We start from the raw sequence: 57,671 nt of genomic DNA, 5'->3' as shown, positions 1-57,671 counted from the left end.
GGATTCAATCTCTCCGTCAGTTCCAAACCGATTAAGGCATTATCCATTATGGTCCGCCATGGAAACAGATAGTCCTGCTGCAGCATGTAGCCCACCTCGGAAGACGGCCCGTTTACCGGTTTGCCGTTTAGAGAGGCAGTTCCTTTGGAGGGTGCCAGCAGGCCGGCTATGATTGATAAGATGGTCGTCTTTCCGCACCCGCTAGGGCCTACCAGGCTGATGAATTCTCCCGGGTCCACCTTCAATTGTATTCCTTCCACGGCCAGAGAGGCTTCCCGATCAGTGACGTACACATGGGCAATATCATTTAATTCAACTACCGGTACCATGGTGCTCTCTCCTTTCATTCGATGGATCGGGAGCACGCGATTATTTTGCTTGCTTCGCTTTCTCTGCAAAGCTGTTGTTAACGATCGTGCCTGGCGCCACCCGTTCCTTTAATTCTCCGGCTTGCTCCATCACGTCCAGCAAATTGTTCCACTCCGCTTCATCCACGATCGGATCCGTTGCATAGCTGCCTTGCTCCTTGTAGCGTTTGACAGAGGAGACAACGATATCCCGGTCGCTGTCTTTAAAATACGGCATGATCGCATCGGCGATATCCTCCGGGCTGCTTGACTCCACCCATTGTTGTGCCTTGTAGAGTGCATTCGTAAACTTCTGCACGGTTGCATCATTTTTGTCGATATAACTCTGCTTCGTCATGAAGACGGTGTACGGCAGATGTCCGCTTTCCACACCAAAGGAAGCAACGACCTTACCCCGTCCTTCTTTTTCAAAAATCGAGGCTTGAGGCTCAAACAACTGCACGAATTCACCCGTGCCGGAAGCATAAGCGGAAGCGATATTGGCAAAATCGATGTTCTGTATCAGTTCCAAGTCCGCCTGCGGGTCGATCCCATTTTTCTTCAATGTAAACTCGCCTGCCATCTGCGGCATGCCGCCCTTACGCTGTCCGAGAAACACTTTACCCTTCAGCTGATTCCAGTCGAAAGCACCTGCCCCATCCCTGGCCATCAGGAAGGTGCCGTCCGTTTGCGTCACCTGCCCGAAGTTTATAACCGGATCCTCCGAGCCCTGCTGGTACACATAAATCGATGTCTCCGATCCAACAAGTGCCACATCGATAGCTCCCGAAAGCAGAGCGGTCATCGTTTTATCCCCGCCAGGCGTCGTCTGCAGCTCTACATTCAGACCCTCTTCCTTGAAAAAACCCTTCTCCAATGCGACGTACTGCGGCGCATAAAAGATCGAACGCGTCACTTCGCCTATCCGTACCTTCGTAGAAGAGCCGCCGCCACTGCACCCGGTAAGCACTGCCCCGTACACGAGGAGCATCGACAAACCCAGCCCCCACCATTTTTGACGTTTCATCCGTATCCCTCCATTCCATTAACCCCATGTTCCCTTCCAGCATATGCACACGCCCGCCCTAAGGTTAAACGCCTGACAGTGCCTAATTTCGAAGTATTGATGCGGTGCCTGAAAGGGACATTAGATGGAAGTGTACAGGTTGAGACAAGGCTAATGACACAAAAAAAGACACAGCCGTTAAGGCTGCGTCTTCACTGTTAAGTAATGGTTAGGTAATTACAGTTTGTAAATCTCTTTATATTTCTCTTCCAGATAATCCGCCAAATAGTCAGGATTCAGTTCTTCCCCGGTGACACGTTCGATGATCTCAGCCGGCTTCTCGCTTTTTCCGTATTTGTACACCTGTTCCGTCAACCATTCCTTGATCGGAGCCAGGTTCCCCTCTTCAATGAGCTGATCAAAGTTAGGCAGCTGTTTGCGCAGCGTATGGAGCATCTGGGCCGCATACATGTTGCCGAGGGAATACGAAGCGAAATATCCGAAATCGCCGCCTGACCAGTGAACGTCCTGCAGAACGCCCATCCCGTCATTAGGCGGCATAATGCCAAGGTATTCTTGATACTTGGCATTCCACGTTTCCGGCAGATCCTTTACGGCCAATCCTTCATTAAAGAGCATCTTCTCAATTTCATATCGAATGATGATATGTAGGTTGTAAGTCAACTCATCGGCTTCAATGCGAATCAGAGAATTTTCCACCTTATTCGCTGCTTGGTAGAACGTCTCAGCATCCACGTCCTTCAATTGGTCAGGGAAATGCCGCTGCAAATCCGTGAAATAACGGCGCCAGAACGGACGGCTGCGACCGATCATGTTCTCCCATAGACGGGATTGGGACTCATGGATTCCCATTGAAGTACCGCCAGAGAGTGGTGTGCCGGCAAGTTCTTTATCAATGTTCTGCTCATACAGGGCATGGCCCCCCTCATGCAAAGAACTGAATACCGCGCTCAGCACATCATCCTGGAGGTACATGGTTGTAATCCGAACATCTCCCGGATTCAGGCCCGTTGCAAATGGATGAACACTCTCATCCAAACGCCCTGCCTCAAAATCGTAGCCCAGTTGCTCCAACAGGAACAGACTGAATTTCTCCTGCTGTTCTTTTGGGAACAGTTGATCAAGGAATCCCGCTTCCGGCTTGACGGACGACTCCTGGATTGCATGAACAAGCGGTACCAGGCGCGCTTTCAGGCGTTCGAAGATGGCATCCACCTTTTTCACGGTTAAATCAGGCTCATACATATCAAGGAGGGTGTCGTACCGGGTATCCTTCACGCCCCAATAATCAATGAATTCTTGTTTAAATGCTACAATTTTCGTTAAGTAAGGCTCGAAACTTTCAAAATCGCTATTCTTCTTCGCCTCTTCCCATTTGGTCTCCGATTGGGCGGCGAGAATGGAATACTCCTGGAAGCGTTCGGGCGGAATGGACTTGCTCTGATCATATGTCTTGCGCATCTCTGCGATCATACGGCGCTGACGCTCGGTCAGCTGCTCGGTATTTCCCGACTCGGCGAAAAAGGACAACAGTCGGCCCATTTCGTCCGAAATCTGCAGTTTAAATGCTTCTGTGGATAGAACTCCGATCGTTTCGGAACGGATTTCCGCGCCTTTACGGGGAGCTCCTGTCCGCAAATCCCAATGCAGCAGGCCAATCGCTTCATAGTAGCTCATAATTTTGCGAACCAATCGATCAAATTGTTCCCATTCCTGTAAATGTTGAACTGCCATATTGGTACACCTTCTTTTTCTAATATATTATGAGATTTTCTTTACTCTATTGATGATACTTTTTACAAGGTATATAATCAACTTCCAGAAAGAATAAATAACAAACTACATATAAAGGAGTGTCAGGATGCCGTGAAGATTCAACTCACAAAGCAAGCAGAGCTGAAGCTGAAAAACAAACTCGGTGACCGGCCGGGTTCCATCAGGCTGATCTATGACACGGAGGGATGCGGATGTGCCGTTAACGGAGTCCCAGGCCTGCGTATTGTAGATGAGCCGACGACCGAGGATCTCGCCGTCGAAACGGGTAGCTCTGTCCCGTTTATTGTAAACCGCCGGCAAGCTGTTTTTTTCGAGGACACCATGAGGCTCGATGCTGATCCAGAAGCCTATTCTTTCAGCCTTGACAGCAGTGGACAGAGTTATGGAAATCATATTCAAATAAGTGATGACCGAGCTTAAGCAAGGCCAAACAACCGATACAAAGGAGAGAAAATCAATGGAAAAACATCTAAATAGTATTTTGGAGCACAACCGTACTTTTGTGGAGAACAAAGAATATGAATCATACCTGACTAGTGCCTTCCCGGAGAAAAAACTTGTCATCATCACGTGTATGGACACACGCTTGGTGGAACTGCTACCTAAAGCAATGAATTTCAAGAACGGCGATGTCAAAATCATTAAAAACGCAGGTGCTATAATTTCCCAGCCTTTCGGAAGTGTTATGCGTAGTGTCATGGTTGCACTGTACGAACTCCAGGCTGAAGAAGTTATCGTTGTAGGTCACTACGAATGCGGCATGGCTTCCCTCAATGCCGAGGTAATGATCCAGCATATGAGAGACCGCGGCATCTCGGATGAAGTTCTGTCCACGCTGGAAAACTCCGGCATCCGCTTGTCCAAATGGCTCCGCGGATTCGATAACATTACGGATGGCGTCAAAAACACAGTTGACCTGATCAAGAACCATCCTCTTCTTCCTCCGAACGTACCCGTTCACGGCATGGTCATCGACCCGACCACCGGGGCGCTTGATCTGGTTGTAGAAGGATACGAGAACGAATAAATCGGCCGAAGTCAAATCGAAGCACAAACGCTCCTGCGTTTGTGCTTTTTTAGTCACAATTTTACCAAAAGCAGAGAGATTCCCCTCTCTCCCGGTTGTCAAACCATACAGTTTCAGTGTACACTTTTTAACAAACGGACCAGTGGGCGGATTTACTCCCCTGCAGTCCACGATATGCGTTTCAAAGGGAGCTATGTCCATGAATACGTTGTCATACGGCTTGTTAGGATTACTAGCAAGAAAAGAATCATCGGGATATGATTTGATGCTTCGAATTCAGCCATTTTGGCAGGCCAAACATAGTCAAATCTATCCTCTGCTGTCCAGCATGGAAGAGAAACATCTGTTGTCCTCGCACTGGGTCCAGCAAAGCGACAAACCGGATAAGAAGATTTATGCGATTACGGAAAAAGGCATGCAAAAGCTGCGTGAATGGATGTACCAGCCGATCGCGCCCGCAGTTACGAAGGATGAGCTTTCTCTGCGCACCTTTTGCCTGTGGCTGACAGAGACCGGCATTGCCATTGATATTTTCGAGGATCGCAGAATTGGTTATTTGGAGAAACAACGCTATTATGAACAAATTTTAGAGGGGATCCCGGAGGATACCCGCCAGATTGGAAGCAAGGCTTTTAGCAATTATATACTCGCTACCAAGGGGTTATTGATGGCTGAAACCGAGCTGAAATGGTGCGATTGGGTACTGGAATTGCTGAGACAACAGCAAAGCATAACAAACTCTGACCATGGACGAACAAAGTTTGAAACCTTATCGTGACCCGTCCGTATTACTTTTTATACTCTAAATTTACTGGGAGGTTCGACAGAACACAATGAAAAAAGTACTGACTATTCTCGTGGCGATTACACTCTTCTTTGTAGCGCTGACACCTGATTCCGTAGATGCCCGAAGAGGCGGCGGAGGTTTTAAATCCGGGACCAAGACATACAACAGCACACCGAAAAAGAATACCAACAATGTTCAACAATCGAACAATCGTTCCAATACGTCGGGAGCCGCAGGCAATACAGCTAAACGGGGATTCTTCAGCGGCGGCAGCTTGATGAAAGGTCTCATGATCGGCGGACTTGCCGGCTTGCTGTTCGGCAGCATGTTTGCAGGTATGGGCTTCATGGGTGAAATCATGGGCTTGCTCATTAACCTGATCGCCATCTGGGCATTGATTATGATCGTTATGGCCGTTGTACGTGCCGTTAGAAACCGTCGTCAACAAAACGAGCGTCGTGACGATCATCAAAATCGGTACTAATCTATGGTTTTAAGCATGGATGAAATCATCAATGCGGTCTGTCTTCATCAGGCAGAGCGCAGGGGAGTCAAACCGACCGATGTATCGCTTGAACTCAGCTGGGACGAAGAAACCGGATATACTGCAGAAGTATGGGTCAATGGAAGAACGCAATACTTGATTGAGGCTAACCTCATCGAAGCTATACTCCGCTACCTGCACTCCGAGTACGATATCCGTGCCTACAGCGAGCAGGTAAGACTTGAGCTGGAAGACGAAATTATCGCTATTGTCCAGCAATAACCTTATCACACAAGTAACAGCCCTTTCGCCAATACGCGAAAGGGCTGCTTTTTTATAATGGTTCACGCTAACTCGCATTTGATGGCAGCAGAATCTGTATTGCAGCTTACTGCTATTGCTTAATCCTCCTCCATTCCTTCAGGCTGTTCAGAATATGGCCCGCGGCAAATACGATGCTGATTATAAACAAGAGAATGGAATGCAAAACCACCGAGGCTGCCAAGGAATATATCACCGGACTGATCGCCAGCGGTACCGGAATGCCCAGAAACGGTTGAAATAACAGGCGGTATTCCCTTCTGCCCCAATAGTATCTACACCAGCATCCATAATAGAGCAGAAGCGATAGCATCATGATGATCAACGACATGAGCTCATACCCTTGCTCTACATGGACTACATAGAATATAGGGACAATCAAGGCCCCGATTCGCCCGATCCCTTCAGCTACCGAGAAGATCATACTGCTGCTGGGCTGACCGGACATGTTTCGGGGTGGATAAATGAAGAATAATAAATTAGGCAGCAGGATCATAAACGGTATGAACAGACTCTCCGGATGCAACAAAGCATATCCCCTCCTTTTATCATTTTGATTACTGGAAGTCATTTATGTATCTTCATCTTCCCTGCGGCAGAGGTTTTTTGCACCTGCACTTTATGTATACTGCTTCGAGGCTTGGCATTCACTAATGAGTCTTTTTCTGAAAATGTTCAACTCATGGTATAATCTAGTAATATGGCATCTTTATCTACCATATACGAAATAGATTCGAGAGGAGCACGATTCATGCAGCAACACAAACGCTGGGGCAGGATCAAGCGCTGGGTAGGTGCCGGTGCGCTAAGTTTGACCATTCTGCTGGGCCAAATCCCGCAACTTTATGCCGATACTCCAGGAGCCGTACCCGATATCAGCCCTTGGTCTGTGGCAACACTGAACGAAGGTGAGAAATACGGCATTTATCCGATGGATTGGTACTATGACGGGACCTTCAGACAATCCATTACAGAAGCCAAGTTCGAGTCCCTGTTGGATACGACAGAGAAAAAACTGGACCAGCTTGGTCTTAAGAAGAAGTCCGGTACCCCCTCCATACCCGCAGGAGAAGTCATTAACAGGGAAACAATCATTACTGCCTTATTTCAACTAATCTCCCATTATGAGCTACCTGAAGCTTTTGGAAACACGGAGATTGGAGCGGTTGAATACATGCAGCAAACAGGCATCGTAAAAGGAACGAAAGCGGGCCTTCAGCTGGATCAGCCTGCTACAGTGGAACAAGCAGTTGTAATGGCCAGCAGACTCGTCGAATATACATACGATAAGGCCGGTGGCGGAGCCGAAGGCCTGCTGTGGAAAGTGACTCATAACAACAACACCCTGTATTTGCTCGGCTCGGTTCATTTGGGCATTACCGATATGTACCCGATGCATAAAAGCATACGAGATGCGTTTGCAGCCTCAGACGATCTGTGGGTCGAGGTGGATATCGTAAACGGAGATATGACGTATTTCCAGGACCAAATGGTATACAGTGATGGCACCAAGCTGCAAGATCACATTCCGGCAGCCACTTACGATAAGCTCCAACGTCTGCTGAAAAAGCTTGAAATGCCAGCGAATACGTTCGACAGCTACAAACCATTTGGCATTTCGAATACCCTCACTACACTCGGATATTTTGAAGATCCGGCGGACAGCGGCTTAGCCATGGCGACCGGAGTTGACCGCCATTTCCTGCTCAGCGCCCTGTTGACAGGCAAACCGATCCATGAGCTTGAGAGCATCAAACTCCAAGCAGATCTGTTCGCTGACGTGCCAGTTGACACTCAAGCGAAGGAACTGGAGGAAATTCTGGACGTGCTCCTGTCAGAAACCGGAAGTAAGAACATCGCCAATAACCTGAAACAAATGCAGCAATATTGGATTGAAGGCGATGCGGAGGGCCTGAAGAAAACTCTTGCCGCTGAAGGTGCGTTTACGGAAGGTGACACAAACCAGCGTCTGATAGGAGAAAGAGACAAGAATATGGCAATCAAATTGGCGCAGTTGCTGGAGAAAGACGGAACCCACACTTCCTTCGTCGTTGTAGGTGCAGCGCATTATGTTATGGAGGGCATGGTAGTCGATTTATTAAAGGAAAAAGGCTATGATGTCCAGTTAGTAGAAAAATAAAATAATAGGCTTGTCCATCATCGCCTTGTTCCTTCATCATCTGGGAACAAGGCGATTTCTATATCATAAGCGAGTATCCCTGCAGCGGCTATACCAGGTATCATTGACCTTCGCTCTGAGATTGCCGATAATAGTAGGATACGTTCACTATCTTAAGGGATTGGAGCCAAGCAATGAAATATCATAATCTGGAAGAATGCATCGTGGATCTGGAGAAAAACGGTCATTTAATACGAGTCCAAGAAGAGGTGGATCCTCATCTCGAAATGGCAGCTATACATATGAAAGTCTATGAAGCGGGCGGTCCGGCTCTGTTATTCGAGAAGGTTAAGGGTTCAAAATTCCGGGCAGTATCCAACCTGTTCGGCACAATCGAACGCAGTAAATTCATATTTCGCGATACCTTTGAGTCCACTCAGGACGTCATCGCTATTCGCAATAATCCGATGAAGGCCCTAAAGCAACCATTCAAGCATCTCGGAGCGGGACTTGCAGCCAAATCGGCACTCCCCATCAAAAAAACAGGCCTCCCGCCCGGCTTTCAGGAAATCCAGATTACCGATCTGCCGCTGATTAAACACTGGAAAGACGACGGTGGGGCTTTCGTTACCCTGCCTCAAGTATATTCGGAAGATCCCGAAAAACCCGGCATCATGAATTCCAACCTGGGCATGTATCGGGTACAGCTTACAGGCAACGAATATGATATAAACCGGGAAGTCGGCATTCACTATCAAATACACCGGGGTATTGGGATCCATCAGGCGAAGGCAACTAAACTGGGGCAGCCGCTGAAGGTAAGTTGCTTTATCGGGGGACCTCCCGCCCATACGATTTCAGCGGTTATGCCGCTTCCGGAAGGCATGAGCGAGCTTACTTTTGCCGGTTTGCTGTCCGGGCGTCATTTCCGTTACAGCTATGTTGACGGTTATTGCATCAGCCATGATGCAGATTTCGTTATTACAGGCGAGATCTACCCCGGCGAAACCAAGCCGGAAGGACCTTTTGGCGATCACCTCGGTTATTACAGCCTTGTTCACCCATTTCCTGTTATGCGTGTGCATAAGGTCTATGCCAAGCAGAATGCGATCTATCCTTTTACGGTCGTTGGTAGGCCTCCGCAGGAAGACACTTCCTTCGGCGAATTGATTCACGAACTGACCGGCGGGGCGATCCGGCAGGAAATTCCGGGCGTGAAAGAAGTCCATGCGGTTGATGCGGCGGGCGTACACCCCTTGCTCTTAGCGATTGGCAGCGAACGGTACACCCCGTACCAACAAGTGAAACAGCCGGCAGAGCTTCTCACGATCTCCAATCGGATATTGGGTACAGGCCAGTTGAGTTTAGCCAAATATCTGTTTATCGCGGCTGAAGAGAAGGAGCCTCTAAGCACACATCGCATCGAAGAGTTTATGACCTATATCCTGGAGCGTATTGATCTGCGCAGGGACATTCACTTCCAAACGAATACAACGATAGATACCCTCGATTATTCTGGAACTGGGCTCAATACCGGCAGCAAGGTAGTATTCGCAGCGGTTGGTGATAAACAAAGAGAATTATGCCAAGAGGTGCCCGCACTCCTGAATGATCTGCCTGGTTATTCACCAGCACGATGGATTATGCCCGGCATTGTCGCCATCCAGGGGGGGGCTTTTACGAGTTATTCCGAAGTGGAGCAGGAAATGTCACGGCTTAGCGAAGCGATTCGTGAGCGGGGGTCGCTCCCTTCCTGTCCGATGATCATTTTGTGTGATGACAGTGAGTTCATGAGTGCGAACGTAAATAATTTTCTCTGGGCGACCTTTACGCGCAGTAACCCTTCCCATGATATCCACGGCTTGGATAGCCGGTATGAGCATAAACATTGGGGCTGTGACACGGTTATTATCGATGCACGAACGAAACCGCACCAAGCTCCGCCGTTAATTCCGGACGCCGAGGTAGAGAGTAATATCAAGCGTGTGTTTGCGGACGGGGGCAGCTTAAGTCGTATCCAAGTCCGTGAATAACACATAATAACTGAGATATATTATCTCTAAAGAATCCAATAAATTTTCGCATTAAAAAGGGGCTGGCCCTTAGTCGTATTGACTATGGGTCAGCCCCTTTTGTTCATTTATGAATGCTCCATCTGTCTTATTCATTGGGCGATTCCTCCGCATCGAGGAATGGTTTGTTTACAAAGTAATACATAAAACCCATGAGCAGCACACCGCCAATCAAATTCCCAATCGTTACTGGTATCAGATTATGCAGTACGCCCTCTAGAGAAATCGTGCCTGGATGATTCAGTACCAGTGCAATGGCGAATGTGCACATGTTCGCAATGCTATGCTCGTATCCCGAGATGAAAAAGCAAAAGACAAACAGCATCATCGCAAACATTTTGGCGCCATCGCCCTTCAAGGACATCGGAATGAAAAACGCAAGGCATACAAGCCAGTTACAGAGTATCGCTCTGAAAAATAGCTGTAGGGTTGGTGTGGTCATTTTGTGCTCAACGACATCAAGCAAGAACCCGTTTACCGATGCATCCATGAATAGTCCCGTTAAGAAAATTAACAATGCAAACGCACATGCCCCTAAAATATTCCCGACGTAGCTGAAAATCCAAAGCTTGACGACCTCCAGCCACCGTAATTTTTTGCGAAGAGCAGCATACGTGTAGTAGAACGTATTCCCCGTAAACAAGTCCCCTCCCCCATATGCGATCAGAATGATCGCCGCTCCAAACGTAATAGCAGCCATCGGGTAGGTTAGCGGGGATTGCTCCAGATAAAAGAAGTTGCCTGTCTTGAAAGCGACAATGACGCCGAAGCCGATAAACATGCTGGCGAGCATGGAGCGCGCGATGTAACGCAGCTGGCTTTGTTTGAATATTTTGTGTTTTTTGAGAGCAAGCTGCTCCACTTTGAGTAAAGATTCGGTTTCCATAGTTCCTCCTGAAGATATCGATCCTATATAGATTACACGATTTTTCCAGTTATTCATATCATCTTTTGAATCATTACCCCATTTTCCTCCTGAAGTATAAGTACATGAGCGAATGCAACCTATTCAGAACGTATCATGGAACTGGAGGTCATCCAAATGATGACATCATACAAGGACACTTATTCAAATATCAAATCTGCAATGTCAATTTCATAGAATCGTAACCCTTTGCCCTTCAGCTTCATTTATCATGGAAAGATAAGCTTGCGCAACTGTTTAATTTTCAGCGCATGTGGTAATTAGATGCTACGAAGGAGAGGATGCAACATGAACTTGATACAACCCGTCAAATATGCAATCGTCACCTTAACAGCGGCAAGCGTTGTGGGCCTAGGTTCAATCGGTGTAAATCATGCTGTTTCGCCAGTGCAGCAGGCAGCAGGCGCCACGGCGGCAAGTGCCGACAATTACGCTTCCGAGCATGCACTCATGACGCTTAACAGCTTCTATAAACCTGCATTAAAAGGACAATTTCCTGGCGCCGTCAGCGGTTTAACGATCGGCAAAAGTTCGAAGCAGGACGTATATAAAGCCATTGGCGAGCCCTCAATGCCCGGCAAGGATGCCGATGCCTTCGATGTATATGGAGCTAATATGGGGAATCCGGGCTACGCTTTCTCGTACAAGTTGAATAAAATACGCGAAATGCGTTATTTTGGCACCAATGTGGAAAGACAGACGAACATCGGCGGCATTACGATGAAAATGTTGAAGCAGAACTGGTTCGCTCCGGATGCCACCACCACTTTCAACAATGGAAAAACCAAGCAAACGAAGCTCACGTATAATCGTGGAGATTACAAATTAGAGTTTATCTTTAACAGCAGCACGGACCTGGATCATATTAATCTGCTTAAAAAATAACGCTTGGATACCGCCATTTTTCCCGAGTGACAATATTCCATATAAAATGCACCAAGCCCGGTTTCCATGAGAAACCGGGCTTTTAACCTTACATCAACGTTTGAAACAACAGGTCCTCCATCCACTCTTGGCTTCGTTCCAAACTCTTAAATCCATTAGCCAACATATCCACCTGATCCTTTAAAATATGAACCTCGTCGGTCCCTTCTCGATAGCGACTCAAAAAATGCAAAAACACATCAACCAATCGCAATCGTAACAGTACCGAAATCGCGGTAATCTCCTCTTCGCTCAATCGCACAGCGCTGGCAAATCCTTCACAGAACTGCCGAATAGCTTTCCTCTCGTCCCGAATTCCTAAAAATCCCGATATGACCACCGCCGGCTCCATCGCCCTAACATCTCTCGTGCAAAATTCAAAATCAATAAGGGCGGAGACTATGTTCATGTTCTCCAAATCCACCAGCGGGTTCGAAAAGTTCAGGTCGCCGTGAATAAGCCGCTGCGGCAAACTTTTGATGGAATCCAGTCTGCTGCATATGTCGATGTATGCTTCTTGCCATGAATATAGGCAAATAAACAAGCATAGCGGCCACTTCCATCCTGAACTTGAACCAGCTTATCGCCGGATATGGTCGGAATTGGAGTTGGAATCGTAAAGCTCAAGTTGATTGGCTGCAATGATTCCAAATCCTCGATTTGTCACGATGCGTACTGTAAATGCGCATGACCGAGCGACGCCTAGAGTTATAAATAAAGCAGGTCGTATTATTCCAGCCCGGAGGACCTTTTACCGTATCTCCATTCCAATCTGGCCAATTCGCTTGCAGCAGCTGCTGAATCATGGCTGTACCTCTCTTACCTTCTTCAATTCTTCTACTGTTCCGAATATCTCAACATCGATTGATCCCTCACGACACGGAATCCACAATTCCCAGTTGAGCTGTCGGGCGTATTCCCGCTGCGCGCTGCCACTCGATATCGGTTGCAGTAGGATCTGTGGCACAAGTATGAGCCGCCGCGCATCGACCTTCCTCCGCTGGGCTTGTCATAGAAAGGATTGTCAGCTGAAGTTTGTTGATGATAAGAAGGGCTGAACCAATCGCCGCACCATTCCCATACGTTGCCTGACATATTATATAGTCCGTAACCATTCGGTTTATAGGCATCCACTGGCGCGGTACCGACATATCCGTCGCTTGCATTGTTTTTGACCGGAAACTTGCCCTGCCATATATTGCACTGATGCTCCCCGTCCTGCTTCAACAGATCGCCCCAAGGATAGGTCTTGCCCTTCAAACCTCCGCGCGCCGCATACTCCCATTCCGCTTCCGTGGGAAGCCGCACTCCTGCCCATTGGCAGTATGCTACCGCATCATTCCACGATATATGTACGACTGGATGATCCATCCGGGTCTCGATATTTGAATCCGCTCCCTCCGGGGCAGCCCAGTATGCGCCTTCTACCACCAGCCACCAAGGTACTTCTTGCGGGACCTGCTTAACACTAGCTTTAGTCTCCTCCGAAGCTAGCATCTCAAACACAAATGACCAGCCAAAGCGCTCCGCTTCCGTAACATATCCGGTTGCTTCTACAAATCGCCCAAACTGTCCATTCGTAACGGCATACGGTGATATTTCAAAACTGGAAATGCTCACACTGCGAGCAGGCCCCTCCCCGTCACGTGCAAAGCCCTCTTGCGAATTCGTACCCATCGTAAACGTACCTCCAGGGATAGCGATCATATTCGGATGGAGATCCGTTGGCGGTTGTTGCGGCTGCTTATGATCTGAGCCTTTTCTTTGACTGTCATGGTGTCCCTTCCGCTCGGCTTCGCCCAATTTCACGCTCGCCCTCGCGCCAGCGCAACAAGAATGTTGTTCTCCCATACTCGGTTCCTCCTATGCTTGATACAGAGAACAGGATAACCGCTATGTAGCGGTTATCCTGCTTTAATTGACGCTCTCATGTTCTATTATACGAAATAATGATCCACTATACGAACTCCCGAGGATGGCGACGCATTAATTCCGGAACTGCTTCACCCCGGCCAGTCTTCTTTAAACGCTCGATATATTGTGGCAGATTACCTTTAGCATGGTAAGGCCCGCCTTCCTTCATAACCGTCCATAACGGGTCAACATCAAATGGCATCGTTGACATCATCTGATCATGCCACTCATTCAGCAGATAGACGGCCTCCCTGCAAAGATCCGGTCTTTGAGACGCCTGATTATGCTGCTCGTGGCTATCCTCGGTGATATGAAACAGCATTTCTTTATCGAACAAGTGATAGCCGTCATGATACGTCCGAATGTAGAGCCAATCTCCAAATCGTACACTTCGCTGACAGACATGGGCACATTGGGATACCACCAAATACTCTCGGCCGCTGCCCTTACCGCTTTGCAATGTTTCCGCATAACTGGTTCCATCCCAGCTTGAAACCGGAGCAACATTCATATATTCCGCCATGGTAGGCAGCAGATCCAAATGATAATGCAGCTCGTAATCCGCTACTCCCTTCATAATGCCGGGTCCCCGGATAATCATCGGAATGCGGCAAGTGCCTTGATCCGCAGTTGCATGTTCTCCATAGATCCCTAGTTCACCCATATTCTCACCATGATCCGCGGTAATAATGATGACCAGATCATCCATCACGCCCTTGCTCCTAAGCAAGTCGAAGATCGCCCCGATATGCTCATCCATATGTCGGATACCGCAATCATACCCGTCAACCATCGTCCGCAAATCCTCCATCGATCGGATCTCACCGGGATGCCGTGGATAATCGGGGGATGTATTACTATTATACATGTTAATCTCATTCGCTCCATGCGGGCCAACCTTCTTCTGATGCTCTTGCAGTACTTCTTCCGTAATCCAATCCGGGAGAGGATCAGACTCAAAGGGATTTCCCAGCGTTTGAGGTGCCCGATAAGGTGTGTGCGGATCCCAGAAGTTCACGTACAGCATCCAGTTGTCATCCTCTGCGTTACGCTCCAGCCAATCCAGAACGACAGGTGAAACTTCTTCCGCTGATTCCATGCCGCCCTTGCCTGTATTGTACATTTCATTAAAACCTGCGTAGAAGGTCCATGCCGAATGCCGTTCTCCAAACGGACTGATGAGCGCTGTTTTCATTCCTGCCCGGCGGAAAATGGCTGGAAAACTCTCCGAAGCCAGCTTATCGTGGAAGTCACGGGTAATGCCCTCATGCCGCACATCGGCAGCCGTGCCACCATGGCCTACGACGCCGTTATGAATACCGAACTTACCGGTCATTAATGCGGTTCTTGAAGGAAAACAAGGAGCATCAGAGGTATAGTAATTGTCAAATCGTACGCCTTCTGCAGCGATTTGGTCAATATTGGGTGAAGTATTTCTATGATAGCCATAGCAGCCTAGATGATCCGGTCTGGTTGAATCCAAATCCAGCAATAACACTCTCATATTCAATCATTTCCTTCCTATTTTCAGTTTCACTTGCCAAGTCTTGAGGACATGTCGGCACATGTTAGCGTTTGCAGTTTACTGCAGTTGATTGAAATTATAGGCCGCATTCCTTGCAGAGTCGATGTACATTTCGTTATTTTTATGTACGATTCCACTCCGATTCGAACTAGCAATATCATAGAAATGAATGTACTCCTACTCAATAGAGGCATGAATATGATAGGCTATAGGTATAAAACCACTGCGAGGTGTTCGATCATGATCCAATTGATGAGCGTGAACTTTGATAATTACATACCGAATTGGCGGACACAGCTTGAGACGCTTACCTACAATGTCCTTGTGGTGGTAAGAGAAGGCAAAGTGAGATACGAAATCAATGGGGAAGAAATCATTGCCGAGAAAGAAGACGTGCTCTTTATCCCTCAGGCGGCTCAGCGAAGCGGCGGCAACTGGAATGGTGTTCCACACCAAAAGCATACTATTCTCTTTACGCTGGACCATCAGGGCTCCACAGACACAGGCATTCCCTTTCTGGATGCGGGTCAATGTTTGAAATTCAACCTGTCCCATATTCAATATGCCTATCATCGATGTGAGCGTTTGTACGAGGAAATGCGGGGCGGCAAAAGCTACCGTAACATGATCTGTCAGGGTATTCTGCAGGAGCTCATCGGCATGCTGGCCCGTGAACTCGAGAAGACTGAACTGACACCCAGCAAACGTAAATATGCCGACACCATCAAATCCTATCTGCTCGAACATTACCGTGAACCGATTGAAATCGATCGATTGGCTAAGTTAATCCAGCGTTCTTCCAACTATACTGCCGCACTCTTCAAGGAGGTGTACGGCCATTCTCCGATTCGGTATATGCATCAGCTGCGTGTGCAGGAAGCTTGCGGCCTGCTCCTTCATTCGGACATGAGCATTACTCATATCGCCCATTATTTGGGTTATTACGACACGTCCTATTTTTATCGGATGTTTAAAAAATACACCGGGCTATCTCCCACAGACTACGTGCATGAAGGAGATTTGTCCGATGTATCCATGCTGTTCACTTAACTCTTACTATTTCAAGAATCGGCAGGCTTTTGTCCTGCGAACTGAATGACATGGGACAAGCCTTGGTGCCCCTCGCCTTCCTTACGAAAGACCTCGCCCATGAAAAAATGAACAATTCGCCAATCCGCAAATAGCTCGAGGAACTCCTCGGGCCCGTATAGAAATTGCTGATCTTGCGGCCCACCGCTTCGATAAGGGATCTGGTAAGGGGAATACACTTCGGACAGGAAATACCCGCCAGGCTTTACTGCCGCTTTAACGCCTTCTAACGTCTTCATTCTCAATTCCTTAGGAAAATGCCCGAACACACAAACAATTTCATCCCATTGATTCTCAGTCCATCGTGCTTCCTCAAGGTCTACAAGCTCTGTCTTTAGCTGGACGTCGTTTGCTCTGGCCAACCTGTTGGCTTTCGCCAGACCGGATTCCGCATAATCCCATACGGTGACATTCATACCTTCACGAGCCAGAAAAACCGCATTCCGTCCTTCTCCCTCTGCAATAGCTAATGCCTCGCCCGTTAAATCTAACTTCTTATGCATATCGGCTATAAATACATTCGGGTCCGTTCCGTAGACATAATCCTCACGCCGAAACCGTTCATTCCATGAATTCATTGTTTGAACACCCCTTTGCCAAGATGATGATTCCTTGTTATTGTGTGGTCCATATACATAAGTAATCCTTCCACCATCTTACCATTCCTGTCTCAACGATGCAGATTCACTTCATATGTCCATATATGAAAACAGGTTTCCAAGTTGGATCATAGCATGTCAAGCCAGATTTTGACGGCTGTTGCTAAGATCAAGACAGCCAATATGATTTGCAGGAGCTTGGTATTCATCTTTTTTCCTGCCGCCGCTCCAAGAGGAGAGGCAATCAAACTGGCCACAACCATGATGAGCGCGGGAACATAATCCACCTGGCCCGTTGTCAACTTGCCCACTGTTGAGCCGATGGATGAGATGAAGGTAACTGCGAGAGAGGTCGCGATCGTCATTCGGGTCGGTATTTTCAGTACAACCAGCATGATCGGCACGAGCAGAAAAGCACCCGCTGCACCGACAATTCCTGCTCCGATTCCGACCAGTAAAGCCAGCCCAGCGGCCAGCCACTTGTTGAACTTGACCTGATCGAGCGGAATATCGTCAACCCCTTTGTTCGGAATGAACATCATGATAGCTGCAATAAGCGCCAATATACCATAGATGAGATTGATGCCGCCTTCACTCATCATTTTGGAGCCGAAGCCTCCGATAAAGCTGCCCAGCAATATGGCTGTACCCATATAAAGTATGAGTGATTTATTCAAATATCCGCCCTTGCGGTATGCCCAAACGCCGCCGATTGTGGCAAAGAATACCTGCACTGCGCTTATACCCGATACTTCATGTGCCGAAAATGTCGCCAGACCAAAAAGTGGCGGGATGTACAGCAGCAGCGGATATTTGATTATCGAGCCGCCAATGCCAACCATTCCTGAAATATATGAGCCAATGAATCCGATTAAAAATATGGTGATGATGAAGGTTAGATTAAGTTCCATCTTGCTGCCCCTTTCCTCTATCAAAAAGGGAACCGTTAGGGTCCCCTTTTTCTGCTTAATACTGTGTAATCCTTACTCCATCTTGTTTTGCACTAGTCATGGATCTTCTTCATTCAATTGTAGTTTTACATCTGAGTACAGGATCTCTACTTGGTTTAACGCACAGCACAGCGGTTCGGTCCAATCTCCATCTCACGCTGACGCTCCACGTCAGGAGTCAATGTACCCATGTTCGTTTGACGAATCTCCTGGTAGCTGTTTGGCTGCGGAGGCAGGTTCGTCGTAACCATCGCTCTGAATTCCGCTTCGTTCGCAATATTCAGACCATGGTTATCCCGGTAGAGTTCGTCTAGTCTCCTTGCGACCGTTCCATCCACATTCAATTCATCCATGATCATAAAGTGAGCCGGAAGCACGATCAGATCATCCGCAAGACGAGCATAACGTGAATAAAGCGTCTCCCGTAAATCGCCAACCCAATCCTCGGCAAGACCTGCAAGGTCCGGACGACCAATGGAATCGATAAACAGACTATCACCTGTCAGCAGGTATTGATCATCTATCACGAAAGAAGTGGACCCGATCGTATGCCCCGGGGAATAAAGGGCATCAATACGGATCGTGCTGCTGCCGATGACCACTTCGATGCCGTCTTCCAGAGCTTCATACTTAAAGACGACCTCGCCAGCATCCTTCGACGGAAGCCAGTAGAGAGCCCCGGTTTGCTCGGCAATCATCCGCCCGCCGGAGATATGGTCTGCATGCAGGTGGGTATCAAACACATGCTTGATTTGTGCACCCATGTTTTGGGCAAACTCAAGATATACCTCCGTCATGCGGGTGGCATCAAACAATGCCGCTTCTCCGTTGGATATGGCCATGTAGGACAAACAGCCTTTGCCTACCCGAACGAATTGATAAAGCTCGCCACCATCTGCTAAGTTACCGATCTTAAGTGGCACTAAATGTTCACTCCAAGCCTTCATTCCGCCTTTCAGGTATGCGACGTTTCGGTCCTGTTCTGCCAGCATCTCGGCTACCATGACCGATGAGCCCTCCTTGGCGCACACAACGAGCACTTCTTGATCCTTCGGGAGAAGATCCAGAATATCTTCTACCCCATCGATCAAATCGAAATAAGGAATATTCAGGTGCTGGATTCCTTCGCCTTCAATCTTCCAATCCTCAAAATCGGAAGGGTTCCGTACATCCAGGATAAATAAGCTCTCCCTCATCATTGCTTTCATTGCTGCCTCATGCACTGGCATTTCTCTTACTGTCATTGCCCCTCTTCCTCCTCGTATGCAAAGTAACTATTTAAATTTCTTCTAACTTTCTAAAAACTGAGCCTGGGATCATTTATAATGCAGACTCAAATGCAGGCTATCTTATTACATCCCGCTTAATCATTCAAACCTTCGGTTCGACCGTTCCACCCGCTCATACCCGGTAGTACATTCACCACGCTTTTATAGCCGTTAGATGCAAGCTTGTGGGCTGCCATATCACTGCGTGTACCGGTACGGCAGATAACATAAATTTCATCTTCCTTGTTCAGCTCATTCAGCCGCTGGTCCAGCTCGCCGAGCGGAATCGATAACGCTTTCGGAATATGCTTGAAAGCATATTCCGCCGCCTCCCTCACATCGACAATAACGATGGGCGCACCGCCCCCCAGCTTCTCCTCCAGCTGCTCATTGGATGCTACAACCGGATAGGTTTTTTCAGCCATTTCTTCACCTGAAGATTTGCGCAGATAGTGCTTCAACACCTCACCTTCTTCAATCGTTCCAAGATAATGGTGTCCCGTGCTTTCCGCCCATGCCTTCATATCAGCCTTGGAGCCTCTGTCGGTTGCCTCAACCTCCAGCACTTGACCTGCTTCAAGATCCTTCATCGCTTTTTTCGTTCGGACGATGGGCATAGGGCAAGCCAGCCCCTTGGCATCCAGCTTTACATTAGACTCAACGTTTGTCATAACAATTCAATCCTCCATTTTATAAAATACCACCAGGGGTATATTAAGTTTCAAAAAAAAGAGAGGGGCTTTAACTCACCTACCCTTACAACATGAACGATAGCTACTCAGTCTTTCCTTCCCATGCAAGCATGCCGCCTGTCATGTTGACAACTCGATAGCCCTGACCCTCTAGGTACTCCGCTGCTCGGCCGCTGCGGCCGCCTGAACGGCATACCAGAACATATTCTTTAGAACGATCAAGGTCCTGTTTACGGAACTCAATTAAACCAAGCGGAATGTTGACCGCACCTGGGATTTTCCCCTCTGCGACTTCTTCCGTTTCTCGTACATCGATAATATTTATAACCAGTCCATCATTCAGCTTCTGCTCAACTTCTTTGGGTAAAATTTCTTTCATCAGGGTTGCACTCCTTTGTTTGTTAAGATTATTAATATGAAGACCAGGTACTCATGCCGCCTTTAACGTTGGTTACCTTCTCAAAGCCTGATTTCCTTAATGATTTACTGGCTTTATCGCTTCTCATCCCGCTCTGGCAGATCAATACCACTTCCTTGTCTTTGGAGAGCGAGTCGCTGCTTAATAAGAGCTGATCTAGCGGAATATTGCGAAAACCCCGAATATGGTTTCCCTTGAACTCCCCCGGCGTCCGAACATCAATAAACTGTTTGTGTCCGTTAGCATTCTTCATCTCTTCCTTCAATTGGGCCGCGTTAATCTGTCTGACTCCTTTGGTCGGGATAATTCTCCATACGATAAACAAGATAATTAGTGCAATGATTATGATATTAAATGTTCCCATCTTGATATTCCCTTTCTTTATACAGGGCAATTGCCCTGGTTAAATAAACAAGTTCACATGGCCTTCCTGAGCATCGCCCAAATAACCAGCCACGCCCGCATACTCTATATCATCAAATAGCTCTCCCTTTTGCAAACCGAGTAGATCCATCGTCATTGTGCATGCGACCAGCTTGACATCCTGCTCCTTCGCCATTTCAATCAGCTGAGGCAGCGGCACTGCATTGTGCTTCTTAATAACACCCTTTATCATTTTAGGACCCATGCCGGCAAAATTCATTTTGGAGAGTCCCATGTTATCAGCTCCCCGCGGCATCATCCATCCGAACATTTTCTCCATGAAGCTCTTTTTCTGCGGAAGTAGAACATTCTCATCCTTACGCAGGGCGTTCAGCCCCCAAAAAGTATGAAAAATCGTTACCTCATGATCGTAAGCCGCAGCTCCGTTGGCAATAATGTACGCAGCCATAGCTTTATCGTAATCCCCGCTAAATAAAATAATCGTGGTCTTTTTTGATTCTGTCACGATGCAATCCTCCTTAATGAATGAACAATCAAAAATACCCCGCCAGGTATTAATTCGATCAAAAAAATTATCCCTTTCTAATCCAAAACTTCAGCACGCCAGCATCCTCTTGAAATTCCAGCAATTCGTTGCCCGTTGACTTAGCCCATGCCGTTAGATCACTCTTCGCGCCTTGATCCGTCGTATGAATCTCAAGCACTTGACCGGATTCCATCTCCTTCATTTCCTTTTTTGTTTTCACGATCGGCATAGGACATGCCAAGCCTTTTGCATCCAATACTTTATCCGAGTTCATAATAATACCTCCATTTATTTAATGATTTTTTATTTCGCATACCCATAGGGGTATATTAAACAATGTGAAAAGCCATGTCAATCCGTAAAATTTGTTACACGCTGAAGGAAAGAAGAGCATTGCTCTTCAACTATCTGCTTTTTACGAGCAAATTTACCGCTTCAAACACAAGCTTCTCTGTGTCCTGTCCGCTTTCTTCAGCTTTCTGGACGCATTCCACTAGGTTGGAGCTGACCACAACGCCAATTGTGCGATCTATAGCCGTTCGAGTCGCCGAGAGCTGAGTGATCACGTCCTTACAATCCTTGTTCTCCTCCATCATCTTCAAGATACCGCGCAACTGACCTTCGATGCGTTTCATCCGATTCTTCATCTGATCATCGTAATTCATCTCGAACACCTCCTGACATATATTGTTTACGAATCATTAGAATGCTAACAGACTCAACGACATCAATATATACCCATAGGGGTATTACGTCAAGTTCATAGTCCAGCAATTTCTCTTATTGACCAAATCTTCTTGCGTATGACCACCTTGTCTAATAATTGTCACACCCAATCAAGGTTTCTATATGTTATGATACCCCTTGGGGTATAAATTATCTACTCATAAAATTCGCCATTTCAAGGAGGTTTATGCAATGGGCAAAAAAATCGTCATTGTCGGCGGAGTTGCCGGTGGAGCATCGGCAGCTGCCAGACTGCGGAGATTAGATGAAAGCTCGACCATTATGATCGTGGAACGCGGCGAATATATTTCGTTTGCAAACTGCGGCCTGCCCTATTATATAGGAGAAACGATACAGGATCGCAGCAAGCTGATGGTGCAAACCGTTCCTGGCCTCCGCAGCCGTTACCAGCTGGATATACGAAATCTAAGCGAAGTTACGTCCATTCAGCGTGAAGAAAAGACGGTCACGATTAAAAATTTGAGTACCGGCGAAAGCTACACGGAGGGTTATGATTCTCTGATCCTGTCGCCAGGCGCACAACCGATCGTGCCGGATATTCCTGGCTTGTCTGATTCCTCTAACGTGTTCACATTGCGAAATATTCCGGATACGGATCGCATCAAGCAATTTATAGATCTTAACAACCCGCAGGAAGCGGTTATTGTCGGGGGCGGTTTCATTGGCCTTGAGATGGCCGAGAACCTGGCTGAACGCGGTATTCAAGTATCTGTCATTGAAATGGCAAACCAGGTTATGGCACCGCTTGACTATGAGATGGCCGCTGTCGTCCATAAGCATCTTCGGGAAAAAGGGGTTCGTCTGATCCTGGAAGACGGCGTTCAAGCCATTCATGAAGGCGGTCATCGAATAGAACTTACGAGCGGCAAGCAAATCAAAACCGATTTGATCATACTTTCGATTGGCGTCCGTCCCGAGAATGTATTGGCGATAAATGCTGGTTTACCAGTCAATGACCGCGGCGGGATTCAGGTTAACGAATATTTGCAAACGGCTGACCCGAACATTTATGCTATCGGCGATGCAATCGAGGTGAAGGATTTCGTTCTTCAGAGCCAAGCCTTTATACCACTTGCCGGGCCTGCCAACAGGCAAGGGCGACTTGTTGCGGATCACATCTATGGTAAAACCAAACATTACAAAGGCACGCTCGGTTCGTCAATTGCGAAGGTCTTTGATCTAACGGTTGCAGCGACGGGTATCAATGAAAAACGCCTGAAGCAGATGCAATCACCTTACCAAGTCATCCATATTCATCCCTTGTCGCATGCTGGATATTACCCTGGGGCGTATCCTATCTCTTTGAAGCTGTTGTTCCATCCGGATACAGGCCAAATCTATGGGGCGCAAGCAGTTGGAGCAGAAGGCGTGGATAAACGAATCGACGTGATTGCTGCAGCAATCATGGGGAATTTAAGTGTATGGGATTTGACGGAACTCGAGCTCTCCTATGCTCCGCCATATTCTTCGGCCAAAGACCCGGTAAACTATGCCGGATATGTTGCCACCAATATTCTGGATGGCTTGGTGGAAACCGTTCAATGGCATGAAATTAACCATCTGGTTAAAGACGGTGCAACCTTGATCGATGTCCGTGAACCGTTGGAACGGAAAGCCGGTTTTATCGAGGGTTCGATCAACATTCCACTGAATGATCTGCGCAGCCGTCTGAAAGAATTACCAGATAATGAGACATTGTATGTTACTTGCCAGGTCGGATTGCGGGGGTATTTGGCGTCACGTATTTTGTCCGAGCATGGATTCCAGGTTAAAAATCTCGACGGTGGCTGGAAAACATACGCTGCCGTATACAATTCATAATAACTGTTCATCGATTTCTGTCTGTTCATATTCATTGTCATTGCATAATTAGAATTACATGCAGAAAAGACCCCGCTACACGGGGCCTTTTTCTCTTTATTCATCAATTGCGGCTTAAATCAGCTTATGCGCATACCATTTCTTACCTCGGAAGCGCCACAGGAAAATAGCTCCCCGCACGCCCCACTCACAGTTCATAGCAAGCCATACGCCGAGTATACCCCAGCCAAGCGTAATACCCAGCACATAACCGAGAATCACGCGAAACAGCCACATGGTCAGCATCGAAGTAATCGACGTGAAGCGAGAATCGCCGGCGGCACGCAAGGCGGATGGCAGAATGAAGCTTATCGACCATAGCGGAACCTGCACGATGGTGGTAATCAACAGCACTACAAATAGATCATTCACGATTTCCGGAGGTGGATTGAACAGTCCTACCAGCGGCCGGTAGAGCGGCATTAGGATTAAACCCGTAAGGGCCAGCGAGAATGCACCTGCCCAGAGAAACGACTTGATGAACTTGCGAGCATCTGCAATATTTCCGCGGCCGATGCATTGACCTACAACAGTCACAATAGTTAGAGACAATGCGCTGGCTGGAATTTGGAAAACGGCAGCAAGTGAGGAGCCGATTGCGTTCGTTGCAATTGCATAGGTACCCAGGCTGACGATAAACACTTGAGTTAATAGTTTTCCTCCGTTAAAGAACATCTGCTCAGCTGCAAAAGGGACACCAATAAACATGATTTTCCGAAGCATGGACAGTGGAAAATGAAACAAATCACGCAGACGAATATGCAGCGTAGCATCCACTCTGAACAAATAATAAAGCGCGCAGGCAGCGCCAGCAAAACGGGCAATATTAATGGCCAAGGTCATTCCCATAACACCCATATTCAGCAAGTTAATAAACACAATATTCAGCAGCACGTAGAGCAGATTCATAATTAACGATAATGCAAGGGAAGCCCGTGTCTTGCCTATCCCCCGCAGCCCGCCGCACACCGCCTGCACCACTGCAATTCCAATAAAGGATGTGCTGCTGCCAATCAAGTATATTCTCGCACTGTCCAGCACCTCGGGTGACGCTGAACCGAATAACAGATTCAGTACCGGCTCATGAAATCCGATGATTAACAGCGCGACCCCTAAAGCAATCATCGCAACCGATGTTACCGTGGCAGCAGAAGCACGGGATACCATCAGGGCATTACCGCTTCCCTTATATTGCGCTACCACGACGGTGCCCCCGGTTGCCACCGCCACAAACACGTTAATCAGAAAAATATTCAAGGAATCGACCATGTTCACGGCGCTGACTGCCGAAACACCCGATGAACTGATCATGGCCGTGTTGACCAGGTTCAAGCCAATAATAAAAGCCTGATCAATCAATATGGGGATAAATAAAGCGAAAATCTGCCGGTAGTCCATGGACTCACCAGAAAAATACTTACTTAACAAGCCGTTCATTAGGGTCCGCGATCGAACCAACATCTGTCATCACATTCTTTTCGTAGTAATAGAAAAAACTCTTCATGCGAAGAGCTTCAGACGACCGTATACACACTCCGCCTCTGGAGAGTTTAATTACCCGCCAAGGGAACAGATACGGATTAATTCATTTGATCCCGGATACCCCGTCTTTGATTGGAGAATATCACCACACACATGTTCTGTCAACGAATGCAAGCCACAGGAAATGACCGTATTCCGCAGAGAAATGGAGCAACATATTAGCTTGCAGGTTGTAAACCTTATATAGAAGCAAATAGCTTTATATCGCTAATTATTGTTTCATTAAATCCGGTTCGCCCTCTTCACTATGTCCATACCAAGTCTATTAAACTGCATATGATAACAAATGATAGATTGAGGAGGTGAGCTAACATGATAACCCCTGCAGAATTCGATGCTATATATAGTCTCGGTTACAACTGTCAGGTTGCGTCCCAGCTAAGAAGAAACCAGCTGCGGCATGCGGCAGGTCCTTGGGATTGGTTCAACTTCGCATCCACCCCCAAATTTTGCGAAGTTCTCAGAAATCAATTCAACGGCTTCATGCTTCGGGAGAATCTGGAGGTCTATGGTAAATCAGCGAACTGTTACTATGTACGTGATACACGCACTTCCTGCTTATCCTTCCATGACTTCAAGAATGACTCCAGCGAGAAACCATTATATGACTACCCTGCTTTTCGGGAACGGCTGGACCGACGAATCGAGCGTTTTAACCGATGTTTAAGCTCCGACCAAGTAACGCTTCTCATCCGCATCATCCCCCACGAAAAAAACGCCAAAACCATTGATCAAGCGATTCGCGAAACATACCCCAACCCGAATATATTCTTGTTATTCATCATTCTTCATGACGCTTCACATATTGAACAGCTCCCCTCCTTTTCAGACCAGGTGCACATTATGCATATGCCGAAAGGTGCCACTTGGGAGGGAGACATACATGCCTGGAAGATCGTCACACAGGGATGGTCCATACGTTTGCAAGAATAAGCATTTGACAAAATCAGGGATTAAGCGGTATATTTAACATATAATGAAATCGGATATTCTTACGAAGGAAGCACCCGTGAGACTGGCGCATCATCGCGCCATTCTACGGGTGCTTTTTTGTCGTGAAGTCGGTTTTCCATTGCTGCAATGCAGCTGAGATCAGTATCTATAAAGGAGTAATGATGATGTTCAGAAAACAACTTATTCTATGCTTTATTATGTCCATGTTGATGACCCTGACGCTTTCCCCATATGCAAGTGCAGCTGCAATCGAGTTCACTGATTCACTTCAAGCCCAGTTCAATGCAACAGCTGACAAAGCTGGTAGCACCACTCGAACCAAACTCATCAAGCAATATAACGATTTTAAAAGCGAACAGAAGCAGGCGATGGATTGGGACGACCGAATCTCTGCCCTTCATTATTCCAACGAAGCAAAAATCTCTGAAATGCGCAAAAGAATTAGCGAAATCGATAAAGACAAAATTCGTAGGCTGGAGGAACAGCTCCAAACAGCTAAAACCAAATCCCAACCACTTTTTGATTCCTATACCCGTCTCAATAAGCAGATTACAGCAGCCAAAAAACTCAAAGACAAAACATTATCTAAGATGCTGCAGTCACAGGCTGATGCCATGAAGATTATAGTTACCTTAGCTCGGCAGGATATTCGGAATAAACAGGCAGCCCTTACGGCAGCTAAGAAAGATAAATCGGCCAAAGCGGCGAACATTCGCTCAATCCTGTCCGATATTGATCCATACAAAAGCAAGATTAAAAGCGATAAAAGCGCAATCTCCACACTCAAAAAACTACTCTCAACCGAGTGGAAAAATTTCAAGGCCGCTATAAAGGCCAATGACTCCGCCAGAACCAGCGATATTCTTAAGAGACTTCTGACACTGTCTAGTCAAATCCTGACGAAGAAGAAGAGCATATTTAACCACGAACACAAAATCGAGACCATTATCGCGCGTGCACAGGCCCAGTTAAGATGACAAAAACCATTAGATAATCAATATAAGAATGAATATAAAAGAAGAATCAAAAAACTCTGCCTAACGGCAGAGAGTTATGTTTGTTTCGTATAGTCCCCATTCATCGCGCGACCGAGAGTAACGGGGATTGGTGTCCTGCCAATCTGGATTGATCTAGCAGTGGATAGTCATACAGCATGCCTTCATAGATTACGTCAAACGCAGCGTGTTGGAAGAAATCATGCGGTGTAACTACGGAAGAAGGCCGATCCCACAAGTAAATCCGGCTTTGCTTCATCACTTCGGCTACGAATTGCGAACAGAAATAGGAGCGTTCCCTCGTAATATCGAGCCTCATAAGTACACCGAACATGCCGATCAGGTTATATCCATAACCTTCTTCATCTTCCTGATAGTGCCGAATTACGCGCTGTACCGCCTCGTATTGCTGCCGGGTAACCTCGATACGAAGTAGAGCGCAGCGCGTGCTAGGAAAGTGACGGTAAGTTCCTTCGTACACATCCTCCTCCACAAATCCCCCGATCCAGGGATTGCTTGCGCATTTTCGGCCGAAACTGAACACTTCATTCAGATTCTCGTCCAGCGCGAGCGATGCATGATTATAAGGAGCAGCAGTCACTCGTTTGATCAACCTGGTAAATATCGTACCTGTGTCTGTCAGTAGAACATATATATTCGTATTATCGGACATTTGGCTTTCCCCCACCCACATATACATAATTGAACCGGATTTCGTCAAATCCTTCGTTAACCTTATTGTAATGGAGGCAAGCCGTTTCCATAACCGACCACAGGTCTGATTACATCCTGGACCTTAGTCGAGTTTAACTTTGGTCTTATGCAGCTCCTGTAACTATACAGTATATAAGCGTCGATACACTGACGGCGTCATGCCCTCATGTTCCATAAATCGTTTGTTAAAGTAACTGACGCTCGGATAACCCGCCTCCACAGCAATTTGTCCGATAGTTTTGTCCTTATGATCAAGCAGCCACTGCTTGGCCATCTGCAGACGGCACCTCGTTATGAACTCCATCGGGGTCATTTCCATCACATTGCGGAATAATTTGCAGAAATAATAGGTCGTAACGCCAAGCCGGGCCGCCCACTCTTCCAAAATAAACGGCTTCACAGCTTCCTGCTGCATGATCGGCAGCAGCTCAAGAACCCGGTTGGACGAACTGTTGGATTTATTGTTCGATAAAGAGGTTGCCTGCTCCACGAATACAGCTAGCAAGGAATATGTTAATGTTGATAATCGGGCCGGTTTAAGCATTCGATGGTTCTCCGCCTCCGATAACAACTCTTCATGCGCTTCCTCAAAGGCAGACGGCTGCCGGATACTCCATAACTGGCTTTTGTGAAATCCACGATCAATAAAATACGTTTGCAGACCACTGCCATAAAAGTGAAACCAACGCACATCCCATGGATCATCTTCACTGCTGTAATAACGCTGTGCCTGCATGGGAAAATACAGGACCGCTTCACCTGGACCAAGTGTATGTACGACATGATCAATTTCAACATACCCTTTTCCCGAAGCCACGTAATGGATGTTGAAATTATGTAAAGATCCCGCCGCCCGGGTCACGGAATGTTCCGGCTCATCACGGTAGATCCCAACGGATTCAGGTAAACAGAAGAATGGCATATGCGGAAGGGTCAACAGATGGCTTTGTCGCTTCACCCTATCACTCCTTCATGACAATATTGTTATATAACAATACAAAATAATATTATATTAATTTTAATTCTTGTCTTCTATAATCACAATATAATCTTATTACATGCTTAGGAGCTGATGAATATGAAACCAAAACTTCGCTGGGGAATACTGGGCTGTGCAGGCATTGCCAAACGCGCTGTCATACCTGGTTTACAACAATCCCGTCTTAATGAAGTCGTAGCCATTGCCAGCCGTGATGAAGCTAAAGCAAGCCAAACTGCAGAGGAACTGCAAATCCCTACGGCTTATGGTTGTTATGAAGACTTACTGAGTGATTCTTCCATTGATGCCATATATATTCCACTTCCTAACCACCTACATAAAGAATGGAGCATCCGTGCGGCGGAAGCAGGCAAACATATTCTATGCGAGAAGCCGCTTGCGCTGACCGAAGCTGAAGCAGCCGAAATGGCTGATGCAGCAGCAATAGCGAATGTTGTTCTTGCCGAAGCCTTCATGTATCGATATCACCCAAGGTATGACTTGATAAAGAAAATGATCAATGATGGTTCTATTGGAGAAATCCGGGGTATTCGCAGCGCATTTACCTTCAACAGTTCTGCCGACCATGGAAATGTCCGCTTTCGCAAGGATTGGGGCGGCGGTTCGATATATGATGTCGGCTGTTATCCAATTAATGCTGCACGCATCCTTCTGGATCAGGAACCAGAAGCCGTCACCGTTCAAGCTTTCTTCTCACCTGAACATGATGGCGTCGATATGATGGCATCCGGTTTGCTCGAATTTCCAGGCGATGTGTCCCTGACCTTTGATTGCGGAATGTGGGCGGCTTATCGAAATCCGCTAGAAATCGTGGGAACAGAAGGGTTGATAGAAGTTCCGTATGCCTATAGCCTTCCTGAAGACGGAGCGAACTTCTTCATCACGACAGGCGAAGGACGCAAAAAAATTGAGGTTCCATATGCAAATGCATATAGCGAACAAGGAGATCATCTGGCGGAAAGTATTTTAAACAACAAGCCCCTCCAATACTCAACAGAGGATGCAATTCACAACATGCGGGTCATCGAAGCCTGCCTGCAATCAGCCCATCAACGTAAGAGAATTGTGCTGTAATCACACTTAGGAGGAGAGGTACATGAAATATATTTCAATTCGGGGATTGGATAAACCTGTCTCTGTCCTTATGAAAGGAACAGACTATTTCTATCATGACTCTTACGAGAAAGCTGCTGCGAATCTGGATGCGTTCCTAGCAATAGGCGGCAACTCTATCGATACCGCTCATATATATTGCGGAGGACAGAGCGAAGAAGTCATTGGTCGATATATGCAGGAAAAAGGTAACCGTGATCAACTCGTCATTCTGACGAAGGGTGCCCATCATGACCAGAACGGCCCCCGCGTAAATAAACAAGACATCAAGAGCGACATCACGATGAGCTTCGAAAGACTTCAAACGGATTATATCGATATGTACGCGCTGCACCGTGACGACCCTGACGTCCCAGCAGGAGAAATCATAGAGGCTCTGAATGAATACACTTCGAAAGGAAGTGTAGGTGCCATCGGAGTATCCAACTGGACATGGGAACGCATAAGTGATGCTAATGCCTACGCGGAAGCCCATGGACTTACCGGATTCTCCTTCAGCAGCCCCAATCTCAGTCTGGCTAAACCGAATGAGCCGTTCTGGGAAGGCTGCGTCTCAGCCGATGCAAGGACAATGGCATGGCATGAAGCTGAGCAGTTTCCGCTGCTCTCATGGTCTTCTCAAGCGCGGGGATTCTTCACCGGCCGATTCACACCTGAGATTCGGGACAACGCTGATCTTGTGAGGGTATTCTACAATGATGACAATTGGCAGAGGTTAGAGCGTGCCAAACAACTGGCTGCCACGAAGAATGTAACAGCCATTCAGATCGCCCTGGCTTACGTATTGAATCAGCCCTTCCCTACTTGTGCGCTCATCGGCGCACAATCGGCCGCAGAGTTACAATCCTGCGATGAAGGCTCCAGCATCCAGCTGACGAAGGAAGAAATAGATTGGTTAGACCTAACGATCGATCAATTGTCATCCATCTAAATATTAAAAGCGCCTTGAGCCAGGATACTTTCATCCTGCTCAAGGCGCTTTTTACAGGCTAACGAACCGTCCGATTCCAACTCAAGCACGAAGACATCTCCCAGGCAGATAAACAAATCGTGCTGATAGCGCTGCTCTTTCCTACTCCTACAAACTCCGAAGATATGCTTCATATTCATCCGTAAACTCGAGCGCTTCCTTAAAATCCGAGGACTTGAGCGAAAGGGACGCGACAACTTCCTCTTTTCCTGTCTCGTTCAAGGCTATGATCCGAGGCTGCCTTGGGACGCGAAACTGGGTATGATCGTGATATACAACGGTAACGATGGTGCCGAGCGGCTCCTTCTCCGGTGAATAAACCGTACTCCACATCCAGCGCTGTTGGTCCGTGCCTTCCTGGCTTCCCCATTCTCTTGAGATGTCAAAGTTACCCGGAAATTTAGGTTCAGGGCGTATTCCCATCTCCTTAAATTGTTTATGAATCGGCAAGAATATCAAGTTCAAAAACGTCCCATACGCTGCATCACCACCCTCGTTGTATGCCCTCAGCAATTTCTCCTGATTTACAGTAAGTACGGTTTGCCAGTTATGCTCCATGTATTCTGAAATGTAGTTTCCAATGGCTTCAATTGGATGATCTTGGTGCTCTTCCAAAAATTCCTTCAGCGGTTTCATCGGTTTCATGGTTAACCCCTTCCCACTTCATGGATTATTTGATGTACCTCTCCAGCTTACAACATTCGTGCAAATGGTAAGGTTTGTTGGAAATCCGGTTTATATTGGGAGGGAACCTTATCATATACTTTAGTCTCTAACTCTGAACCCTTGTAACATGCCGGCAATCACATCCATCGTTTCCTCGATGCCCTTATCGGTTGCAGGCATTTGAGCAACCCAGAGCGAGCATTCGTTTCATGCGCCGGACAAGGCATGGGTCGTAGCATCAACAGGAATTGACTTCATGATCCCCTTCTCCTGCATCAAAGTTAACTGCTCCCTCAGATGACTCATTGAATGCAACTCGTCCATCTGGCGCCAAGCCTCCCAGCCTACGACACTAGGACCGTCAAATCATTCTCTAAAATTTATCATAAAAAAAGAACCTGCAAACCTAATTGCAGGTTCTTCGTCTGCTACCACAACAAGCTGACTGCCAGTAGATTGAACAGGGCTAACGGCAATACTACATTTGGATTAGGCCCATATGGCGCAAAGGGAGGATATCCGGGGAAAAAACCTCTGTTTCCTTGTTCAACAAGAATGTACACATTCTTTGCGTCTACATTGATGACGATACCTTCAATAGCTTCCTCATCCATCGTATGCACTCTTACCTTGCAATTCATTGCATTTTTCATAGCTGAATGAGCGTGTTCTCTATGTTTTTTCATGGAATGTGCCAGCTGGTGGTCACATTGAAACAGCATTGGCTGTTGAGTTGAATAATGGTTCATGATGTTCCTCCTTCATCCTCTTCTGCTCGTAGTGTATGCAAATGCCCCTCCAAGGGTGTTTGCCTATCTGTTAAACGTTTAATGCTTGCCGGATTCGGGTAAAGTACAACCAGATGAAGGAGGACAGGACATGATGCACAAACGTAATATACAAGCAAGATCCGGTGGATTTTTCATCGAGGAGAACGGAAAAACCGCAGCCGAAATCACCTACTCCCCACAAGGGGATGGCGTTATCAGTATTGATCACACCTATATTTCGCCATCGCTTCGAGGACAAGGGATCGGAGAAGATCTTGTTCGAAAAGTGATTGAATATGCCCGGTCGGAGAAATTGAAAATTATACCTGCCTGCTCCTATGCCGGGCATTATTTTGATAAAAATATCGAAGATCGCACCTTGCTCCACACCTAACAGTAAATAGCCCCTATTGCATGAAATATGGGTACAATGTTAGATTCGCTTAGCCGACCATAAGAATGCGCTCTTATCGGTTGGCTTTCTTGTGTCTTACAAGAACCCTATTCATTTACTTTCATATTTCCTATTGCGATAGAGTGATCACATCCTCTATGATCAAATGGTATAGCATAGCTCAGGGAGGCAATTAATATTATGAGGCATTCAGCTGAGGATTGGGTCTGGGAACAGATGTTTAATAAATTGCCCTGCGGGGCAGTCCTGATTTCTGCGGTTGATGAGCGTGTCGTGATGGTCAACGAACGCTTTTGTGATTATACAGAAACCAAGCGTTCTGACCTGCTCCATTTCAAACCTTCCGAAATCCAAGTGTTATCCAATCTATCGATCAATCAGACACTACAATCATTAACACAAAATACAATTACCCATCTCCAATGGGATTCTAACTTCATCTGCAGTGACGGAAAGCGCCCCCAATATTCAGTGGAGCTATCTCTGCTAAAACATCCTTTGCACGGAGATTATCAATGGATTCTATGCTGTCTTGAGCGGAGAAACCTGGTGAATGAATCGACGATACCGGCAATAAAGGAAGATGAACTGCTTGCTCTCATCTCCAAAAGTGGACAAGACCTGGTGACCATCAGCGATACAGACGGCATCATCGAATATGTCTCCCCCTCAGTTACAGAAATACTGGGGTATAGTCAGGAGGAAATGTCAGGCAGGAACAGAATCGAATACTATCATCAGGTCGATTCCCAGCAAATGAAAGAACCAGGTAAGCTTTATTCGGATGAAGAAAGCTTTACTCGGCGCATCCGTCATAAAGACGGCCATTATTTATGGTTTGAGACGTCTTTCCAACTGATACGAGGGCTCCAGGGAGAGATAACCAAAGTTCTTGCCATCGGGCGAAATATCACCAAACGCAAAACGGATGAAGATACACTTGCCCATGCCCAGCGGATTGCCAAGATCGGCTCCTGGAGATGGGATTTGATAACGAACAAGCTCACCTATAGTGATGAAATGAGACGTATTTTTGGGTATCAGATCAACACCAACGAACCAAACCACAATTCATTGTTGTCATTGGTCATACCCGAAGACCGTAAACGTCTGGAGATGGCTGTCGGAAAAGCTGTTCTCGGCGAAGCCGACGAAATCATTTACCGGATTCAGCTTCTTGACGGTCAGGAGCGAACGATCCGAGCGCTGTGGGAGGTCTCTTTAACGGTTGAAGGCAGACCGATGGAGATGATCGGCATGGCTCAGGACATAACAGAACAAGTACTGATTGAGCAGCAATTTCGTGTGAATGAGAATAAATATAAGCTCATTACCGAGAACTCGCTTGATTTTATATCGAGCAGCACCATAGACTGTTCAACCTTTCTGTACTGTTCACCATCCTGTTTCACTTTGCTCGGCTATCATCCGGAAGAGATGGTCGGAACAAGCTCATTCGATTATGTGTACGCTGAAGATATAATACCGTTACAGGCTTATTTGAAGCAGTGCCTGGAAGGGAGATCGCTCACCCCCATCACCTTCCGCTATATACATAAAGATGGCCGACACATCTGGTTTGAGGTAAATTGCAAATATATCACTACACAAGACGGACAAAAGAAGGAAATCATTTCGATTGCCCGTGACATTTCCGAGCGCAAACTAATGGAATTTAAGCTCAAAGAAAGTGAACAACGTTATCGTTCGCTTTTTGAGTATAATCCATCAGCGGTATACTCCATGAACTTGGATGGTGATTACCTAACAGCCAATAAAAATTTGCAAGAACTTACGGGATACAGCCTCGATGAGCTGGTCGGCATGTATTTTGGTCCGATTGTAGCAGAGAAGGACATGGACCGCACCTTGTTCCATTTTAATCAAGCCAAGGAAGGCATACCTCAGAGCTATGACCTAACCATTATCCATAAGGATGGGCATCCGATTGAGATCAATACCCTCAATATTCCGATTGTCGTGGATGACGAGGTTGTGGGTGTATACGGTATTACCCGGGATATTACTGAACGCATTCGAACCATGGAAGAGATCAAGAAGCTTAGCCGGGAGCTCACACTTTTGCTGAACACCGTGTCTGAGGGCATTATCGGACTGGACATGAACGGTCACGTCGCATTCATCAATCCAGCAGGAGCCAAGATGCTCGATTACGAACCTGATGCAACCATCGGCAGATCTTGTGATCAGATTGTTAAAGAAATTCGCCATGACGGTACTTTTTATAGAGGAGAGGACACTCCGCTCATTCGATCAGTCAAACGAGGGACTCCATTATCCAGAACCGAGATCGTTTTATGGCGCAGAGACGGTTCAAGCTTTCTGGCCGATTATCAGGTTAACCCTATTTGGGACCATGGGGAGCGTAAAGGAGCGGTTCTGGTTTTTCGCGATATCACTGATGAGAAAGAAATCATCCGTGCCAAAGAGCATGCTGAACAAGCAGACCAAGCCAAGACGGAATTCCTCACCATGATGAGCCATGAACTTCGTACACCAATGAATGGTATTATCGGAATGATCGAGCTGCTAAAAACGACGGAGCTGGATGAGAATCAGGAAAATTATACAAATATACTGATGGAGAGCAGTGAATCGCTGCTTCATATCCTGAATGAGATCCTCGATTTCAGTAAAATCGAAACCGGCAATATGACGATCAATGATGAACCGATTGATTTACGTTCGTTGCTGGAAGTGATCGTTGATTTGTTCTCGGCCAAGGCGATAGAAAAAGGCCTGTCGTTATCCTGCAGCATAGACAGCGACACCGTTCCAGATGTCATTATGGGAGATGCTTTACGATTGCGGCAAGTGCTTGTCAACCTGATTAGCAACGCAATCAAGTTCACCCATGAGGGCAGCATTACGATGAGTGTGGAAGGACTGCACCGCAAGGGTACAGATGAGTATACACTAGCATTTCAAGTGAAGGATACGGGAATCGGAATTCCTGCTGAACAGCAGCATCAACTGTTTACTTCCTTCTCGCAACTTCACCCCTCCTTGAATCGTAAATATGGTGGTACTGGACTCGGTCTGGCTATTAGTAAGAAGCTGGTCGAGTTGATGGGTGGCGTCATTGGTGTAGAGAGCAGCGAGAATCTCGGCTCCTCCTTCTACTTTACGATCCCTACCTGTACGCTCAATGACGACAATATAAACAATTAACTTTTTTGGTCCATTTATCTCTATCCAATAAGAGTGATCTGCGGCAATTTATGCTGTGGATCACCTTTTTTCTAGCGTCCGAATTACTTCTCGACATTGAACAGTACCCTTAGTCTAAGATATCTATCCTTAATCCCCCGGATAACATCTTTCATCTGAATTGTATCAGCTCAGCAGCTTAATACCTCTAAACTTCTCCATGATCAATCCACACTTTTCACTTGACTTATCTCCTTATATATGGATATAGTTAATACATACTCTATTTTAAAGGAGAAATTTTGATGTCGGTGGTTGTTCTTAACTAACCAAATTTCATATGGACCGAAATGTGTAAAAAATTGGCATTTCCCTGTAATGGGATATGTTTATTTTTTGATGCGTAATCATTTCGTCCGTTGAATTAGTTAAGAACTGCGGATATCAATGGAAGCCTCTTTAGAGTTATTCCGATTAGGATATGGTCATCCGTGCTGAGTTCAGCACGGATTTTTTGGGTCCCCCCTCTTTTTTAACAATCATGAGGTGGCGTCGAACTGTACCCAGGGAGCCATAACCAATCAGAATACCCGATATATGGGCGGAAAGCGAACCTTAGTAGTTCGTTTTCCGCCCTTTTTGCGTTGTATAACCATCTATTCTATAGCCAAAAGGAGAATACCAAGCCATGAAACCATTCACATTAAACAAGTTAGAGTATGAGAAAATACGTACTGAACTCGAGCGTTTCGCTGTATCATACCTGGGAATTGAGCATATTCGAGCAATGGCTCCCCTCACCCAGCTGAAAGCTATCCGCAACAAATTGAATGAAACGGAGGAAGCCAAAATCCTGCTCCAAGCCGGAGCAAGCGTACCGATCCCCTCCCTGGAGGGAATCCAGATGGTCCTCGATCTGCTCGGCACAGGATACGTGCTGACTGAGCGTGACTTCGGGAATATGGTTCAGTATCTAAGAAGCTGCCGTCAGCTCATTCAGTACATGAATGCCAAGGGCAGCCTTGCCCCCACGATTAGCTCCTATGCTTCTTCTATGCATGAACTGCGGCCACTGCTGTCTGAAATCGAACGCAGCATACACGGAGGCCGCGTGGTAGATAGCGCCAGCAAAGACCTAGCCAAAATCCGCAAAAAAATCATCGTAACCGAAGAACGGATCAAGCGTAAGCTGGACAGCCTGATGAGCCGTTACAAAGGCATCATGCAGGAGAATGTCATCAGCAAGCGCGGGGGGCGTTATGTGCTGCCTATCAAGAAAGAACACCGCAGAGCCGTGAACGGCTCTATTCTGGATGAATCGGCCAGCGGGCAGACGGTATTTATCGAACCTTCGGACTTGCAGGGCCTTCAAATGGAGTTGAATCTTCTTCATGCCGATGAGGGCAGAGAAGAAACAAAAGTGCTCAGTGATTTAACAGCACTTGCTGAGCAGTATCAATCTGAACTTAACATTAATGCCGAAACCGTTGGAATTTACGACTACGTGATAGCCAGAGGAAAATACGCCATTGCCATCGGTGGGCGCAACGTGAATTTGAACCAGGAGGGATTCATCAATCTGAAATCCGCTATCCATCCTTTAATCGGCTCTGCCATGGTACCTTTGGACTTTACCATCGGAGAACATTACAAAACATTGATCATTACAGGACCTAATACAGGCGGCAAAACTTCAGCGCTTAAGACGGTGGGCCTCATCACCGTTATGGTACAATCCGGCCTACTGGTACCTGTAGCGGAAGGCAGCCATTGCGCTATCTTTGACGAGGTATCCGTTGATATTGGAGATGGGCAGAGTCTGGAGCACGCGCTCAGCACGTTCTCGGCGCATATCCGCAATATCCGCGACATATTGGAAACAGCAGGTCAATCAACGCTCGTCCTGTTGGATGAAATGGCTTCCGGGACGGATCCGGGAGAGGGGGTCGGGTTATCCATTGCCATCTTAGAGGAACTGAATAAACGACGGGCAACGGTTGTCGTAACAACCCATTTCACCGAAATCAAAAATTTTGCGGAGCGTACTGCGGGTTTTGAAAATGCCCGGATGGAATTCGATGCAGAGACACTGGAGCCACTCTATCGCTTGCGGATTGGAGAAGCCGGTCACAGTTATGCCTTTGTCATCGCTGCGAAGCTTGGCATACCAGAGGCGATCATCGTCAGATCGCGTGAAATCACCGAAGGAGGGAATGTAAAGAATGGCGGAATACCTAGGCTCGAACCAGCAGAGGCTACGTCATGGATAGATGACTTGGGCACACCACAGTCACTCCCCTTACCGCCGATTCATGATCAAGCAGAGCTAGAGGACGCTGAAGAAAGCCACATTGAGCCCTCTCCCACTTCTCTATACCAACTGGGCGATCGTGTTTACGTTCCTTATATGAAACGAAGTGGAACGGTTTATGAAGCCATGGATAACATGGGCAATATTGGCGTTATGATTCAGAAAGAACGTCTGAAGATTAACCATAAACGCCTCAAACCCTATATTGCGGCCAAGGATCTCTATCCGGAAGATTATGACCTTGATATCGTGTTTGAGAGCAAAGAAAACCGGAAGAAACGCAAACTGATGAACCGAAAACATGTTGAGGGACTGCAAATTGAAACGAAGCCGGAATAACAAAGCTCGCATGATAAGTCACAGGGTATCTTAGAAGAAATACAGGTTTTGCTAAGGAGAGATAACAATGAATTTACGCACAGAAACCAAGCATGATTATGAGAAGGTCCAAGACCTTCTCATGCGGGCTTTTCCCGGAAGGGAAGAAGCGACTCTGGTACGCAGACTGCGGGAAGACAAAAACTTTCAACAGGAATTGTCGATTGTAGCTGAAGAAGATGGGATCATCAAGGGACATATTATGTTCAGCCGAGCCAGTCTTTTTGACGGTATTGATTGCCACCCCGTGGCTGCACTTGGACCGCTCGCCGTCCTTCCAGAATATCAGCGACAAGGGATCGGCGGGATGCTGATTGAAGAAGGCAAACAACGGTGTCTTGGGCATGGCTTTCCACTTGTTTTTCTAATAGGTCATCCGGGTTATTACCCCCGATACGGGTTTCTGAAGGCGAGAGCATATGGAATCGACATTACCCAGTTCAATGTTTCTGATGAAGTATTTATGGTTGCCGAGCTTCAGCGGGGCGAACTTGATCACTTGCATGGCGAGTTTCGTTTCCACTCCGCATTTGAGGAATTAGAGTAAGTCGAGTTTTCGAACTCATTAACCGAATAGGTTTCGTCAAACGAGGCAATCCTTGGTGGCATTCGGCTTCTGATATGTTGTACAATAAAGTCTAAATGACTATTTGAAGGATGGTTTTCAACATGTATGTAGCTCAGGATTGGCAAGATTACGAAGTCATCGACACCGGAGGCGGAGAAAAGCTGGAACGCTGGGGCGATGTCATTCTCAGACGTCCGGATCCGCAGATCATTTGGCCGATTGAACATGAAGACGCTCAGTGGCGCAGTGTTCACGGTCACTATCACCGCAGTTCATCCGGCGGTGGTCAGTGGGATATGAAGAAACAGCTTCCGGATCGCTGGACCATATCGTATGACCGCTTGAAATTTCATATTCGTCCAACCAATTTCAAACATACCGGATTGTTTCCGGAACAGGCAGCCAACTGGCGCTGGATGATGGATAAGATCGCTTCCGCGGGGCGCCCGATCAGCGTGCTGAACCTATTTGCATACACGGGTGGTGCAACGGTCGCCGCTGCATCAGCCGGCGCACAGGTTGTCCATGTGGATGCTGCGAAGGGCATGGTGCAATGGGCCAAGGAAAACGCGGCATTATCCGGCTTAGCTGACCGTCCTATTCGTTATATTACGGATGACGTGTTTAAATTCGTTCAGCGGGAACAGCGCCGGGGAAACAAGTATGATGCAATCATTATGGACCCGCCATCTTATGGACGTGGACCGAGCGGTGAAACATGGAAGCTTGAACAAAGCCTGTATCCCTTCCTTGAGAGCTGTATGAGCATCGTATCAGATCAACCGTTGTTTATGCTGATTAACTCTTATACAACAGGTATCTCCCCTACCGTTCTGAACAACATGCTGACCATGACCATGAAGCCGAAGTATGGCGGTACCATCAGTGCAGGCGAAATCGGGCTGCCGATTACTCGCTCCGGTATGAACCTGCCATGCGGCATCCTGGGTCGTTGGGAGTCTGAGTAATGAACAAACGGGAGCCAGCAGCATATCCGGTTGTACCGATCCTGTTCGAGGATAACCATGTCTTAGGCGTGAGCAAGCCGGTAAACATCCCCTCGCAGGAGGATGCTACCGGAGATCTCGATATGCTGACCATATTAAAACAGGACATCAAGGATCGCTATAACAAACCGGGCAATGTATATCTAGGCTTGGTGCACCGTCTAGACCGTCCGGTTGGCGGAGCGATGGTATTCGCCAAGACCTCCAAAGCCGCTTCCCGGTTATCGGAATCTGTCCGCAATCGCAGCTTTCGCAAACAATATGTCGCGGTCGTTCACGGTATTCCTGCCAAAACTTCGGGCCGGCTTGTCAATATGCTGTACAAGGACGTTCGAACCAATACCGTCCACGTTACCTCAAAAGGTACAGACGGGGCTAAGGAAGCCATTTTGGATTACAGCGTCCTTCACACGGCCGAAAACTACAGCCTGGTTCTGATCGAACTGCACACCGGCAGGCCGCATCAAATACGTGTACAGCTCAGCCATGCCGGTCATCCGCTGTTTGGTGATCAGAAGTACGGAAGCAAGGTGAACAAAGCCGGTCAGCAGATTGCCCTATGGTCCATTCTCGTCGGATTTCCTCACCCTGTTACCAAAGAGGACATTACCATTCGATCCATGCCGCCTTCTCTTTACCCGTGGAGCCTCTTCCCCATGGACAAGCTGGAATCAAGCCTGGGATCCGACCTATAGAACGATAAAAAACGAAATCCCTTAGAGGGATTTCGTTTTTTATATATCTATGTAAACATGAGAGATACTATAAAATGATATTCCTTAATAGAATATATTATCCCCTTTACTTTTAACAAAGAATGTTGAAGAATAGTAGCTATTTTAAATTAACATTTTTTTGGTTTAAATGAACATATCTGGTATATAATCAAACACCAGCGAATCTGAGATCTACGGGAGTGACAAGCATCAGCATTTCATTAGTCTGGAATGCTTCCACGGATAATGTGGGTGTAACCGGCTATGAAGTCTGCCAGGGCCAAACACTGATCACAACGGTATCCGGCAGCACACTATCTTACACGGTGAGTGGCTTGACACCAAACACAGCTTATAGCTTTACTGTCAAGGCTCGTGATGCAGCAGGTAATATTTCATCTGCAAGCAATGAGCTGCCTACCAACGTGCCTTCTTTATGGTTGCTGAAATCATAACCGCTGCAACTTGCTGCCATCCCTTCGGGGGGCTTCTCTAATGACTATCACCGTTTTATAGCTCTACGCCTCTACTAAGACCCTCTGTGGAGCTGTACTAATCTTCCCTAACAGATAGACAAGCAGCTGTTGATTATGGGAAGATATACGATTCAGTATTTGGGATAGATACTCTTCCCGAACTTGTAACCCGCGTGTATATTCCTCGTGGCCTTTATAAGAGATGGTCACCCAGACAATCCGTCGATCATCCGCATCCCGCTCCCGTTTGATCAACTCATTCTTCTCCATCCGGTCTAATAGCATAGTTACCGCTGCCGGGCTTGTAGCCAGATAGGGAATGAAGTCGGACGGTTTCATCCGCTTCTGCTCTGCAAGCACCTCCAACACCATCAGCTGTGACTCCGTCAATGTTGGTGCTAATCCCGCTTCCATATGAAGTTTATAGTCCTTGGCCAGCTTCGACCATACCTTGGCAAATTCGGCTGTATGCATATATATCCCGTCCTTTCAGTTAGATCTGTCATGATCATCTCTCGACTGCTTGATGTATATTATAGACAACAGGAGAAAATTGAGATAAAAAAACGAGTCGGCACTCCATAATAGTTTATAGGATTAAGTTTCGGAGTTGACCGCCGAATATCCTTCTTTTTCCGTAAAAAAATATAATTTCTAACCAAGCGACAAATCCCGTCATTCCTTATATGACGGCCTTTCTCATGTTTCTTCTTCCCTCGACATTTCAAGACATATGTCAAATAGTATAAATGGATAGCATGCACCTCAGTCTCTCATATTAAAAAAAACACCTCGATATCAAATCAAGGTGCTTTTTCCCCATTCGTCTTCTTCATTTATAAATTTCAGTTCGTTACTGGTGATTACCTAGCTCTCTTTGCCTGCGTCTGTATGCGGGAGACTGACCAGATCAACAATTTGACCATTCTTGCCAACATCGGCAAGAAGTTTGCCAATGGATTTACGTTCTCCGATCGGAACTTTCTCTGTATGGATCTGATAAGCTTGTCCATCTCCGCTATAAGCTGTAATAAGCAGCGGTTCACGGCAATAGAATGCTCCAGCGATGGCGCTGCCATTGGGCTTCACCCGTTTGCCTTCCTTGAACTCGAAAGTAGCAATCCCTTTACCACCGCGGCTTTGGATCGGATAATCCAGAAGCAGGCTTCGCTTGCCATATCCAAGATCGGTAATGGTCAAAATTTCCCCTTCATCGTTCTCCACCCATAATGCTGCTACGACTTCATCACCTTCGCGGAGCTGGATTCCCCGAACCCCGCCGGATACGCGTCCCATTGCATTAACTTCCTGCTCATTGAAGCGAATGCTCATTCCATCTTTAGAGATCAATACGATATCTTTTTGCTGATCACTCATCACAACCTGGATGATACTGTCTTCGGCAGCAACCTTGGCAGCCGCGACGGCTCCCGTTCGCTTGGTTACATAATCCTTAAGCTCCGTGCGTTTAACCTGACCTTTACGGCTTACAAAGACAAGCGACTTACCCGGCTCTTCAAAATTGGAAACAGGAATGACCGAAACGATATGGTCCTCCTTCGGTACCTGAATGACGTTCACGATCGCCGTACCGGCATCCTTCCATTTATATTCCGGAATTTGGTGAACCGGCAGGAGGAAATATTGCCCTCTGCTCGTGAATATCAGGAGGTTTTCGAGCGTATTAATCTCAAACAGGCGGGTGATATAATCCCCCTCCTTGACGCCCGAGCTTTCCAGCTCGCCTCCGCTGCGCGTGAAGGATAACATGCTTGTACGCTTGATGTAGCCTTCATTCGATAAGGTTACAATCACATCCTCTGCGTTGACCAACACCTCGAGATTAACCTTGATCTCTTCCACTTCTTCCTGAATGACAGAACGACGGTCGATACCGTACTTCTCGCGTATTTCAAGCAGCTCTTTACGTATGAGAGCAATCAGCTTCTTGTCGCTGTTCAATACGGCACGGAAGCCCTCGATTTTCTTCATCAGCTCGTCCAGCTCTTTTTGCAGGGAATGAATCTCAAGATTGGTGAGGCGGTATAATTGCAGAGTCAGAATAGAATCGGCCTGCCGCTCGGTGAAACCGAACATCCATTGCAGGTTATTCTGCGCATCCTGGCGATTCTTGGACGCCTTGATCGCGGCAATGACTTCATCCAGAATGTTCAGCGCCTTAACCAGACCTTCCAGGACATGCGCCCGATCCTCAGCTTTCTCCAGCTCATACTGTGTTCGGTTCGTAACGACTTCACGCTGATGATCAATATAAGCAGACAGCATGGCTTTGAGCCCAAGCTGTTGAGGAGTCTTGTTCACGATCGCAACCATATTGAAGTTATACGTAATTTGCAGATCCGTTTTCTTGAACAAATACGCAAGGATTCCGTTTGCGTCCGCATCCTTCTTCAGTTCCACAACGATACGAAGTCCCTCACGTCCACTTTCATCACGGACCTCGGCGATGCCCTCGACTTTTTTCTCAAGCCGAATATTCTCCATGGCTGTCACCAGCCGTGACTTAACGACCTGGTAGGGAATTTCCGTGATGACGATCTGCTGCTTGCCGCCCCGAAGCGATTCAATATCTGTCTTCGACCGCAGATAAACGCGTCCCTTACCTGTCCGATATGCATCCAGAATCCCTTCTCCGCCCATAATGATGCCGCTGGTCGGGAAGTCCGGTCCTTTGATAAAGGTCATAATCTCGACCAGCTCAATTTCCGGCTTTTGCATGACGGCAATACAAGCGTCTATAACTTCGCGCAGATTATGCGGCGGAATTTCAGTGGCAAAACCTGCAGAAATCCCGCTAGCTCCGTTGACAAGCAAATTCGGATAACGGGAAGGCAGTACAACCGGCTCCTTGGCCGTATTATCAAAATTGTCCTTGAACAGCACGGTCCGCTTCTCGATGTCCCGAAGAAGTTCCAAGGCGATCGGCGACAGCCTTGCCTCGGTATACCGCATTGCTGCTGCCGGGTCATCGTCCTGAGACCCCCAATTTCCATGCCCGTCGACCAACACATGTCCCATCTTCCAAGGCTGCGCCATCCGAACCATACCTTCATAAATGGATGAATCTCCGTGCGGATGATAGTTACCCATGACATCACCGACGGTTTTCGCCGATTTACGGTATGGTTTATCCGGTGTGTTACCTGAATCGTACATGGCATACAAAATCCGACGCTGTACGGGCTTCAAGCCATCACGTACGTCGGGAATCGCCCGATCCTGAATAATGTATTTGGAATATCTGCCAAACCGGTCACCTACAACCTCTTCCAGATAAGCCGGTAAAAATTGCTCCGATAAACTCATTCCTTCACCTTCTATTCCTCAAACTCCGCGAAGTTTACATTTTCTACAATCCAGCGTTTGCGGGGATCTACCTTATCCCCCATTAACGTAGACACGCGACGCTCCGCTTTCGCGGCGTCTTCAATTTGCACCTGCAGCAGCGTCCGTGTGTCCGGGTTCATCGTCGTTTCCCACAATTGATCGGGATTCATCTCGCCCAGTCCCTTGTAACGCTGCAGCTCATAGCTCTTGTATTCCTTCAAATAATTGGCCAGCTGCTCATCCGTCCAGGCGTAACGAACGGTTTCCAGCTTGCCGGATTTACTGGCGATTTTGTACAGCGGAGGCTGTGCAAGATATACACGTCCCTCGTCGATCAAAGGCTTCATATACCTGTAGAAGAACGTAAGCAGCAGTACCTGGATGTGAGCGCCATCCGTATCCGCATCGGTCATTATGATGATTTTGGAGTAATTGCTATCTCCGGAGGTAAACTCCGTTCCAATCCCTGCACCGATGGCAGCCACAATCGCTCGGTATTCATCATTTTTCAATATATCGGCCAGCTTCGATTTTTCCGGATTCATCGGCTTACCCTTAAGTGGCAGAATTGCCTGGATTTTTGAATCCCGTCCCTGCTTAGCCGAGCCGCCTGCTGAGTCTCCTTCAACAATGAACAATTCGGTTCTTGAAAAATCCTTGGACTGCGCAGGTGTCAGCTTCCCGCCGAGGTTGGAGCTTTCACTGCGTTTTTTGCCGCTGCGCATCTCATCTCTTGCCTTGCGGGCTGCTTCACGCGCTCTGGACGCCTGAATGGCTTTCTTCAGCAGCGTTTGTGCAATCTGCGGGTTCTCCTCGAGGAAGATTTGCATCTTCTCGGTGACAATGCTATCAACCGCACTTCGTGCAGAAGCACTTCCGAGCTGATCCTTCGTCTGGCCCACGAATTCGACCTCAGCCATCTTCACACTGATAACGGTCATCATGCCTTCACGAAGGTCGTTCCCCTCCAGGTTCTTGTCTTTTTCCTTCAGTAAATTATTTTTGCGGGCATAATCATTCATGACCCGGGTATACGCTGTCTTGAAACCCGTCTCATGGGTTCCGCCACCGCGCGTCGGAATGGAGTTTACGAATGAGGCAAGCGTTTCAGTGTAACCTGCATTATATTGAAGCGCAATTTCGACTTCGATTTCGTCCTTTTCGGCATAAAAGTGGATGACATCATGCAGTACGTCCTTGCCTTCATTTAAAAATTGCACAAACTGGCTGGCGCCACCTTCATAAAAGAACTCTTCACCATTGCCGCTGCGCTCGTCCTTTAATACAATTCGCAGACCTGAATTCAGGAATGCAATCTCCTGTAAGCGCTCTGCTAACGTATCATAATTCAGATGCGTGCCCGCAGGAAATACCCGCGAATCCGGTTTAAAGGTGATTTTGGTGCCTGTTTTGTTCGTATTACCAATCACTTCAAGACCGGTTACCGGTTCTCCGACATGCTCTTTTCCTTTTTTGTCCTGCCAGTATTCAAATCGTTGACGATGGATTTTACCTTCACGGTATATCTCCACCTCCAGCCATTCGGACAACGCATTGGTTACAGATGCTCCAACGCCATGAAGACCACCGGACTTCTTGTATCCGGAACCTCCGAATTTCCCGCCTGCATGCAGGATTGTAAACACAACCTGAGGGGTTGGAATACCCGTTTTGTGCATGCCGGTTGGTATACCGCGTCCGTTGTCATATACTGTAGCAGATCCATCTTTATGCAATGTAATTTCAATTCTCGAGCAGTACTTGGCCAAATGCTCATCGACGGCGTTGTCCACAATTTCCCATACGAGATGGTGCAAGCCCGACGAGCTTGTGCTCCCTATGTACATGCCTGGCCGTTTGCGTACCGCAACAAGGCCTTCGAGCACTTGAATGTCGTCAGCATCGTATCCTGAACGGGGATTACCGCCGTTCTTTGATGACTCTGCAAACATATCGATCTGTTCGACCATTCATGCTCCTCCTTCAATTTCACGTATCTCGTGTATTTCTATTTTGACATTTCTCTGCTATTAGTAGAACAGGGTTCTATTAAAAATGCAAACAAATGTTTCATGCTTTGTCCATTTTAATTCAAGATATCCCTTCTCGTAAAGACACTGAATGAAACAATCCCCGCACAAATCGCCCAGAGGGCCAGTACACCAAGGGAAAAATTCAATGTCATCCCTTCAATTGGCGGCAAATTACCAGCTAAATATCCCGTCAAATTGAGATTTACCATAAACAGATACTTCGCGCTGCTCCATGCCGATGCCATATTCGTCAAGATCGTGCCGGCGATCAGCGAAGCCATCATAATCACGATGCTTGCGGCCGTACTGCGTACAAGCACAGACACCATAAAAGCCAGCATGCCGACACAAGCGCCCACAAACCACACCAAACCGCCCTGCATCAGCAGGTACTTCCACTGTGGCACGGCATGAACGCCCGACATATCCACCTCTGATCCTGCAATCCGGAAACCGGTGAAGACAGGCAATTCAAAACCAGCATATCCGAAGGCCAGGCCGGAGATTAGATAAGCGATGATAAAAGTGGAAACAACGATCAGTGACGTAAACATAATCAGGGCAATAAGCTTACTCAGCAGCACTTTCCATCGCTTGACGGGTCTTGTCAGGAGCATTTTGATCGTACCCGTTGTCCGTTCTCCAGAAACGATATCTGAAGCAATGGCCATGATGAGCAGCGGGATAAACAGGGATATGGCATTGTCCATAAATTCCCGCGTAAATGTTACTCCGTTTGGTTGATTAGGATTTACATCATGCTGCAAATAATACTGCATTTGCTGAATAAAAATCTGACGGTATCGTTTCCACTCATCCGGCACCCTGTCGCTGCTTAGTGAATTCTCATTATCCGTGATTCGCTGCTGAAGCTCAAGCCGCCAATCGCTGTTGAACTTCTCCTGGCTTCTTTCAGCAGACTTCATTTGGGCATAAGTAAACATGGGAACCAGAACTAGCAGGACCAGCAGGATAACATAGAATCGCTTGCGTTTTATAATCTTGATACATTCGTTCTTAATCAGCGGTAACAGATTACTCAATACGCTCACCTTCCGTCATCTGCAGGAATAACTGCTCCAGCGTCGGATTAATCCGGTGAACCTCCCGGACCTGAACCCCTGCGGCTACCAGTGCTGTAACCGCTTTTGGCGTATATGCTGAATGGATTCGGGTCACAACTGCACCTTGAGGCATTCCTGCCAGCAAACTGTCATCCAGCACTTCTTCCGGTCGTTCCACAATTTCGCAATAGTCTAACTTTAGCAGTATTCGCTTCCCTTGGACAGCCGGACTCAGATCCCAGATCACATGATCACTATTACCGGCAATCAATTCATCAACGTCACCTACGGCCAGCACTCGGCCGCTGCTAATGATCGCTACACGATCACACAATAGCTGAATCTCGCTGAGCAGATGACTGGAGACAAAAACCGCCATCCCTTCATCGGCTAATTGACGTATGAACTGGCGCATTTCCTTGATCCCTTTCGGGTCCAAGCCATTCGTCGGTTCATCCAATATAAGCAGCCTCGGTCTGCCGAGAAGCGCCTGTGCTATACCAAGCCGCTGTCGCATTCCTAGTGAATATGTGCTGACCTTATCATGTATTCTTCGATCCAGTCTAACCATCTCAACAACTTCCTCGATTCGCTGCTGATCAATCCCTGGCTGCATGCGGGCAAAATGCTCGAGATTCTCCCATCCTGTCAGATAGGCATACATTTCAGGATTCTCCACGATCGAGCCAATATGGCGGAGTGCTTGCTCTTGCTGGCGGTTGACGTCATATCCACAAACGGAAATCTTGCCTGCTGAAGGTTTGATGAGATCCACTAACATGCGGATCGTCGTTGTCTTGCCTGCACCGTTAGGTCCCAGGAAACCGAAGATTTCCCCGGCACGCACATCGAAGGATACATCATGTATAATCCATTTTCGACCGATTTTCTTTTTTACATGCTGGATAGACAGTACGATTTCTTCTGCTCGCTCATTCATCGAATCCAACTCCCTATTTGACATCCTTCATCCACTCTACAGCATGCCTTGTACAATACGATCCGCTATAGCCTGATATCCTGCTCCGTTCGGGTGAAAGTGGTCGGAAGACAGATACTTGCCAAGCTTATGCTGGAACAGATCAAACGTAGCCACCAGCGTCATATTGGAATCCCGATTCACGATCTCCATAACCGCATGATTCCATGCAGTCACAACCACATTCCCAGGGATGAGCAAATCCTCTATGTCAGCAAAAGGATGGTACAGGCCTATATAAACGATGCGAGCATCCGGATTAATCGTACGAATCTTCTCTAAAATGGTCTGCAGGCGCTCAGACGCCTGAGGCAAAGCACTCATCAGCTTGGCAGGATCGAGCTCTAAATTATCGGAATTTGTAGCTCCCTCCAACAGACCGCTGCCCTGAAACAGGTCATTGCCACCTATAGAGAGCATAATAACATTTGCTTGCTTCAAGGCATACTGTATTCCCTGATCATCCAGCTTGGGCAGCAGCCCTTCGGTCGTCAGCCCATTTATCGCAAGATTGGCCAGTACGCTTGCTGAACGTCCATCCTCATTTAGTAGCTCCACACTTCGGCGCACGAAGCCACCCCCCGCAGAGTCACCCGTTCCCTTGGCTAGGGAATCACCCAGAACGGTTACCTGCAATTCATTCGGCAGTACCGGCTGTGAAGGAACGCTTTCATGCTGTTCAGGGCTTGTCTCCCCTGCAGAAATATCAGCCTTGTCACCGGAGACCAAGGGCTGTCCTTGCGGATTATTAATATCGTTAAACGCGTACACAAAACCAAAAATCAGCACAATCGTTACAATTACCGACACGGAGGCAGTGATTCGCCATATCCATGCAGATGATTTCATGACACTCCCCCTATAAAATTCCTCATGTACATTACCTTAAGACTTCTATTAAAAATTTGCAAATGAGAATGCAAAAAGAGCTGCCTCGGACGCAGTCTTCCTGCGTGCCGCAGCAGCTCGATTATTATTAGTTGAAATAAGTGCTTACTGGCTAATAAATTCTTGAACCCAATAACCGTTGTAGTACCCCACACCGATCATTGTGAAATTCGGGGACAGAATATTCTCACGGTGTCCTTGGCTGTTCATCCAGGAGTTCATCACTTCTTGAGGTGTACGCTGCCCTTTAGCAATATTCTCTCCGGCATAGCCGAAAGATATGCCATAAGCTTTCATCATATCGAATGGGGAACCATGTGTCGGCGAAGTGTGGCTGAAGTAATTGTTATCGCTCATATCCTTCGCTTTATCTACCGCTACGGTTGTCAGCTTGGCATGGACCGTAAGCGGCTTAAGACCTGCATTAGCACGTTCCTTGTTTACCAATTCAACAACCTCGGAAGCAAACTTCGATTGTTCCGTAGTACCTGTAGATTCGGAAGGCTGAGAAGGTTTAGTTGATGGAGCACTGGTCTCAGGTTTGCTGGCTTCCGGTTTACTTGTCTCGGGTTTACTGGTTTCTGGTTTGCTTGTTTCTGGCTTGCTAACTTCTGGTTTGCTGGTTTGTGGAGTCTCCACAGGTTTATCAGTCTGAGGTTTCTCAGCCTGCGGCTTCTGAACAACAACCCACTTGAACTGGGATTCCAAGCCTTGGCTTTTGAGGAACTCTTGTATTTTTTGTTGCCAGTTTACATATTGATTATTCTCGACAGGGGCAGCTGAGGCCGTCGTTGGCAGCATTAACCCGACAGCCAATGCAGCAGCAATACTTCCTCCAGCTATTTTCTTGATCCAATGATTGTTCATGTTATCTCATCTCCTAGCACTAAGTTGATAGATCTGCCTGTTCGTCCTTCCTCTATGCAAACTTCATGATGTCTTGGACGAACAAGCCTTGGTTACATTTTTGTAATCAGCTACGAACACATTGTAACACATCTGAAACCTTCGACAAGGCTACAATTGTTGGAAACGCCATCAAATGTTTCCTCTCCGCTTTCGGTTCATCAGTCTGGTTTAAGGTCATAACAAAGAAAAAACCCGTCCCAAACTTGGGACGGGTTCATGAAGAGACGAGAGCTACAGCTTCTTGCTGAACTGGTACCCCGCCTTTTCAAATCCAATATGTTCATAAAATGCATGTGCGGGAGGAAGTTCTTCCCGATTGCCGCTTGTGAGAAACAAGAGGTGGCTACCATGCTGTCTTCCCCATGTCTCTGCACCGCGTATCAGTCTTTTGCCAATGCCTTGGCCGCGGCAGCTTGAGGTTACAATAACCGAAGTGATTTGAGTGACCGGTTCGGTCATAGTGAAAGATTTGACTTGACGAAGCATAATCATTCCAACTACAACGCCATCTACCTCTGCAACCAGGTTGCCGTATAGAGGGTTGTCGTTCATGGCTTCCATCCGTTCACGCATGACATTTAGCGTCGTCGGATAATTCAGTTCCCGCATTAGGGATGTGACTGCTTCCAAATCATTCTTCTCAAAGTTTCGAATCAGCAGTGCAGGCGCAGATAATACGCTTTCGATGCTCATTATACCCTCATGCTTCCCTTCTTCTATGAAATGTGAACAGACTCTATTTCTATTTTGTAAGTTTATGAAGAAGATTGCAAGTCTCAACCGACATTTTTTTTACATTTGTGTCTGTTTTGTTAAACCTTTGTTAAGCATTTTTACAAAAATCGGTATTGCGCTTCAATTAATCCATAATAGATGCCCTGCTTTTGCATAAGCTGGCTGTGATTTCCTTCTTCCATAATCTCACCATGATCCAGCACCACAATATGATCAGCATGCCGAATCGTAGATAAGCGGTGAGCCACAATAAAGGAAGTTCGGCCCTGAAGCAGCACTTTGAGAGCCTCCTGGATTTTCAACTCTGTCTCGGTGTCGATACTCGCTGTTGCTTCATCCAGTATCAGAATACGCGGATCGGCAAGAAGTGCTCTCGCGAAGGATAATAGCTGCCGCTGACCCATGGACAGCATATTTCCGCGCTCTTCAACCTCGGTATCGTAGCCGCCGGGCATTTGAGCAATGAAATCGTGGGCTCCGACTGCCTTGGCGACCTCCTCAATCTCCTCATTGGTGGCATCCAGGCGGCCAAACCGGATATTATCCCGAATCGTGCCTGAGAAAATGAACGTGTCCTGCAGCACGATACCAATCTGGTTTCGCAGGCTTTCCACTGTTACCGACCGAATATCATATCCATCGATGGTTAATTTGCCTTCGGTAATATCATAGAATCGGCTCAGCAAATTAATGATGGTACTCTTACCTGATCCCGTATGACCCACAAGCGCAATCGATTGGCCTGCCTTTACATCCAAATTGATTCCTTTTAGAGCCTGGCGTCCTTTCTCATACTCGAACACCACATTTTCCAGCTTAATATTTCCTTGGATGGTCGGTAATTTCTTGGCTCCCGGCTCATCATCTATGCTTGGTTTCTCGTCGATAAACTCAAAAATACGTTCCGAAGAAGCCATCGCGACAAGCAGCTGATTATACATCTGACCAAGCCGGTTGATCGGCTCCCAGAAGTTCCCGACATATTGGGTAAAGGCAATCAACAGACCAATGGTGAGCTCGCCTTGCTGAATCAAGACGGCGCCAAGCCAGAACAGAATCAACGATCCGAAACCACCGGTAATCTCGATAAGTGGTCCGAACGCCTGGTTCATCGCTGATGCTTTATCCCAGGACTTCTTGCTGTCCAAGTTCATGTTATCGAAGAATTTCATATTCTCTTCTTCTTGTGTGTAAGCCTGGGTAACCCGAATCCCTTGAATGGATTCATTCAAGTGGGAATTAATCCGCGAGTTCCGGATCCGCACTTCCTGCCACGCACGGCGAATGCGCACGCGTAGCTTCGTTGAGATAAAGAACATGATCGGAACCGTCACGATGACGGCAAGACCGAGTTTCCAGTTAATTAACAGCAGGATGATCACGATTCCGACAAGCTGTACGCAGTCGATGATCAGGTTGACGACCCCGTTGGTAAACAAATCCTGCAGCGAGTTGACATCATTTGTAACGCGAACTAGCACGGAGCCAGCCGGACGCTTGTCAAAGAAATTAAAGGACAAGCGCTGGATATGCCGGAACAAATCTGCGCGAAGGTCATAGATGACACGCTGACCGATGATATTCGTAAACTTGATACGGAAGATCCCCGCAACCCATTGAATGATATACATAGCGAGTACTGCAATCGTAATCTGATAAAGCAGGGTCAGACTTGGATTGCCCTCCTGCGGATCAATGGCCCGGTCAATAGCCAAGCTGGTCAGGAAAGGAATCGCGAGCTTCGTTATCGTGCCGATGACCATCATCAGCCCGATCAACGGCAGGATCTGTTTGGCATATGGTTTCATATACGAAATCAGACGTGTAAGCTGCGCCCAGTTAAACGGTTTTTCTATTGCATCGTCATCCTTGTAAACAAAACGTTCATTGGTTTCATCCGAGGTTTTTCGCGGCCTCGGAATTTTCTGCTGCTGATGCGGCTCAGTATTTACATTGGCGTTCATGCTTGCACCTGCCCTTGCGTACCACCTGCTTGAGCTTGCTTGGCAATCAGGTCCGCGTATTGTATTTTATATACATCCTGGTAAGGCCCCGGCACTGCAATCAAATCGTTATGTTTGCCGCGCTGTACGACTTTACCCTCATCCAGAACGAGAATTTCGTCCGCATGACGCAAGGAAGAAATCCGGTGAGCGATGATAAAAGTCGTTCTGCCATTCATGACCTCCTGGAAGCCGGATTGAATCTCATGCTCCGTTTCCATATCCACGGCACTGGTGGCATCATCCAAGATAAGAATTTTTGGGTCTTTCAGCAGGGCACGGGCAATGGCGATCCGCTGCTTCTGACCGCCGGAGAGACCCATTCCCCGTTCCCCGACAATCGTATCGTAGCCATCCTTCATTTCCATAATAAAATCATGGGCTTTAGCCAGCTTGGCTACCCGAATGATTTCATCCATGCTGACATTCTTCATACCATAAGCAATGTTGTTACGGATACTGGACGAGAACAGGAATGTCTCTTGGAAGACGGTTGCGATCTGACTGCGCAGACTACGGATCTTAATATCATTGATGTTCCTGCCATCCAATTTGATGCTGCCCTGATTTACATTGTAGGCATGCATCAAGAGCTGGATAATGGTTGATTTACCGGAGCCTGTTCCCCCGAGCAAACCGATGACAGAACCGGGACGAGCATCCAGATTAATATCTTGTACTGCAGCCATTTTGTTGCCGTATGCGAAGGTGACATTATCAAAAACAACATGTCCCTTCACTTCGCTTGGCACCAAATCTACCGCACGTTCCCTGTCTTCGACATCAACAGGCTGATTCAAGAGCTCCAGCACCCGCTCCCCCGAAGCCTTGGACTGCGTATAGTTGTTAATATGGAATCCGATTCCCCACAAAGGACCGATGATGTACCAGATCAAAGTGAAGAAAGCAGCCAGCTCCCCTACTGTCATGGAGCCGTGGATAACCATCGCGCCGCCAACGGCCAGCAGAATGACAACACTGATATTCGCGAACAGCTCCATCATCGGAAAGTAGCGGGCCCATAATGAAGAGGCGAAAATTTGGTTAGCTTTGTAACGCTCATTCCGTTCAGAGAACTTCTCCACCTCATGCGGTTCGCGGGCGAAGGATTTAACGGTACGGACACCCGTAATATTCTCCTGTACGGCCGTAGTCAGTGAGCTTAGCGCCAGGCGCATCTCCTGAAAGGCCGGGTGGATCTTAGATTCGAACTTCAGCGCGGCCACAACAAGAAATGGCATCGCTACCAAAGTAATCAGCGTTAATTTCCAGCTGATCGTGAACATCATGATGGAACCGAAGGTCACCATGAGTACCAGGTTCAGGAGTTGGGCAAAGCCAAAACCGATAAACATCCGGATCGCTTCCAAATCCCCCGTCAACCGTGACATCAAATCCCCAGTCCGGGCCGTGTCATAATAACGGAATGATAAAAATTGCAATTTTTCGTAGCAGGCGTTTCGCATCGAGTAAGCCAGGTAGTTGCCCAGCCTTCCTCCAAAGAATCCATGCAAAAACTGCATGAAAGCTTTAAGGATCACCACGCCCAGCACAGTAAGTGCCAGCTGGGGTACGATGCCGAAATTCTTCATTTTGATGGCATCGTCAATCAGCACTCTTAACAGCTGCGGATAGACCAGCCCGAGTGCGGTTGCAATCGCCAGACACAGAATGGAAAGAAAAAGATAACTTCGTTTCTCCCAAAAGAAGCCCTGCAGTTGCCTGAGAACATTCATGTTTATCCTCCTTTGGATAATTTACGTTCAGGTTATGTAGCATTTATGAAGTTTATCATCGACCTGAACCAGCGGCAAAGATAGAAAACCGTCATATATGAGCCAAAAGAACCTAAAGAGGGCAATTTGGTGAACAAATCTTTGTTTACTAATTAAATCATCGTTAATTCTCATAAATACTAGGGGATATAATCACATTGTCAATACCCGTACATGTCGGGCGCCGCCCACTCTTTTTGAGTTTTTTAAACATCCTTGCAAAAGGGTAAAATCCTAACCCGCTTTTCTCCCAATCTCGGGCTCCAAAGCGTATAAAACATGTCTGAAGGCTGACTGAAGCACGGACCAGCACAAGATAAAAAAAGACGCCCAACGCAGGCTAAGCTGCGGGACGTCTTCTTCTTTATTAGTTCATGATGAAGAAGCGAATCCGTCGGATGCTCTCTCTCCATAATCCATCCAGGAGATTTTATCATGAATGTATTCCTATCTTCATAATAGGTAATCCTTACTTCTTCTGAGTAATAGGAATCATTTGATCCAAATCATCAGCCAGCTTGCTCCACATGAATGGAGATTGGCCATCCTGTAACGAGGTGAGAATCGCACTTATGGATTCCTTCAATTGTTCCTCTAATACGGAAACATGGTGCTTAAGCGAGCCTTCGGCCATTCTGACATAATGCTCAGTCAATTGACCTTCCCGTATAGCGACCACACCAGCCACGGCTTCTTTCACTTTCGGCTCAGCCACCTCACGGAGCTTTGAGCTGCCGCTGCCTTCAAAGAAATGCTTCGGATTCTTAAAGGTCGACCAGAAGGATAACCAATCTCCTTCAATTTGCAGCTCTGTTTCTTCCAGCTCGGGCGGTGCCCATTCCTTATCCTTACGTAGAGCCAGGGACAGACCCTCGGTCATCGCATTGATCTCGGCTGCAGCCTTCAAAGCAGCGTTTTCCGTTAATTGGCGCCCTGCCGTCTCCAAACGAAGCGTTGTCGCCCATAACTCCTGATCCAGCTCCAGAGACATCGTCCGCATCAAATCACGCCCACATGCCGTGAAGGCCGATTTCAAATGACCGGCATCTTCTCTAAGCACGGACGGGTTGAATGCCTCCTGGAAAAAGCGAGTCATGGCATAATCCAGCCGCTGCCGCACATGAAACAGCAGTTCGCTGCTTTCCTGCGCGATATCGCGAGTCATCTGCAGCTCGCCTAATGCAGCAAGCCGGGACAGTGCCCGCTCCTGAACTGCCTCCAGCTCCGCAATCTTGTGTGCCCTAGTCGTCTCATCCTGGGCGGCCATGTCCGCCCACGCTCTGATGCGGTCACGAACAGAAATAATTTCATCATATCCTGCTCGCTGGGACAGCTTTGGCAGCTCTTCAACCGCAAATCGGCTAAGCGCCTCTTCAAAGACCGTGAAGCCCGATCCTCTCAAGCTCTCTTCATCTCCGCTTAGCTTGCTGTCTAAAGCCGCAAGACTGGAGACAGGGAAAATATGCGGTCTGCCTACTCCACTAGCCGTAAGATTGGTACGAACATGCTTCACAACCTCATCCAGCTCGTCTTTGGATTGGGCCAGATCTGCCGCATTAACGACAAAGAACATTTTATCCAGCGCAAAGCTGTCTTTCACGCGGCCGAGCTGGGACAGAAATTGCCGGTCCGCTTTAGAGAATGCATGGTTGTAATATGTTACATACACAATGGCATCGGCATTCTTAATATAGTTGAATGTTACGCCGGTATGGCGGGCATGCAGGGAATCCGCTCCCGGCGTATCGACCAGCACAATTCCTTGCTCTGTCATCGGACAGCTGTAATACAAATCAATTCCGTCTACGAAGCAGGACTTGGTTTCATCGGCTACATAACCGCGATATTCAGCCAGCTGTACGGTTTCCGTTGTACCGAGTTTAGCCTCCATCACATCCCAGCCAGCAGCGGCGGCTTTCAGGAAACCATAATGCGGCAGGCCTGCCGGGTGAATGCCAGCCGGATTCAACCCTTCAGCTATACTGCGCCATTGCTCCGGTGTTGGCTCTTGAAGGCCCAAAACGCCGAACGAATATTTAAGATCATCCCACCACATCTCCCGGCTTTTCATCCGTACAGCTGCGGTTCCATGACTGTTCCCTTCAGTCGGCGCCAGGATGCGGTTCACCGCTGCCGTCGTCGGGTGCGGTGACACCGGTAAGACCGACTCGCCAAGCAATGCATTGGCGAAGGAGGACTTTCCGGCGCTGAACGCTCCGAACAGCGCCAGGGTGAACGAGCCGCCCGCCATCGCCTCTGCGCGGGCGATCAAATCCCGCGCGGCCGAGGCGAGCGCGGGATGCGGCGTCAGCAGCGCAGCCGCCGCGCGCAGCTCGGCTGCCGCGGCCTCAAGCCGCTGGCGCCGCTGCGGTGCCGCCGCCTGCGCAGCG

The 57,671-nt window shown here is 47.4% G+C and carries 55 protein-coding genes and 1 pseudogene (1 of these 56 running past the window's edge); 21 read left to right on the top strand and 35 right to left on the bottom strand.

The annotated features are described in order from the left end of the window. From ABEQ74_RS13680 to ABEQ74_RS13670, 3 genes are all read right to left on the bottom strand, one after another. On the bottom strand, positions 1-329 hold the 5' portion of the coding sequence (locus tag ABEQ74_RS13680; RefSeq protein WP_430122727.1) for an ABC transporter ATP-binding protein. Its footprint begins 454 nt before the window's first position; 329 of the gene's 783 nt are visible here — the first part of the coding sequence; the start codon lies at positions 327-329; its stop codon lies off the left edge, out of view. A gap of 40 nt (positions 330-369) precedes the next feature. Continuing rightward, positions 370-1,374, bottom strand: a complete 1,005-nt coding sequence (locus ABEQ74_RS13675) for an ABC transporter substrate-binding protein (RefSeq protein WP_430122726.1) — start codon at positions 1,372-1,374, stop codon at positions 370-372. Positions 1,375-1,590: 216 nt separating this feature from the next. Then, positions 1,591-3,108 (bottom strand): carboxypeptidase M32, encoded by a 1,518-nt coding sequence (locus ABEQ74_RS13670; protein ID WP_430122725.1) that lies wholly within the window; start codon positions 3,106-3,108, stop codon positions 1,591-1,593. A gap of 132 nt (positions 3,109-3,240) precedes the next feature. Between ABEQ74_RS13670 and ABEQ74_RS13665 the strand changes: the two genes are divergently transcribed. The 5 genes from ABEQ74_RS13665 (at position 3,241) to ABEQ74_RS13645 (ending at position 5,730) form a co-directional block, all read left to right on the top strand. Further along, on the top strand, positions 3,241-3,570 hold the full coding sequence (locus ABEQ74_RS13665; RefSeq protein WP_430122724.1) for an iron-sulfur cluster biosynthesis family protein: 330 nt from the start codon (positions 3,241-3,243) through the stop codon (positions 3,568-3,570). A gap of 37 nt (positions 3,571-3,607) precedes the next feature. Then, entirely contained in the window at positions 3,608-4,177 is a 570-nt protein-coding gene (locus ABEQ74_RS13660; RefSeq protein ID WP_430122723.1) for a beta-class carbonic anhydrase, read from the top strand. Positions 4,178-4,376: 199 nt separating this feature from the next. Further along, the gene (locus ABEQ74_RS13655; RefSeq protein WP_430122722.1) at positions 4,377-4,955 is read left to right on the top strand and encodes a PadR family transcriptional regulator; all 579 of its coding nucleotides are present in this window, start codon (positions 4,377-4,379) and stop codon (positions 4,953-4,955) included. 55 nt (positions 4,956-5,010) lie between these two features. Continuing rightward, a complete protein-coding gene (locus tag ABEQ74_RS13650) occupies positions 5,011-5,448 on the top strand; it encodes a hypothetical protein (RefSeq protein ID WP_430122721.1) in 438 nt (145 codons plus the stop codon). Positions 5,449-5,451: 3 nt separating this feature from the next. Continuing rightward, positions 5,452-5,730 carry a YxcD family protein gene (locus ABEQ74_RS13645; RefSeq protein WP_430122720.1) on the top strand — a complete coding sequence of 93 codons (279 nt, stop codon included), beginning with the start codon at positions 5,452-5,454 and terminating at the stop codon, positions 5,728-5,730. A gap of 112 nt (positions 5,731-5,842) precedes the next feature. On the opposite strand, the gene ABEQ74_RS13640 is transcribed toward ABEQ74_RS13645, so the two are convergent. Next, positions 5,843-6,298: a hypothetical protein gene (locus ABEQ74_RS13640; RefSeq protein WP_430122719.1), complete on the bottom strand. Its 456-nt coding sequence runs from the start codon at positions 6,296-6,298 to the stop codon at positions 5,843-5,845. A gap of 222 nt (positions 6,299-6,520) precedes the next feature. Here ABEQ74_RS13640 and ABEQ74_RS13635 point away from each other — a divergent pair, with 222 nt between their 5' ends. Together ABEQ74_RS13635 and ABEQ74_RS13630 are read left to right on the top strand one after the other, a co-directional pair. Further along, positions 6,521-7,909 (top strand): TraB/GumN family protein, encoded by a 1,389-nt coding sequence (locus ABEQ74_RS13635; protein WP_430122717.1) that lies wholly within the window; start codon positions 6,521-6,523, stop codon positions 7,907-7,909. Between the two features lie 173 nt (positions 7,910-8,082). Next, complete coding sequence (locus tag ABEQ74_RS13630) at positions 8,083-9,921, top strand: UbiD family decarboxylase (RefSeq protein WP_430122716.1); 1,839 nt, start codon at positions 8,083-8,085, stop codon at positions 9,919-9,921. 127 nt (positions 9,922-10,048) lie between these two features. On the opposite strand, the gene ABEQ74_RS13625 is transcribed toward ABEQ74_RS13630, so the two are convergent. Beyond that, positions 10,049-10,846, bottom strand: coding sequence for a formate/nitrite transporter family protein (locus ABEQ74_RS13625; protein ID WP_430122715.1), 798 nt, complete (start codon positions 10,844-10,846; stop codon positions 10,049-10,051). A gap of 327 nt (positions 10,847-11,173) precedes the next feature. On the opposite strand from ABEQ74_RS13625, the gene ABEQ74_RS13620 reads away from it, so the two are divergent. Beyond that, positions 11,174-11,770, top strand: a complete 597-nt coding sequence (locus ABEQ74_RS13620; RefSeq protein ID WP_430122713.1) for a YjgB family protein — start codon at positions 11,174-11,176, stop codon at positions 11,768-11,770. Positions 11,771-11,858: 88 nt separating this feature from the next. On the opposite strand, the gene ABEQ74_RS13615 is transcribed toward ABEQ74_RS13620, so the two are convergent. The 4 genes from ABEQ74_RS13615 to ABEQ74_RS13600 form a co-directional block, all read right to left on the bottom strand. Continuing rightward, a complete protein-coding gene (locus ABEQ74_RS13615; protein WP_430122912.1) occupies positions 11,859-12,233 on the bottom strand; it encodes a hypothetical protein in 375 nt (124 codons plus the stop codon). Positions 12,234-12,250: 17 nt separating this feature from the next. Beyond that, on the bottom strand, positions 12,251-12,451 hold the full coding sequence (locus ABEQ74_RS13610; RefSeq protein ID WP_430122712.1) for a hypothetical protein: 201 nt from the start codon (positions 12,449-12,451) through the stop codon (positions 12,251-12,253). A 195-nt stretch (positions 12,452-12,646) separates the two neighbouring features. Next, the gene (locus ABEQ74_RS13605; RefSeq protein WP_430122711.1) at positions 12,647-13,660 is read right to left on the bottom strand and encodes a formylglycine-generating enzyme family protein; all 1,014 of its coding nucleotides are present in this window, start codon (positions 13,658-13,660) and stop codon (positions 12,647-12,649) included. Positions 13,661-13,766: 106 nt separating this feature from the next. Further along, complete coding sequence (locus ABEQ74_RS13600) at positions 13,767-15,227, bottom strand: sulfatase (RefSeq protein ID WP_430122710.1); 1,461 nt, start codon at positions 15,225-15,227, stop codon at positions 13,767-13,769. Between the two features lie 261 nt (positions 15,228-15,488). Between ABEQ74_RS13600 and ABEQ74_RS13595 the strand changes: the two genes are divergently transcribed. Beyond that, on the top strand, positions 15,489-16,298 hold the full coding sequence (locus tag ABEQ74_RS13595) for a helix-turn-helix domain-containing protein (RefSeq protein WP_430122709.1): 810 nt from the start codon (positions 15,489-15,491) through the stop codon (positions 16,296-16,298). Between the two features lie 11 nt (positions 16,299-16,309). On the opposite strand, the gene ABEQ74_RS13590 is transcribed toward ABEQ74_RS13595, so the two are convergent. The 9 genes from ABEQ74_RS13590 to ABEQ74_RS13550 form a co-directional block, all read right to left on the bottom strand. Beyond that, a complete protein-coding gene (locus ABEQ74_RS13590; RefSeq protein ID WP_430122708.1) occupies positions 16,310-16,915 on the bottom strand; it encodes a class I SAM-dependent methyltransferase in 606 nt (201 codons plus the stop codon). A 149-nt stretch (positions 16,916-17,064) separates the two neighbouring features. Next, the gene (locus tag ABEQ74_RS13585; protein ID WP_430122707.1) at positions 17,065-17,847 is read right to left on the bottom strand and encodes a sulfite exporter TauE/SafE family protein; all 783 of its coding nucleotides are present in this window, start codon (positions 17,845-17,847) and stop codon (positions 17,065-17,067) included. Between the two features lie 155 nt (positions 17,848-18,002). After that, positions 18,003-19,130, bottom strand: coding sequence for an MBL fold metallo-hydrolase (locus tag ABEQ74_RS13580; RefSeq protein WP_430122706.1), 1,128 nt, complete (start codon positions 19,128-19,130; stop codon positions 18,003-18,005). Between the two features lie 119 nt (positions 19,131-19,249). After that, positions 19,250-19,825: a sulfurtransferase TusA family protein gene (locus ABEQ74_RS13575; protein WP_430122705.1), complete on the bottom strand. Its 576-nt coding sequence runs from the start codon at positions 19,823-19,825 to the stop codon at positions 19,250-19,252. A 103-nt stretch (positions 19,826-19,928) separates the two neighbouring features. After that, positions 19,929-20,225, bottom strand: coding sequence for a rhodanese-like domain-containing protein (locus ABEQ74_RS13570; RefSeq protein ID WP_430122704.1), 297 nt, complete (start codon positions 20,223-20,225; stop codon positions 19,929-19,931). Positions 20,226-20,256: 31 nt separating this feature from the next. After that, a complete protein-coding gene (locus ABEQ74_RS13565; RefSeq protein WP_430122703.1) occupies positions 20,257-20,628 on the bottom strand; it encodes a rhodanese-like domain-containing protein in 372 nt (123 codons plus the stop codon). A 39-nt stretch (positions 20,629-20,667) separates the two neighbouring features. Next, entirely contained in the window at positions 20,668-21,153 is a 486-nt protein-coding gene (locus tag ABEQ74_RS13560) for a DsrE/DsrF/DrsH-like family protein (RefSeq protein ID WP_430122702.1), read from the bottom strand. A gap of 67 nt (positions 21,154-21,220) precedes the next feature. Further along, positions 21,221-21,448, bottom strand: a complete 228-nt coding sequence (locus tag ABEQ74_RS13555) for a sulfurtransferase TusA family protein (protein WP_430122701.1) — start codon at positions 21,446-21,448, stop codon at positions 21,221-21,223. Positions 21,449-21,578: 130 nt separating this feature from the next. Beyond that, complete coding sequence (locus tag ABEQ74_RS13550) at positions 21,579-21,839, bottom strand: metal-sensitive transcriptional regulator (protein ID WP_430122699.1); 261 nt, start codon at positions 21,837-21,839, stop codon at positions 21,579-21,581. A 253-nt stretch (positions 21,840-22,092) separates the two neighbouring features. Here ABEQ74_RS13550 and ABEQ74_RS13545 point away from each other — a divergent pair, with 253 nt between their 5' ends. Beyond that, on the top strand, positions 22,093-23,742 hold the full coding sequence (locus tag ABEQ74_RS13545) for a CoA-disulfide reductase (protein ID WP_430122698.1): 1,650 nt from the start codon (positions 22,093-22,095) through the stop codon (positions 23,740-23,742). A 114-nt stretch (positions 23,743-23,856) separates the two neighbouring features. On the opposite strand, the gene ABEQ74_RS13540 is transcribed toward ABEQ74_RS13545, so the two are convergent. Continuing rightward, positions 23,857-25,242 carry an MATE family efflux transporter gene (locus ABEQ74_RS13540; protein ID WP_430122697.1) on the bottom strand — a complete coding sequence of 462 codons (1,386 nt, stop codon included), beginning with the start codon at positions 25,240-25,242 and terminating at the stop codon, positions 23,857-23,859. Between the two features lie 393 nt (positions 25,243-25,635). Between ABEQ74_RS13540 and ABEQ74_RS13535 the strand changes: the two genes are divergently transcribed. After that, positions 25,636-26,256 (top strand): DUF1796 family putative cysteine peptidase, encoded by a 621-nt coding sequence (locus ABEQ74_RS13535; RefSeq protein WP_430122696.1) that lies wholly within the window; start codon positions 25,636-25,638, stop codon positions 26,254-26,256. A 185-nt stretch (positions 26,257-26,441) separates the two neighbouring features. After that, positions 26,442-27,254 carry a hypothetical protein gene (locus tag ABEQ74_RS13530; protein ID WP_430122695.1) on the top strand — a complete coding sequence of 271 codons (813 nt, stop codon included), beginning with the start codon at positions 26,442-26,444 and terminating at the stop codon, positions 27,252-27,254. 100 nt (positions 27,255-27,354) lie between these two features. Here ABEQ74_RS13530 and ABEQ74_RS13525 read toward each other — a convergent pair whose 3' ends face one another. Continuing rightward, entirely contained in the window at positions 27,355-27,945 is a 591-nt protein-coding gene (locus ABEQ74_RS13525) for a hypothetical protein (RefSeq protein ID WP_430122694.1), read from the bottom strand. 162 nt (positions 27,946-28,107) lie between these two features. Beyond that, entirely contained in the window at positions 28,108-28,944 is an 837-nt protein-coding gene (locus ABEQ74_RS13520; protein ID WP_430122693.1) for an AraC family transcriptional regulator, read from the bottom strand. 120 nt (positions 28,945-29,064) lie between these two features. Between ABEQ74_RS13520 and ABEQ74_RS13515 the strand changes: the two genes are divergently transcribed. Both ABEQ74_RS13515 and ABEQ74_RS13510 read left to right on the top strand, forming a co-directional pair. After that, positions 29,065-30,060: a Gfo/Idh/MocA family protein gene (locus ABEQ74_RS13515; RefSeq protein WP_430122692.1), complete on the top strand. Its 996-nt coding sequence runs from the start codon at positions 29,065-29,067 to the stop codon at positions 30,058-30,060. Positions 30,061-30,082: 22 nt separating this feature from the next. Next, complete coding sequence (locus tag ABEQ74_RS13510) at positions 30,083-31,030, top strand: aldo/keto reductase (RefSeq protein ID WP_430122691.1); 948 nt, start codon at positions 30,083-30,085, stop codon at positions 31,028-31,030. Positions 31,031-31,177: 147 nt separating this feature from the next. Here ABEQ74_RS13510 and ABEQ74_RS13505 read toward each other — a convergent pair whose 3' ends face one another. The 3 genes and pseudogenes from ABEQ74_RS13505 to ABEQ74_RS13495 form a co-directional block, all read right to left on the bottom strand. Continuing rightward, positions 31,178-31,714 (bottom strand): DUF6022 family protein, encoded by a 537-nt coding sequence (locus ABEQ74_RS13505; protein ID WP_430122690.1) that lies wholly within the window; start codon positions 31,712-31,714, stop codon positions 31,178-31,180. Positions 31,715-31,942: 228 nt separating this feature from the next. Next, positions 31,943-32,086 (bottom strand): annotated as a pseudogene (locus tag ABEQ74_RS13500) (TetR/AcrR family transcriptional regulator); the annotation flags it as partial. A gap of 77 nt (positions 32,087-32,163) precedes the next feature. Beyond that, complete coding sequence (locus tag ABEQ74_RS13495; protein WP_430122689.1) at positions 32,164-32,484, bottom strand: hypothetical protein; 321 nt, start codon at positions 32,482-32,484, stop codon at positions 32,164-32,166. 130 nt (positions 32,485-32,614) lie between these two features. On the opposite strand from ABEQ74_RS13495, the gene ABEQ74_RS13490 reads away from it, so the two are divergent. The 7 genes from ABEQ74_RS13490 (at position 32,615) to ABEQ74_RS13460 (ending at position 41,526) form a co-directional block, all read left to right on the top strand. After that, positions 32,615-32,899, top strand: coding sequence for a GNAT family N-acetyltransferase (locus tag ABEQ74_RS13490; RefSeq protein WP_430122688.1), 285 nt, complete (start codon positions 32,615-32,617; stop codon positions 32,897-32,899). Between the two features lie 201 nt (positions 32,900-33,100). Continuing rightward, on the top strand, positions 33,101-36,112 hold the full coding sequence (locus ABEQ74_RS13485) for a PAS domain S-box protein (RefSeq protein WP_430122687.1): 3,012 nt from the start codon (positions 33,101-33,103) through the stop codon (positions 36,110-36,112). A gap of 667 nt (positions 36,113-36,779) precedes the next feature. Further along, positions 36,780-38,741, top strand: a complete 1,962-nt coding sequence (locus ABEQ74_RS13480) for an endonuclease MutS2 (RefSeq protein WP_430122686.1) — start codon at positions 36,780-36,782, stop codon at positions 38,739-38,741. Positions 38,742-38,808: 67 nt separating this feature from the next. Beyond that, the gene (locus ABEQ74_RS13475) at positions 38,809-39,327 is read left to right on the top strand and encodes a GNAT family N-acetyltransferase (protein WP_430122685.1); all 519 of its coding nucleotides are present in this window, start codon (positions 38,809-38,811) and stop codon (positions 39,325-39,327) included. 122 nt (positions 39,328-39,449) lie between these two features. Continuing rightward, positions 39,450-40,316, top strand: a complete 867-nt coding sequence (locus tag ABEQ74_RS13470; protein WP_430122684.1) for a class I SAM-dependent methyltransferase — start codon at positions 39,450-39,452, stop codon at positions 40,314-40,316. Continuing rightward, positions 40,316-41,050, top strand: coding sequence for an RluA family pseudouridine synthase (locus ABEQ74_RS13465; protein ID WP_430122683.1), 735 nt, complete (start codon positions 40,316-40,318; stop codon positions 41,048-41,050). Before ABEQ74_RS13470 ends, ABEQ74_RS13465 begins: the two co-directional genes overlap by 1 nt. A gap of 179 nt (positions 41,051-41,229) precedes the next feature. Then, positions 41,230-41,526: a fibronectin type III domain-containing protein gene (locus tag ABEQ74_RS13460; RefSeq protein WP_430122911.1), complete on the top strand. Its 297-nt coding sequence runs from the start codon at positions 41,230-41,232 to the stop codon at positions 41,524-41,526. A 63-nt stretch (positions 41,527-41,589) separates the two neighbouring features. On the opposite strand, the gene ABEQ74_RS13455 is transcribed toward ABEQ74_RS13460, so the two are convergent. The 11 genes from ABEQ74_RS13455 to ABEQ74_RS13405 all read right to left on the bottom strand — a co-directional run. Next, positions 41,590-42,021 carry a MarR family transcriptional regulator gene (locus ABEQ74_RS13455; protein ID WP_430122682.1) on the bottom strand — a complete coding sequence of 144 codons (432 nt, stop codon included), beginning with the start codon at positions 42,019-42,021 and terminating at the stop codon, positions 41,590-41,592. A gap of 393 nt (positions 42,022-42,414) precedes the next feature. Beyond that, entirely contained in the window at positions 42,415-44,874 is a 2,460-nt protein-coding gene (gene gyrA / locus ABEQ74_RS13450) for a DNA gyrase subunit A (protein ID WP_430122681.1), read from the bottom strand. Between the two features lie 11 nt (positions 44,875-44,885). Further along, a complete protein-coding gene (gene parE / locus ABEQ74_RS13445) occupies positions 44,886-46,865 on the bottom strand; it encodes a DNA topoisomerase IV subunit B (protein ID WP_430122680.1) in 1,980 nt (659 codons plus the stop codon). Positions 46,866-46,981: 116 nt separating this feature from the next. After that, entirely contained in the window at positions 46,982-47,971 is a 990-nt protein-coding gene (locus ABEQ74_RS13440) for an ABC transporter permease (protein WP_430122679.1), read from the bottom strand. Further along, a complete protein-coding gene (locus tag ABEQ74_RS13435; protein WP_430122678.1) occupies positions 47,964-48,932 on the bottom strand; it encodes an ABC transporter ATP-binding protein in 969 nt (322 codons plus the stop codon). Before ABEQ74_RS13435 ends, ABEQ74_RS13440 begins: the two co-directional genes overlap by 8 nt. A gap of 36 nt (positions 48,933-48,968) precedes the next feature. Beyond that, entirely contained in the window at positions 48,969-49,820 is an 852-nt protein-coding gene (locus tag ABEQ74_RS13430) for a GDSL-type esterase/lipase family protein (protein ID WP_430122677.1), read from the bottom strand. A gap of 144 nt (positions 49,821-49,964) precedes the next feature. Continuing rightward, positions 49,965-50,726: a CAP domain-containing protein gene (locus ABEQ74_RS13425; RefSeq protein ID WP_430122676.1), complete on the bottom strand. Its 762-nt coding sequence runs from the start codon at positions 50,724-50,726 to the stop codon at positions 49,965-49,967. A gap of 273 nt (positions 50,727-50,999) precedes the next feature. Further along, positions 51,000-51,461 (bottom strand): GNAT family N-acetyltransferase, encoded by a 462-nt coding sequence (locus tag ABEQ74_RS13420; protein ID WP_430122675.1) that lies wholly within the window; start codon positions 51,459-51,461, stop codon positions 51,000-51,002. A gap of 140 nt (positions 51,462-51,601) precedes the next feature. After that, complete coding sequence (locus ABEQ74_RS13415; RefSeq protein ID WP_430122674.1) at positions 51,602-53,467, bottom strand: ABC transporter ATP-binding protein; 1,866 nt, start codon at positions 53,465-53,467, stop codon at positions 51,602-51,604. Then, positions 53,464-55,242, bottom strand: coding sequence for an ABC transporter ATP-binding protein (locus ABEQ74_RS13410; protein ID WP_430122673.1), 1,779 nt, complete (start codon positions 55,240-55,242; stop codon positions 53,464-53,466). The genes ABEQ74_RS13415 and ABEQ74_RS13410 overlap by 4 nt, the downstream gene beginning before the upstream one ends. Before the next feature lie 508 nt (positions 55,243-55,750). Beyond that, on the bottom strand, positions 55,751-57,671 hold a 1,921-nt coding region (locus ABEQ74_RS13405; protein ID WP_430122672.1), incomplete at its 5' end, for a dynamin family protein.

This window comes from Paenibacillus solani (assembly GCF_050475945.1).
Classification (GTDB): domain Bacteria; phylum Bacillota; class Bacilli; order Paenibacillales; family Paenibacillaceae; genus Paenibacillus_AQ; species Paenibacillus_AQ solani_A.
This window is presented reverse-complemented; position numbering and strand designations above follow the sequence as displayed.

What these genes read in the sequence shown, in the direction of transcription:
- ABEQ74_RS13675 (WP_430122726.1), bottom strand. Translation starts at nt 1,374, where the DNA reads ATGAAACGTCAAAAATGGTGGGGGCTGGGTTTGTCGATGCTCCTCGTG.
- ABEQ74_RS13670 (WP_430122725.1), bottom strand. Translation starts at nt 3,108, where the DNA reads ATGGCAGTTCAACATTTACAGGAATGGGAACAATTTGATCGATTGGTT.
- ABEQ74_RS13660 (WP_430122723.1), top strand. Translation starts at nt 3,608, where the DNA reads ATGGAAAAACATCTAAATAGTATTTTGGAGCACAACCGTACTTTTGTG.
- ABEQ74_RS13655 (WP_430122722.1), top strand. Translation starts at nt 4,377, where the DNA reads ATGAATACGTTGTCATACGGCTTGTTAGGATTACTAGCAAGAAAAGAA.
- ABEQ74_RS13650 (WP_430122721.1), top strand. Translation starts at nt 5,011, where the DNA reads ATGAAAAAAGTACTGACTATTCTCGTGGCGATTACACTCTTCTTTGTA.
- ABEQ74_RS13645 (WP_430122720.1), top strand. Translation starts at nt 5,452, where the DNA reads ATGGTTTTAAGCATGGATGAAATCATCAATGCGGTCTGTCTTCATCAG.
- ABEQ74_RS13635 (WP_430122717.1), top strand. Translation starts at nt 6,521, where the DNA reads ATGCAGCAACACAAACGCTGGGGCAGGATCAAGCGCTGGGTAGGTGCC.
- ABEQ74_RS13630 (WP_430122716.1), top strand. Translation starts at nt 8,083, where the DNA reads ATGAAATATCATAATCTGGAAGAATGCATCGTGGATCTGGAGAAAAAC.
- ABEQ74_RS13625 (WP_430122715.1), bottom strand. Translation starts at nt 10,846, where the DNA reads ATGGAAACCGAATCTTTACTCAAAGTGGAGCAGCTTGCTCTCAAAAAA.
- ABEQ74_RS13620 (WP_430122713.1), top strand. Translation starts at nt 11,174, where the DNA reads ATGAACTTGATACAACCCGTCAAATATGCAATCGTCACCTTAACAGCG.
- ABEQ74_RS13605 (WP_430122711.1), bottom strand. Translation starts at nt 13,660, where the DNA reads ATGGGAGAACAACATTCTTGTTGCGCTGGCGCGAGGGCGAGCGTGAAA.
- ABEQ74_RS13600 (WP_430122710.1), bottom strand. Translation starts at nt 15,227, where the DNA reads ATGAGAGTGTTATTGCTGGATTTGGATTCAACCAGACCGGATCATCTA.
- ABEQ74_RS13595 (WP_430122709.1), top strand. Translation starts at nt 15,489, where the DNA reads ATGATCCAATTGATGAGCGTGAACTTTGATAATTACATACCGAATTGG.
- ABEQ74_RS13590 (WP_430122708.1), bottom strand. Translation starts at nt 16,915, where the DNA reads ATGAATTCATGGAATGAACGGTTTCGGCGTGAGGATTATGTCTACGGA.
- ABEQ74_RS13585 (WP_430122707.1), bottom strand. Translation starts at nt 17,847, where the DNA reads ATGGAACTTAATCTAACCTTCATCATCACCATATTTTTAATCGGATTC.
- ABEQ74_RS13580 (WP_430122706.1), bottom strand. Translation starts at nt 19,130, where the DNA reads ATGACAGTAAGAGAAATGCCAGTGCATGAGGCAGCAATGAAAGCAATG.
- ABEQ74_RS13575 (WP_430122705.1), bottom strand. Translation starts at nt 19,825, where the DNA reads ATGACAAACGTTGAGTCTAATGTAAAGCTGGATGCCAAGGGGCTGGCT.
- ABEQ74_RS13570 (WP_430122704.1), bottom strand. Translation starts at nt 20,225, where the DNA reads ATGAAAGAAATTTTACCCAAAGAAGTTGAGCAGAAGCTGAATGATGGA.
- ABEQ74_RS13565 (WP_430122703.1), bottom strand. Translation starts at nt 20,628, where the DNA reads ATGGGAACATTTAATATCATAATCATTGCACTAATTATCTTGTTTATC.
- ABEQ74_RS13555 (WP_430122701.1), bottom strand. Translation starts at nt 21,448, where the DNA reads ATGAACTCGGATAAAGTATTGGATGCAAAAGGCTTGGCATGTCCTATG.
- ABEQ74_RS13550 (WP_430122699.1), bottom strand. Translation starts at nt 21,839, where the DNA reads ATGAATTACGATGATCAGATGAAGAATCGGATGAAACGCATCGAAGGT.
- ABEQ74_RS13545 (WP_430122698.1), top strand. Translation starts at nt 22,093, where the DNA reads ATGGGCAAAAAAATCGTCATTGTCGGCGGAGTTGCCGGTGGAGCATCG.
- ABEQ74_RS13540 (WP_430122697.1), bottom strand. Translation starts at nt 25,242, where the DNA reads ATGTTGGTTCGATCGCGGACCCTAATGAACGGCTTGTTAAGTAAGTAT.
- ABEQ74_RS13535 (WP_430122696.1), top strand. Translation starts at nt 25,636, where the DNA reads ATGATAACCCCTGCAGAATTCGATGCTATATATAGTCTCGGTTACAAC.
- ABEQ74_RS13530 (WP_430122695.1), top strand. Translation starts at nt 26,442, where the DNA reads ATGTTCAGAAAACAACTTATTCTATGCTTTATTATGTCCATGTTGATG.
- ABEQ74_RS13525 (WP_430122694.1), bottom strand. Translation starts at nt 27,945, where the DNA reads ATGTCCGATAATACGAATATATATGTTCTACTGACAGACACAGGTACG.
- ABEQ74_RS13515 (WP_430122692.1), top strand. Translation starts at nt 29,065, where the DNA reads ATGAAACCAAAACTTCGCTGGGGAATACTGGGCTGTGCAGGCATTGCC.
- ABEQ74_RS13510 (WP_430122691.1), top strand. Translation starts at nt 30,083, where the DNA reads ATGAAATATATTTCAATTCGGGGATTGGATAAACCTGTCTCTGTCCTT.
- ABEQ74_RS13505 (WP_430122690.1), bottom strand. Translation starts at nt 31,714, where the DNA reads ATGAAACCGATGAAACCGCTGAAGGAATTTTTGGAAGAGCACCAAGAT.
- ABEQ74_RS13495 (WP_430122689.1), bottom strand. Translation starts at nt 32,484, where the DNA reads ATGAACCATTATTCAACTCAACAGCCAATGCTGTTTCAATGTGACCAC.
- ABEQ74_RS13490 (WP_430122688.1), top strand. Translation starts at nt 32,615, where the DNA reads ATGATGCACAAACGTAATATACAAGCAAGATCCGGTGGATTTTTCATC.
- ABEQ74_RS13485 (WP_430122687.1), top strand. Translation starts at nt 33,101, where the DNA reads ATGAGGCATTCAGCTGAGGATTGGGTCTGGGAACAGATGTTTAATAAA.
- ABEQ74_RS13480 (WP_430122686.1), top strand. Translation starts at nt 36,780, where the DNA reads ATGAAACCATTCACATTAAACAAGTTAGAGTATGAGAAAATACGTACT.
- ABEQ74_RS13475 (WP_430122685.1), top strand. Translation starts at nt 38,809, where the DNA reads ATGAATTTACGCACAGAAACCAAGCATGATTATGAGAAGGTCCAAGAC.
- ABEQ74_RS13470 (WP_430122684.1), top strand. Translation starts at nt 39,450, where the DNA reads ATGTATGTAGCTCAGGATTGGCAAGATTACGAAGTCATCGACACCGGA.
- ABEQ74_RS13465 (WP_430122683.1), top strand. Translation starts at nt 40,316, where the DNA reads ATGAACAAACGGGAGCCAGCAGCATATCCGGTTGTACCGATCCTGTTC.
- ABEQ74_RS13455 (WP_430122682.1), bottom strand. Translation starts at nt 42,021, where the DNA reads ATGCATACAGCCGAATTTGCCAAGGTATGGTCGAAGCTGGCCAAGGAC.
- gyrA (WP_430122681.1), bottom strand. Translation starts at nt 44,874, where the DNA reads ATGAGTTTATCGGAGCAATTTTTACCGGCTTATCTGGAAGAGGTTGTA.
- parE (WP_430122680.1), bottom strand. Translation starts at nt 46,865, where the DNA reads ATGGTCGAACAGATCGATATGTTTGCAGAGTCATCAAAGAACGGCGGT.
- ABEQ74_RS13435 (WP_430122678.1), bottom strand. Translation starts at nt 48,932, where the DNA reads ATGAATGAGCGAGCAGAAGAAATCGTACTGTCTATCCAGCATGTAAAA.
- ABEQ74_RS13430 (WP_430122677.1), bottom strand. Translation starts at nt 49,820, where the DNA reads ATGAAATCATCTGCATGGATATGGCGAATCACTGCCTCCGTGTCGGTA.
- ABEQ74_RS13425 (WP_430122676.1), bottom strand. Translation starts at nt 50,726, where the DNA reads ATGAACAATCATTGGATCAAGAAAATAGCTGGAGGAAGTATTGCTGCT.
- ABEQ74_RS13420 (WP_430122675.1), bottom strand. Translation starts at nt 51,461, where the DNA reads ATGAGCATCGAAAGCGTATTATCTGCGCCTGCACTGCTGATTCGAAAC.
- ABEQ74_RS13415 (WP_430122674.1), bottom strand. Translation starts at nt 53,467, where the DNA reads ATGAACGCCAATGTAAATACTGAGCCGCATCAGCAGCAGAAAATTCCG.
- ABEQ74_RS13410 (WP_430122673.1), bottom strand. Translation starts at nt 55,242, where the DNA reads ATGAATGTTCTCAGGCAACTGCAGGGCTTCTTTTGGGAGAAACGAAGT.